At 64.3% G+C, this 55,902-nt stretch carries 56 protein-coding genes (2 of these 56 cut by a window edge); 31 read left to right on the top strand and 25 right to left on the bottom strand.

Translation table 11 applies throughout. The features are described 5' to 3' along the window. Window positions 1-133, bottom strand: partial view of a ribosomal protein L7/L12 gene (locus tag R3C13_RS01890; protein WP_371309098.1) — the 5' portion only. 182 nt of this gene lie to the left of the window's left edge; the window shows 133 of its 315 coding nt (coding positions 1-133); the start codon lies at window positions 131-133; its stop codon lies off the left edge, out of view. Window positions 134-315: 182 nt separating this feature from the next. On the opposite strand from R3C13_RS01890, the gene R3C13_RS01885 reads away from it, so the two are divergent. The 11 genes from R3C13_RS01885 to R3C13_RS01835 all read left to right on the top strand — a co-directional run bounded on the left by R3C13_RS01885 (window position 316) and on the right by R3C13_RS01835 (window position 8,990). Beyond that, the gene (locus tag R3C13_RS01885) at window positions 316-1,071 is read left to right on the top strand and encodes a hypothetical protein (protein ID WP_371309097.1); all 756 of its coding nucleotides are present in this window, start codon (window positions 316-318) and stop codon (window positions 1,069-1,071) included. A gap of 82 nt (window positions 1,072-1,153) precedes the next feature. After that, a complete protein-coding gene (gene fumC, locus R3C13_RS01880; RefSeq protein WP_371309096.1) occupies window positions 1,154-2,548 on the top strand; it encodes a class II fumarate hydratase in 1,395 nt (464 codons plus the stop codon). Between the two features lie 43 nt (window positions 2,549-2,591). Further along, complete coding sequence (locus tag R3C13_RS01875; protein WP_371309095.1) at window positions 2,592-3,041, top strand: type II toxin-antitoxin system CcdA family antitoxin; 450 nt, start codon at window positions 2,592-2,594, stop codon at window positions 3,039-3,041. A 3-nt stretch (window positions 3,042-3,044) separates the two neighbouring features. Beyond that, window positions 3,045-3,341: a CcdB family protein gene (locus R3C13_RS01870; RefSeq protein ID WP_371309094.1), complete on the top strand. Its 297-nt coding sequence runs from the start codon at window positions 3,045-3,047 to the stop codon at window positions 3,339-3,341. Window positions 3,342-3,482: 141 nt separating this feature from the next. Continuing rightward, window positions 3,483-5,084, top strand: a complete 1,602-nt coding sequence (locus R3C13_RS01865) for a SulP family inorganic anion transporter (protein ID WP_371309632.1) — start codon at window positions 3,483-3,485, stop codon at window positions 5,082-5,084. A gap of 284 nt (window positions 5,085-5,368) precedes the next feature. Beyond that, window positions 5,369-6,802, top strand: coding sequence for a type IV secretory system conjugative DNA transfer family protein (locus R3C13_RS01860; RefSeq protein WP_371309093.1), 1,434 nt, complete (start codon window positions 5,369-5,371; stop codon window positions 6,800-6,802). Window positions 6,803-6,882: 80 nt separating this feature from the next. Next, window positions 6,883-7,635 (top strand): AAA family ATPase, encoded by a 753-nt coding sequence (locus tag R3C13_RS01855; RefSeq protein ID WP_371309092.1) that lies wholly within the window; start codon window positions 6,883-6,885, stop codon window positions 7,633-7,635. 79 nt (window positions 7,636-7,714) lie between these two features. Further along, entirely contained in the window at window positions 7,715-8,011 is a 297-nt protein-coding gene (locus tag R3C13_RS01850) for an aspartate decarboxylase (protein WP_371309091.1), read from the top strand. A 7-nt stretch (window positions 8,012-8,018) separates the two neighbouring features. Continuing rightward, complete coding sequence (locus tag R3C13_RS01845; protein ID WP_371309090.1) at window positions 8,019-8,609, top strand: GNAT family N-acetyltransferase; 591 nt, start codon at window positions 8,019-8,021, stop codon at window positions 8,607-8,609. 9 nt (window positions 8,610-8,618) lie between these two features. Then, complete coding sequence (locus R3C13_RS01840) at window positions 8,619-8,807, top strand: DUF4169 family protein (RefSeq protein WP_371309089.1); 189 nt, start codon at window positions 8,619-8,621, stop codon at window positions 8,805-8,807. A gap of 60 nt (window positions 8,808-8,867) precedes the next feature. After that, window positions 8,868-8,990: a hypothetical protein gene (locus tag R3C13_RS01835; RefSeq protein WP_371309088.1), complete on the top strand. Its 123-nt coding sequence runs from the start codon at window positions 8,868-8,870 to the stop codon at window positions 8,988-8,990. A 3-nt stretch (window positions 8,991-8,993) separates the two neighbouring features. Here R3C13_RS01835 and R3C13_RS01830 read toward each other — a convergent pair whose 3' ends face one another. Further along, complete coding sequence (locus R3C13_RS01830; protein WP_371309087.1) at window positions 8,994-10,037, bottom strand: hypothetical protein; 1,044 nt, start codon at window positions 10,035-10,037, stop codon at window positions 8,994-8,996. 234 nt (window positions 10,038-10,271) lie between these two features. On the opposite strand from R3C13_RS01830, the gene R3C13_RS01825 reads away from it, so the two are divergent. Both R3C13_RS01825 and R3C13_RS01820 read left to right on the top strand, forming a co-directional pair. Further along, window positions 10,272-11,378 (top strand): NADH:flavin oxidoreductase, encoded by a 1,107-nt coding sequence (locus R3C13_RS01825; protein ID WP_371309086.1) that lies wholly within the window; start codon window positions 10,272-10,274, stop codon window positions 11,376-11,378. Between the two features lie 383 nt (window positions 11,379-11,761). After that, entirely contained in the window at window positions 11,762-12,268 is a 507-nt protein-coding gene (locus tag R3C13_RS01820; protein WP_371309085.1) for a hypothetical protein, read from the top strand. Window positions 12,269-12,344: 76 nt separating this feature from the next. On the opposite strand, the gene R3C13_RS01815 is transcribed toward R3C13_RS01820, so the two are convergent. Further along, complete coding sequence (locus R3C13_RS01815; protein WP_371309084.1) at window positions 12,345-12,722, bottom strand: hypothetical protein; 378 nt, start codon at window positions 12,720-12,722, stop codon at window positions 12,345-12,347. Window positions 12,723-12,929: 207 nt separating this feature from the next. Here R3C13_RS01815 and R3C13_RS01810 point away from each other — a divergent pair, with 207 nt between their 5' ends. From R3C13_RS01810 to R3C13_RS01790, 5 genes are all read left to right on the top strand, one after another. Next, entirely contained in the window at window positions 12,930-13,925 is a 996-nt protein-coding gene (locus R3C13_RS01810; RefSeq protein ID WP_371309083.1) for a glycosyltransferase family 2 protein, read from the top strand. Further along, a complete protein-coding gene (locus R3C13_RS01805; RefSeq protein WP_371309082.1) occupies window positions 13,922-14,335 on the top strand; it encodes a GtrA family protein in 414 nt (137 codons plus the stop codon). Before R3C13_RS01810 ends, R3C13_RS01805 begins: the two co-directional genes overlap by 4 nt. Continuing rightward, complete coding sequence (locus R3C13_RS01800; RefSeq protein WP_371309081.1) at window positions 14,332-15,525, top strand: hypothetical protein; 1,194 nt, start codon at window positions 14,332-14,334, stop codon at window positions 15,523-15,525. Before R3C13_RS01805 ends, R3C13_RS01800 begins: the two co-directional genes overlap by 4 nt. A gap of 61 nt (window positions 15,526-15,586) precedes the next feature. Next, window positions 15,587-17,926: an ATP-dependent helicase gene (locus R3C13_RS01795; protein WP_371309080.1), complete on the top strand. Its 2,340-nt coding sequence runs from the start codon at window positions 15,587-15,589 to the stop codon at window positions 17,924-17,926. Window positions 17,927-18,217: 291 nt separating this feature from the next. Beyond that, window positions 18,218-18,916: a hypothetical protein gene (locus R3C13_RS01790; protein ID WP_371309079.1), complete on the top strand. Its 699-nt coding sequence runs from the start codon at window positions 18,218-18,220 to the stop codon at window positions 18,914-18,916. A 10-nt stretch (window positions 18,917-18,926) separates the two neighbouring features. Here the strand turns inward: R3C13_RS01790 and R3C13_RS01785 are convergent, their stop codons facing one another. The 5 genes from R3C13_RS01785 to R3C13_RS01765 all read right to left on the bottom strand — a co-directional run bounded on the left by R3C13_RS01785 (window position 18,927) and on the right by R3C13_RS01765 (window position 26,664). Then, the gene (locus R3C13_RS01785) at window positions 18,927-22,175 is read right to left on the bottom strand and encodes an efflux RND transporter permease subunit (RefSeq protein ID WP_371309078.1); all 3,249 of its coding nucleotides are present in this window, start codon (window positions 22,173-22,175) and stop codon (window positions 18,927-18,929) included. After that, the gene (locus R3C13_RS01780; protein ID WP_371309077.1) at window positions 22,172-23,248 is read right to left on the bottom strand and encodes an efflux RND transporter periplasmic adaptor subunit; all 1,077 of its coding nucleotides are present in this window, start codon (window positions 23,246-23,248) and stop codon (window positions 22,172-22,174) included. The genes R3C13_RS01785 and R3C13_RS01780 overlap by 4 nt, the downstream gene beginning before the upstream one ends. A 183-nt stretch (window positions 23,249-23,431) precedes the next feature. Further along, complete coding sequence (locus tag R3C13_RS01775) at window positions 23,432-24,430, bottom strand: CorA family divalent cation transporter (protein ID WP_371309076.1); 999 nt, start codon at window positions 24,428-24,430, stop codon at window positions 23,432-23,434. 13 nt (window positions 24,431-24,443) lie between these two features. Further along, window positions 24,444-25,979: an amidase gene (locus tag R3C13_RS01770; protein WP_371309075.1), complete on the bottom strand. Its 1,536-nt coding sequence runs from the start codon at window positions 25,977-25,979 to the stop codon at window positions 24,444-24,446. 91 nt (window positions 25,980-26,070) lie between these two features. After that, window positions 26,071-26,664, bottom strand: a complete 594-nt coding sequence (locus R3C13_RS01765) for a superoxide dismutase family protein (protein ID WP_371309074.1) — start codon at window positions 26,662-26,664, stop codon at window positions 26,071-26,073. A 72-nt stretch (window positions 26,665-26,736) separates the two neighbouring features. On the opposite strand from R3C13_RS01765, the gene R3C13_RS01760 reads away from it, so the two are divergent. Further along, window positions 26,737-27,468, top strand: a complete 732-nt coding sequence (locus tag R3C13_RS01760) for a TlyA family RNA methyltransferase (protein ID WP_371309073.1) — start codon at window positions 26,737-26,739, stop codon at window positions 27,466-27,468. On the opposite strand, the gene R3C13_RS01755 is transcribed toward R3C13_RS01760, so the two are convergent. Next, the gene (locus R3C13_RS01755) at window positions 27,462-28,232 is read right to left on the bottom strand and encodes a hypothetical protein (RefSeq protein WP_371309072.1); all 771 of its coding nucleotides are present in this window, start codon (window positions 28,230-28,232) and stop codon (window positions 27,462-27,464) included. The genes R3C13_RS01760 and R3C13_RS01755 overlap by 7 nt on opposite strands. Before the next feature lie 116 nt (window positions 28,233-28,348). On the opposite strand from R3C13_RS01755, the gene R3C13_RS01750 reads away from it, so the two are divergent. Continuing rightward, window positions 28,349-29,422: a class I SAM-dependent methyltransferase gene (locus R3C13_RS01750; protein WP_371309071.1), complete on the top strand. Its 1,074-nt coding sequence runs from the start codon at window positions 28,349-28,351 to the stop codon at window positions 29,420-29,422. A gap of 195 nt (window positions 29,423-29,617) precedes the next feature. Then, the gene (locus R3C13_RS01745; protein ID WP_371309070.1) at window positions 29,618-29,773 is read left to right on the top strand and encodes a hypothetical protein; all 156 of its coding nucleotides are present in this window, start codon (window positions 29,618-29,620) and stop codon (window positions 29,771-29,773) included. Between the two features lie 5 nt (window positions 29,774-29,778). On the opposite strand, the gene R3C13_RS01740 is transcribed toward R3C13_RS01745, so the two are convergent. After that, window positions 29,779-30,834 carry a hypothetical protein gene (locus R3C13_RS01740; RefSeq protein ID WP_371309069.1) on the bottom strand — a complete coding sequence of 352 codons (1,056 nt, stop codon included), beginning with the start codon at window positions 30,832-30,834 and terminating at the stop codon, window positions 29,779-29,781. A gap of 355 nt (window positions 30,835-31,189) precedes the next feature. Here R3C13_RS01740 and R3C13_RS01735 point away from each other — a divergent pair, with 355 nt between their 5' ends. Continuing rightward, window positions 31,190-31,693 (top strand): porin family protein, encoded by a 504-nt coding sequence (locus tag R3C13_RS01735; protein ID WP_371309068.1) that lies wholly within the window; start codon window positions 31,190-31,192, stop codon window positions 31,691-31,693. A gap of 64 nt (window positions 31,694-31,757) precedes the next feature. Here R3C13_RS01735 and aroC read toward each other — a convergent pair whose 3' ends face one another. Both aroC and R3C13_RS01725 read right to left on the bottom strand, forming a co-directional pair. Next, entirely contained in the window at window positions 31,758-32,861 is a 1,104-nt protein-coding gene (gene aroC / locus R3C13_RS01730; protein WP_371309067.1) for a chorismate synthase, read from the bottom strand. A 60-nt stretch (window positions 32,862-32,921) separates the two neighbouring features. Continuing rightward, window positions 32,922-33,482, bottom strand: a complete 561-nt coding sequence (locus tag R3C13_RS01725) for a hypothetical protein (RefSeq protein ID WP_371309066.1) — start codon at window positions 33,480-33,482, stop codon at window positions 32,922-32,924. A gap of 196 nt (window positions 33,483-33,678) precedes the next feature. On the opposite strand from R3C13_RS01725, the gene pdxH reads away from it, so the two are divergent. Next, window positions 33,679-34,335: a pyridoxamine 5'-phosphate oxidase gene (gene pdxH / locus R3C13_RS01720; RefSeq protein ID WP_371309065.1), complete on the top strand. Its 657-nt coding sequence runs from the start codon at window positions 33,679-33,681 to the stop codon at window positions 34,333-34,335. Here the strand turns inward: pdxH and R3C13_RS01715 are convergent. The 3 genes from R3C13_RS01715 to R3C13_RS01705 form a co-directional block, all read right to left on the bottom strand. Further along, window positions 34,326-34,610, bottom strand: a complete 285-nt coding sequence (locus R3C13_RS01715; protein WP_371309064.1) for a SemiSWEET transporter — start codon at window positions 34,608-34,610, stop codon at window positions 34,326-34,328. The genes pdxH and R3C13_RS01715 overlap by 10 nt on opposite strands. 90 nt (window positions 34,611-34,700) lie before the next feature. Next, complete coding sequence (locus R3C13_RS01710; protein ID WP_371309063.1) at window positions 34,701-35,150, bottom strand: glyoxalase superfamily protein; 450 nt, start codon at window positions 35,148-35,150, stop codon at window positions 34,701-34,703. A gap of 223 nt (window positions 35,151-35,373) precedes the next feature. After that, window positions 35,374-36,432 (bottom strand): hypothetical protein, encoded by a 1,059-nt coding sequence (locus R3C13_RS01705; RefSeq protein WP_371309062.1) that lies wholly within the window; start codon window positions 36,430-36,432, stop codon window positions 35,374-35,376. A gap of 65 nt (window positions 36,433-36,497) precedes the next feature. On the opposite strand from R3C13_RS01705, the gene R3C13_RS01700 reads away from it, so the two are divergent. Then, window positions 36,498-36,875 carry a DUF4345 domain-containing protein gene (locus tag R3C13_RS01700; RefSeq protein ID WP_371309061.1) on the top strand — a complete coding sequence of 126 codons (378 nt, stop codon included), beginning with the start codon at window positions 36,498-36,500 and terminating at the stop codon, window positions 36,873-36,875. A 118-nt stretch (window positions 36,876-36,993) separates the two neighbouring features. Here the strand turns inward: R3C13_RS01700 and R3C13_RS01695 are convergent, their stop codons facing one another. Further along, a complete protein-coding gene (locus tag R3C13_RS01695; protein ID WP_371309060.1) occupies window positions 36,994-37,974 on the bottom strand; it encodes a glycerophosphodiester phosphodiesterase family protein in 981 nt (326 codons plus the stop codon). Window positions 37,975-38,074: 100 nt separating this feature from the next. On the opposite strand from R3C13_RS01695, the gene R3C13_RS01690 reads away from it, so the two are divergent. Continuing rightward, window positions 38,075-39,700 (top strand): long-chain-fatty-acid--CoA ligase, encoded by a 1,626-nt coding sequence (locus tag R3C13_RS01690; protein WP_371309059.1) that lies wholly within the window; start codon window positions 38,075-38,077, stop codon window positions 39,698-39,700. Window positions 39,701-39,705: 5 nt separating this feature from the next. Beyond that, the gene (locus R3C13_RS01685; RefSeq protein WP_371309058.1) at window positions 39,706-40,479 is read left to right on the top strand and encodes an SDR family NAD(P)-dependent oxidoreductase; all 774 of its coding nucleotides are present in this window, start codon (window positions 39,706-39,708) and stop codon (window positions 40,477-40,479) included. Between the two features lie 25 nt (window positions 40,480-40,504). Here R3C13_RS01685 and R3C13_RS01680 read toward each other — a convergent pair whose 3' ends face one another. Continuing rightward, a complete protein-coding gene (locus R3C13_RS01680) occupies window positions 40,505-40,864 on the bottom strand; it encodes a cytochrome c (protein WP_371309057.1) in 360 nt (119 codons plus the stop codon). A gap of 68 nt (window positions 40,865-40,932) precedes the next feature. After that, window positions 40,933-41,289 (bottom strand): cytochrome c, encoded by a 357-nt coding sequence (locus tag R3C13_RS01675; RefSeq protein ID WP_371309056.1) that lies wholly within the window; start codon window positions 41,287-41,289, stop codon window positions 40,933-40,935. Window positions 41,290-42,133: 844 nt separating this feature from the next. Here R3C13_RS01675 and R3C13_RS01670 point away from each other — a divergent pair. Together R3C13_RS01670 and R3C13_RS01665 are read left to right on the top strand one after the other, a co-directional pair. Then, window positions 42,134-43,012 carry a DUF1499 domain-containing protein gene (locus tag R3C13_RS01670; RefSeq protein ID WP_371309055.1) on the top strand — a complete coding sequence of 293 codons (879 nt, stop codon included), beginning with the start codon at window positions 42,134-42,136 and terminating at the stop codon, window positions 43,010-43,012. A 93-nt stretch (window positions 43,013-43,105) separates the two neighbouring features. Continuing rightward, window positions 43,106-44,563, top strand: coding sequence for an AAA family ATPase (locus R3C13_RS01665; RefSeq protein ID WP_371309054.1), 1,458 nt, complete (start codon window positions 43,106-43,108; stop codon window positions 44,561-44,563). On the opposite strand, the gene R3C13_RS01660 is transcribed toward R3C13_RS01665, so the two are convergent. Beyond that, the gene (locus R3C13_RS01660; RefSeq protein ID WP_371309053.1) at window positions 44,560-45,471 is read right to left on the bottom strand and encodes an ABC transporter permease subunit; all 912 of its coding nucleotides are present in this window, start codon (window positions 45,469-45,471) and stop codon (window positions 44,560-44,562) included. The genes R3C13_RS01665 and R3C13_RS01660 overlap by 4 nt on opposite strands. Beyond that, window positions 45,471-46,442, bottom strand: coding sequence for an ABC transporter permease (locus tag R3C13_RS01655; RefSeq protein WP_371309052.1), 972 nt, complete (start codon window positions 46,440-46,442; stop codon window positions 45,471-45,473). The genes R3C13_RS01660 and R3C13_RS01655 overlap by 1 nt, the downstream gene beginning before the upstream one ends. 129 nt (window positions 46,443-46,571) lie before the next feature. Between R3C13_RS01655 and R3C13_RS01650 the strand changes: the two genes are divergently transcribed. The 3 genes from R3C13_RS01650 to R3C13_RS01640 all read left to right on the top strand — a co-directional run bounded on the left by R3C13_RS01650 (window position 46,572) and on the right by R3C13_RS01640 (window position 48,998). Then, window positions 46,572-46,982: a TIGR01244 family sulfur transferase gene (locus R3C13_RS01650; RefSeq protein WP_371309051.1), complete on the top strand. Its 411-nt coding sequence runs from the start codon at window positions 46,572-46,574 to the stop codon at window positions 46,980-46,982. 132 nt (window positions 46,983-47,114) lie between these two features. Then, window positions 47,115-48,053, top strand: coding sequence for a hypothetical protein (locus R3C13_RS01645; RefSeq protein WP_371309050.1), 939 nt, complete (start codon window positions 47,115-47,117; stop codon window positions 48,051-48,053). Between the two features lie 33 nt (window positions 48,054-48,086). Beyond that, entirely contained in the window at window positions 48,087-48,998 is a 912-nt protein-coding gene (locus tag R3C13_RS01640; RefSeq protein ID WP_371309049.1) for an MBL fold metallo-hydrolase, read from the top strand. A 3-nt stretch (window positions 48,999-49,001) separates the two neighbouring features. Here R3C13_RS01640 and R3C13_RS01635 read toward each other — a convergent pair whose 3' ends face one another. From R3C13_RS01635 to R3C13_RS01615, 5 genes are all read right to left on the bottom strand, one after another. Further along, complete coding sequence (locus tag R3C13_RS01635) at window positions 49,002-51,386, bottom strand: transketolase (protein WP_371309048.1); 2,385 nt, start codon at window positions 51,384-51,386, stop codon at window positions 49,002-49,004. A gap of 78 nt (window positions 51,387-51,464) precedes the next feature. Beyond that, on the bottom strand, window positions 51,465-52,307 hold the full coding sequence (locus R3C13_RS01630; RefSeq protein WP_371309047.1) for an enoyl-CoA hydratase-related protein: 843 nt from the start codon (window positions 52,305-52,307) through the stop codon (window positions 51,465-51,467). Window positions 52,308-52,382: 75 nt separating this feature from the next. Further along, the gene (locus tag R3C13_RS01625; RefSeq protein WP_371309046.1) at window positions 52,383-53,381 is read right to left on the bottom strand and encodes an NAD-dependent epimerase/dehydratase family protein; all 999 of its coding nucleotides are present in this window, start codon (window positions 53,379-53,381) and stop codon (window positions 52,383-52,385) included. 115 nt (window positions 53,382-53,496) lie between these two features. Further along, window positions 53,497-54,801: an HlyD family type I secretion periplasmic adaptor subunit gene (locus R3C13_RS01620; protein WP_371309045.1), complete on the bottom strand. Its 1,305-nt coding sequence runs from the start codon at window positions 54,799-54,801 to the stop codon at window positions 53,497-53,499. Window positions 54,802-54,814: 13 nt separating this feature from the next. Next, window positions 54,815-55,902 carry the 3' portion of a type I secretion system permease/ATPase gene (locus R3C13_RS01615; RefSeq protein ID WP_371309044.1) on the bottom strand. Its footprint extends 661 nt past the window's final position, so 1,088 of the gene's 1,749 nt are visible here — the last part of the coding sequence; its start codon lies off the right edge, out of view; the stop codon is at window positions 54,815-54,817.

Genomic DNA, 55,902 nt, shown 5'->3' with positions numbered 1-55,902 from the left:
AGGGCGGTGTCGGCGAAAGACTGTTGCCGCCGCTACGCCGCCGGCCGCCTGACATGATCTGGCCAAGCACGAAAGCGCCGAAGACTGTCCACAGCACTTCCGGGTGCAGGATCTTGTCCAGATAGTCTTCCATGCCGGCCTCCCCGTGCTGCGGGTATTGGGTCCTGCATAGACGAAGCCGCCGGGAAGGGCGACCCCGCCCGGACAATACCCATCCCCAGCCACAATTCCGCGCCAGCAAAGCTCAAGATTGCCGGCGACAGCGGCGCATGGCAGGAGAGTCCTGCCGGTCCGTATGCCGGAAAGGGGATATCCATGAGAACCACAGTGATCCTGGCGGCCGGCCTTGCTGCGGCGCTCACAGCCTGCGTACAAAAAGGCGAGCCGCCGCCGGCTGAGGCCGTCGCCGCGTCTGCCGCAGCGGACGCCGCCGAATCCTGTCCGGACGACGGTCCGCGCTTTCCGATCACCGGCCTCTGCGTCGGCCGCTCCGTCAATTACCTGGAGCCTGCCGGAGACTGGCAGCCGCCGGAAGGCTGCACATGGGCGATGAACGAGGCCTGGATCGGCGATGGCACCGAAGCGCTGCTCTACCGCGCGGCCGTGTGCGATGGCGTGACCACGACGCTGCAGGTCAGCGGCGGGGCGCATTCTGCGTCGGTCGAATATGCGATGTCGGCGCTCGGCGGCGATGCCCTGCGGGGTGAGGAGGTGATCCGCCTGTTCGTCTCGCCGCCTGAGAACCCGCAATGGCATATTGAGGACATCCTTAACGACGTGAACGAAAACGGCGACATCGAGTGCGAAATCCGCCCCGCGGGTGTGGATGGCTGGCCGGAAGATGCGCTGGTTATCGCCCCGACAGCGGAAGAGCGCGCGGCGATGCCCCAAGACGAGCCGGTTGCCGCCTGCGGCGACTGGGGCCTCGACGAGGACGCGACGCAATACTGGGAAGTCCGCCAGGGCTATGAGTGGTATTTCCAACTCGGCCAGGACCTGCCGGATTTCGACCCCTACACGGTAACCCACATCGTGAAGGACGCCGAAGGCAACTGGAGCGTCGCGGAATAGGCGGCATTGCGGCGGCGGGGGTAGTTGATCGCGGGCGGTCTTGGGGCTAGTCCCGCTGCCAGCAGATCAAGGAGCCCGCCCCATGGCCAAAACCCGTACCGAATCCGACACGATGGGCCCGATCGAGGTCGCCGACGACGTCTATTGGGGCGCGCAGGCTGAGCGCAGCCTCGGAAACTTCAAGATCGGTTGGGAAAAACAGCCTGAGCCGATCATCCGCGCCCTCGGCATCGTCAAGAAGGCCGCCGCACAGGCCAATATGGACCTCGGCAAGCTGGATCCGGCGCTCGGCAAGGTGATCGTCGACGTTGCAGACGAAGTGATCGAGGGCAAGCTGAACGCGCACTTCCCGCTGGTCGTGTGGCAGACGGGCTCGGGCACCCAGTCCAACATGAACACGAACGAGGTGATCTCGAACCGCGCCATCGAGATCATGGGCGGCGAGAAGGGCTCCAAGAAGCCGGTCCACCCGAACGACCATGTGAACATGTCCCAGTCGTCCAACGACTGCTTCCCGACGGCCATGCACGTCGCCGCCGCCGAGGAGACGGTTCATCGCCTGATCCCGGCGCTGAAGCACCTCCACGCCGCCCTCGATGCCAAGGCGAAGGCCTGGGCGGACATCATCAAGATTGGCCGCACCCACACGCAGGACGCGACGCCGGTGACGCTCGGCCAGGAATTTTCCGGCTACGCCCAGCAGGTGGCGAATGGCATCAGCCGCATCGAGATGACGCTGCCCATGCTGATGGAACTGGCGCAGGGCGGCACGGCCGTCGGTACGGGTCTCGCTTCGCCCGAGGGCTTTGCGGACCTCGTGGCGGAGAAGATTGCCGCCATTACCGGCCTCGGCTTCACCTCCGCGCCCAACAAGTTCGAGGCACTCGCCGCGCATGACGCCTTGGTGATGACACATGGCGCAATCAACACGGTCGCCATGTCCTGCTTCAAGATTGCCAACGACATCCGCTTCCTCGGCTCAGGTCCACGTTCCGGACTTGGCGAGCTGGCGCTGCCGGAAAACGAACCCGGTTCGTCGATCATGCCGGGCAAAGTGAACCCGACCCAGTGCGAAGCGATGACCCAGGTCTGCGCGCACATCCACGGCAACAATGCCGCCATCGGCTTTGCCGGCAGCCAGGGCCATTTCGAGCTGAACGTGTTCAACCCGATGATGGCCTACAACTTCCTGCAGTCCGTCCGCCTTCTGGCAGACGCCGCGATCAGCTTCACCGACAATTGCGTCGTCGGCATTGAGCCGCGCCTCGACAATATCGAAAAGGGCCTGAAGAACTCGCTGATGCTGGTGACGCCGCTGAAGGAGAAGTTTGGCTACGACCGCGCCGCCAAGATCGCCAAGACCGCCCACAAGAACGGCACCACGCTGCGCGAGGAAGCCATCAAGGACGGCATCCCGGCCGAAGACTTCGACGCCATCGTGCGCCCGGAGAAAATGATCGGCCCGGATCCGCGCTAAAAACGATTTGCCCGAGGGTTTGTGATATGCAAACCTTCGGGCGATGAAACTACGAGAATGGCGCAATTCCCAAGGCCTGAGCCTGCAGCAGGTTGCCGAGGTATTGGCAACCAACAAGAGCTATTTGTCTTTGATAGAAAACGGAAAATCTTTTCCGGGGCGTGATTTTGCAAAGCGCATAGAACTGATGACAAAAGGCGCCGTGACTGCCGCTGAGCTGCTTGGTTTGGACCAGAGAGAACAGAAACAACGCTCTGTTTCCGAGGACCGGACTGAGTTTTCCGGATTGCTTTCGAAATCCGAACCAGAACTTCTGGTAGAAGCTGCTATTTACGGCATTGATGCCGAAGCAGTGGCCCGCCAAGCCATCGAAAACGCCGTGAAAGCTGAGCGCATCCGCCGCTGGAACGAAGAGAACCGCGAAGCAATCGAGAGCTGGAACGATCTGGTGGAGCGGGAAGGGCTGTGGTCCGACGGGATCCGGGCGTTCTAGGCCGTGCAGCGACTGGCTGTCTTTCGTCTGACCGGGACGCGGCCGCCCGTGGTCGTTCTTCAGTACCCGGATATGGACACAGGCGATTTCGTGCTGGCGGCGCCGCTCTATCCCGCAGGATCGGCGAGGCCGATCGAAATCGTCACGCCGGAAGTCAGTCTCAACGGCGAGGCCTGGCTTGTTGGTACGCATCTTCTTGCAGGTATTCGTCGCGCTGCTTTGGGGGAGCAGATCGGGCACCTGCTGCCACACGAATACGAGATATCACGTGCGCTTTCGCGGTTGTTTTTCGGAAACTAGTCGGCACCGCAGCCATTTCCTCACCGCATCTGTTGCGCCGCGAGACTAACGCGGCCATAGGGCGGGGTGTAGCCAGCTTCCTCCAACAGAACTGACGAAAATCCCGTGATAAAATCGACATTTGCAGCGTTCGCCGAACGGATCGGCGCGCAGGGCCTCTCGCAGCCCGATTTCAAGGCCTACACGCCTGCCCAGATCAAGACCGACCTTCTGGCCGGGCTGACCGTGGCCCTGGCGCTGGTGCCGGAAGCCGTGGCCTTTGCCTTTGTCGCGCATGTGCACCCGCTGGTGGGCCTCTATGCGGCTTTCATCGTGGGGCTGGTGACGGCGCTGATCGGCGGGCGGCCGGGCATGATCTCCGGCGCAACCGGCGCGCTGGCCGTGGTCATGGTCTCCCTCGTCAGCCAGCATGGCATCGAATACCTGTTCGCCACTGTCGTCCTGATGGGCATTCTCCAACTGTTGGCGGGCATCTTCCGGATGGGGAAATTCATCCGCCTCGTTCCGCACCCGGTGATGCTGGGCTTTGTGAACGGGCTCGCCATCGTGATCTTCCTCGCTCAGTTGGGCCAGTTCCAGGTGCCGGGGTCCGCAGAAGCAGCGGGCCATGGCATGGTCGGGGGTGTGTGGCTGTCGGGTATGCCGCTCATCCTGATGCTGGCGCTCGTGGCGCTCACCATGGCGATCATCTGGGGCCTGCCCAAGCTTACCAAAGCCATCCCCGCGCCGTTGGCCGGCATCGCAATCGTCGCCGCCGTCGTCATCGGCTTTGGCCTCGACGTGCCGCGGGTCGGCGACATGGCCTCCATCGAAGGCGGCTTGCCGCAATTCCACATTCCCAGGGTGCCGATGAATATCGAGACGCTGAAGATCATCCTGCCTTACGCCCTGATCCTTGCCGCCATCGGCTTGATCGAGAGCCTGCTGACGCTGAACCTTGTCGGCGAAATGACGAACAAGCGGGGCGGGGCGAGCCAGGAATGCATGGCGCAGGGCACCGCGAACCTGATCACCGGTTTCTTCGGCGGCATGGGCGGCTGTGCCATGATCGGCCAGTCCATGATCAATGTGAAATCCGGCGGACGCACGCGTCTCTCCGGTCTGTCGGCGGCGTTGTTCCTGCTGGCCTTTATTCTCGTCGGCTCCAGCCTGATCGAGCAGATTCCGCTCGCGGCGCTGGTCGGCGTCATGTTCATGGTCGTGATCGGCACCTTCGCCTGGAACAGCCTGCGCATCATGACGCGCATCCCGCTCACCGATGCGGCTGTGATCGTGCTGGTGACCGGCGTGACCGTCGCCTACGATCTTGCCACCGCCGTCATCGTCGGCGTCATCGTCTCGGCGCTCGCCTATGCCTGGAGCAATGCGACCCGTATCCGCGTCATCGAACGCGATTCGATCCGCACGCCGGGCGCGCATGTGTACGAGATCGAGGGGCCGCTCTTCTTTGCCTCCACCGACAAGTTCGCCGAGCTGTTCCATCCGGAGAGCGACCCGGATGTCGTGATCGTGGACTTCATGCGCTCGCGCGTGGTCGACCAGTCGGCCCTGCAGGCGATCGAGGATTTGGCAGCGAAATACGAGGCGCTCGGCAAGACGCTCCGCCTGCGCCATCTTTCGCGCGATTGCCACAAGCTGCTGACCAAGGCCGGGCAACTGATGGTCGATTCCGATGACGACCCGGACTACGAACTTGCCGTGGACTATTCGGTTCGCACCGGTGCCTTCGGGGGTGGGCACTAGGCGCGCGCCGCGAATTTTCGGTTCGCGACCGAAAGGGCCGGATACGCGCTGATATTCAGCCCTCAGCATATCAATATATGTTTGTATCCGGCCGGTCTCTGACCGGCCGGATTATTTGTGCGCCTGAAAATTTCGAAACCTGCATAAATGGCTGCGAATTACAATTGATCAGTAGGCTGACTTTAAGTCTGGATTGCCCAGATTTCACAAAGTTGCCCCAATTCGTACATTGAGACGCCTTCTGCGTGCTGATAAAGGTGTCCGCTTTTTGCGAGGGGACCAGAATGGACAACTTGCCGGGCATTGATCCGCTTCCGGAACAAGGAAAAAAAGCAAAAACCAACTCGACACAAAAGAAAAAGCCGCCGCGCGCCGCGCCGCGCAAACCCAAAATTCCGACCGCCGGTGCCGGGGACAAGCTGCTCCTCGGCTACCGGATCGAAGACGCTGCCGCTCCCATCGGCTTCGGCGGTTCTGCCGGTCCGGCTGCAGGGGCCGGGGCACCGGTCTGGCTGGAGGGGGAGGGCCATGTCATCACCATCGCGCCGACCGGAGCGGGCAAGGGCCGGGGCGCCCTGATCCCGAACCTCCTCACCTATGAGGGGCCGGCGATCGTCATCGACCCGAAGGGGGAGGCCTGCCGCGTCACGGCGCGGCGGCGCCGGGAGATGGGGCAGGAGGTCCACGTCATCGACCCGTTCGGCGTCGTGTCGGAGGAAAGCGACAGCCTCAATCCCCTGGACGCTTTTGACATTCCGGGGATCGAGCCGTCCTCGCTGGCCATGGAAATCGCCAAGCAGCTCTCCGGCGGGAACATGAGCCTGCCCGATCCGTTCTGGGACATCCGGGCGCATGATCTTTCCGCCGGCGTGATCTCGGCGGTCGCCAGCCTGCACGAGGGGGCCGACCGGACGCTGCTGAAGGCGAGGCGGTATCTCAAGGCGGATGATACGGCCCTCGGCCTCAGTGTGTTGCTCAACTCGAAGGCCGGGAAGATCCACCGCTTCGCCCGCGAGGAGATCAGGAGCTTCCTGCAGACCGAGGACCGCTGCCGCTCGGGCATCCATGCCACCGCCTGCAGCTATTTCTCCGTCATCGCCTCGGATGCGGCGCAGCGCACCATCACCTGCTCGACCATCGACCTGCAGGCGGTGACGCGTGGCGACCCGATGACGATCTATCTCGTCGTGCCGCCGTCGAAACTGGCGAGCCATGCGGCCCTGTTCCGCCTCTGGACCGCTTCGCTGCTCTCAGCCGTCCTGTCGCGGGAGGGCGATTTGCCGAAGCACCGCACGCTCTTCGCCATCGATGAGTGTGCCCAGCTCGGGGATTTCGGCCTCCTGCCCATGGTCTACACGCTGGCCCGGTCCTACGGGGTCCGGGTCTGGGCCTTCTTCCAGGATCTCGCCCAGATCAAACGGATGCTGCCGGAGGAATGGCAGACGGTGCTGACCAACTCCGCCGCCCTGCAGGTGTTCGGGGTGCCAAACCACCTGATGGCCTCGGACCTCGCCCAGGTGCTCGGCGATTTCAGCGAGGATGAATTGCGGCGCATGGACCGCAATCACCTCGCCCTGCAGGTCGCCGGCAGCCGGGGCATCACCGCCCGGCGGCCCGACTACCTGCTGGACCCGATGTACCAGGGCCTTTTCGATCCCCACCCGATGATGAAGGGCCGCAAGCCCGCCCCGCCCGGCCAGGGCACCTTCTTCGGCTGATCTGTCGCGCCGCCCGCAAACTTCGCTGGCCTCGCCGTTCCATCTCTGGTTTCTTCAAGCCGGAGATGGATGAGGGCAGTATGGGCGGGCGACGCGCAATCGACTTTGGCGGTTATGTCATGGATGTCGTGCAGGCGCGGGGTGAGGGGTGGCAGGAGGATGCCTATCCCTTTAACCTGTCCGCCGTGCGCAGTTGGGAAACGCTGGAACTGCACGAGAAGGTGACCTTCCTCGTGGGCGAGAACGGCTCGGGCAAGTCGACCCTGATCGAAGCGATTGCCATAGCGGCGGGGCTGAATGCCGAAGGTGGCAGCCGAGACCATCGGTTCAGTACGCAGGACACGCACTCCGGTTTGCACAAATTCCTGAAGCTGGTTCGCGGTACATCTCGCCCGAAGGATTCCTATTTCCTGCGTGCTGAGAGCCTGTACGCACAGGCGAGTTTTCTTGATGCTGCGAGCACGCTTGAACGCTATGGGGGCCGAAAGCTTCACAGCCAGTCGCATGGCGAAAGCGTCATGGCCTTGTTCCGGAACCGGTTCGGGGGGCGCGGCTTCTACGTGCTTGATGAGCCGGAAGCCGCCCTGTCGCCTCCACGCCAGATCGCATTCCTGAAACGGCTGCACGAGCTGGTAAAGGAAGACAGCCAGTTCGTGATCGCCACGCACTCACCGATGATCCTCGCCTATCCCGACGCCTGGATCTACGAGATGACGCCTGATGGGCCCCGGCAGGTGACGTGGGACACGCTGGAGCATGTGCGCCTGACCCGGGATTTCCTCATGTATCCGGAGGCTTATCTCTACGAAATTATGGAAGAACCGGGGGAATGAATGCCGCGGTGGCGCGAAACGCCGGTTGGCATAGACTGGCGCCGAAAGAATCACCTTTGACCAGAAAGGCCTAAGCCCCATGTCCAAACCGCCCGTCGGCTCGAAAGCCAATCCGTCCGAATTCGATGTGCTGGCGAAGCTGGCCCAGGACGAGCCTTATTTCGTGATCCGCGCGCACGATCCGCTGTCCTCGGCGCTGGTCGAGCTGCACGCCTATATCGGGGCGGGCCAGTCCGGCGCGGCGCACAACAAGCTGGCCGAGATCATGGCGCTGACCTCGTCGAAGCCGCCGCGTCCGGCCTCCAGCCCGAAATACCGCGAGACCTTCGCCATTTCGCTTGCGATGGAACAGTGGCGGGACACCCACAAGGACTAGGCTGGCCATGGACCTCGCCGCCGCCGAACTGGCAGACCGGCATGTCACGCTGGTGCCCTTCGACGTCAGCCGGGACGGCAGCGCGCTCCGCGCCATGGCGGAGGCGCTGGGCGAGCGGATCGCGACCTGGCCCTACTATGCCCCGCCGGCCGACTGGATCGGCTACTGGCTGGGCGAGATCGAGCGGCGCACGGGCGACGGCTTCCTGATCCCGTTCCGGGTGCAGCATCCCGATGGCCGGTTTGCCGGGATCACGACCTATCTCGGGCCTGACCGGCAGTCGAAAAATGTCGAGATCGGCATGACCATGTATGCGGCGGATGCACAGGGCACCGCGATCAACCCCGCCGCCAAGCGGCTGATGCTGGGCAATGCCTTCGATGCCGGGGCGGTGCGGGTCCAGTTCAATATCGACCAGCGGAACCTGCGCTCGCAGGCGGCCGTGAAGAAGCTGGGCGCGGTGAAGGAGGGCGTGCTGAGGGACAATCGCGTCGTTGCCTCCGGCTATCTGCGCTCGACGGTGATCTTCTCCATCCTCGCGGCCGAGTGGCCGGCCGTGAAGGCGCGCCTCGATGCGCGCCTTGCCGAATTCGACTGAGGGTGCCCGATGACGACGCCAATCAATCTCAACAAGGCGCGCAAGGCCAAGGCCAGGGTCGAAAAGGCACAAAAGGCGAAGGAAAACCGTGCCAAATTCGGACGCAGCAAGGCGGAGAAAGACCTCGACGCTGCCCGCGCCGAGAAACTCGCGCGGCTGACAGATGCCCATAAATTAAAGGAAAATCCGGAAGACTAGGCCTCCGGCCCCCACCTTGCAGCTCCCCGGACAGGAAAGTCCAAAACCGGGAGTTCGCCCATGCGTGGAATTGCAGCCAAACTCGTCTTCTGCGTGATTTCCTTCGGCGCAGGCATGGCCTGGGGCGTCCTGACCGAGGCCGCGAACAAGGGCGGCATCCTCAACCACGTCGCCTTTTTCTAGGCCTCAGGACCCCGCAGCCGGGGCTTCGTCATCCGGCACAATCTGGTCCGCAGGGGGCGGGCCGTTCAGGAACAGATCGTCCATGCGCCGGCCCGAGACGCGTTCGAGGGCCGAGAAGATCGGCTGGGCCTGCTTGTCCTTGAGAAGGGGGATGGCGGCTGCGATTTCCGCCGCACGGGCATAGCGGGCCTGCGCCGTCGCCATGTCTCCGCGGGCCTCGGCACAGGCGCCGAGATTGTGCAGCACGGCCGGGGCATTCGGCCAGTCCTTGCCCAGCATATCCCACTGCGCGCAGGCGCCAAGCATCTGGCCTTGCTTGGTCGCTTCGACAGCGGCGGCGAAACGTGGATCGTTCTGCTCTTCCGGGATGAGGCCCTTGGTCATGATTTCCGCGCGGACCGTTGCATCATAGGGCGCAATGTCCGTGCGGAAGCGGCGGACCGCTTCGATGGTTGCATCGGCCACCATGCCGTAAGGCGCATCCCAGGCCGAGTAGGAGGTGTGCAGCGGGTCGCGCCAGACGCCCAGTTCGCGCCCGTCATCCTCATAGGTGGCGACATCGACACAGCTTTCCCGGTTGGCGCCGCCGCCCTGGGTATGGGTGAAGACGCGCTGGCCTGACTCTGCGTCGCGCAGGGTTGCGGTGACGGTGACTTCCACGGTCTCCTCGGTGCATTCCGACTCGACGATTGCCCGGTGCTCGCAATCGAAAATGCCATCGAATTCAACGCATTCCCGGTCGCGTTCAAACCGGGTTTCCGCTTCCCAGCTGTTGATATCGACCCGTCCTTCATAATAGCCGCGGCGGTCTTCCGGGCCGCCGATTCCGAACCAGTACGCGCCGTCGAGTGTGGTTTCGTCGAGCATTTTCGCGAACTCCGCCTCGGCAACTTCGCCGGCAGGGCCGCGGAACTGGCCGACCGAGACATCGCGGTAATCCACCGCCTCCGGGAAGGTCGGCACCATGCGGGCCGTGTAGTCATAGCCAGGCGTCGCACAGGCGGCGAGCAGGGGAAGGGCGATGAGGAAGAGGAGAAAGGAGCGCATATAATCCGACCGGTTTCAAACTGTGATCCATTGAGTCGGTGCGCTGCTGAACCTCAGATTAACCCGGGGACAGAATCGCCCCTGACACTCCGGAAAATCCTACGGTGGGGCTACGGGAAGGCTCCGGTGACGGCGAATGGGGGATGAGCAGGGCCTCTACCCAACGTCAACGGTTGACGCGGCACGCCCCCGACGCCACCTCTGGCCGTCATACGCTGAGGAGGCTGAGCCCACATGACGAGCCCGCTGTTTACCCCTTTCGCCCTGAAATCGCTGAACCTTCCGAACCGGATCGTTATGGCGCCGATGACACGCTCGAAGTCGCCGGGCGGGGTGCCGGGCCAGGACGTGGCCGACTATTATGCCCGACGGGCTGCGGCCGATGTCGGCCTGATCGTCACCGAGGGCACGACCGTGCGCCGGGGCGGGGCCTCCAACGATCCGAACGTGCCGAATTTCTACAAGGCGGACGCGCTGGCCGGCTGGAAGAACGTGGTCGAGGCGGTGCACGCCAATCACGGCCACATCGCCCCGCAGATCTGGCACCAGGGCATGATGCGCAAGCCGGGCTCCGGCCCTGAGCCTGACGCGCCGACCGACGGCCCCTCGGGAGTCACCCATACCGGCAAGCAGGTCATGCCCGAGCCGACGACGGCCGAGGTGGATGACATGGTGATGGCCTATGCCGACGCGGCGGGCGAGGCGAAGAAGCTCGGCTTCGACTGTGTCGAGATCCATGGCGCGCATGGCTATCTGATCGACGAGTTTTTCTGGGACGTGATGAACAAGCGGACCGACCGCTATGGCGGCAGCCTGCCGGAGCGCGCGACCTTTGCGGGCGACATCATCCGCGAGGTCCGCAAGAAGGTTGGCCCCGACATGCCGATCATCCTTCGCTACTCCCAGTGGAAACAGCAGGAATACACCGCGCGCCTCGCCACGACCCCGCAGGCGCTGGAAGACTTTCTCAAAGTCTTCGTCGATGCGGGGGTCGACATCCTGCACGTGTCCCAGCGCCGCTACTGGGAGGCGGAGTTCCCCGAGATCGACGGTGAGGATGGCCTGAATGGCGCGGGCTGGGCCAAGAAACTGACCGGATTGCCAACGATCACTGTAGGATCCGTGGGGCTCAGCGGTGATTTCATCGGCGCGTTCCAGGGCCAGGGATCGGGCCAGCGCTCGCTGGACGACCTCGAAGCGCGCCTTGCGCGGGGCGAATTCGACCTCGTCGCCGTCGGCCGGGCGATCCTCCAGGATCCGGACTGGGCGACCAAGGTGAAGGAAGGGCGCACCTCCGAATTGCGCGATTATGACGCCGCCGCGTTGATGACGCTCTACTAGAGCGAGAAAAACGCTTGCATGGCCGGATTTTTTGTGCCTCACTGAATGGGCGGTGGGGGCCGCCCGACATGTGTGTTTTCTGAAGGCTCCCGGCCAGGGGCGGAACCGGCAGGTTCCCGGCTGAAAGGTGCGATTGCCGGCTGGGTGGGGACACATCTGGCCATTTATTTCACGGCGACCGTGTCTGGCACGGCAGCCGCTGCGCGTGGGGCCTCCCCCCGAAACCCCGCGCGCCCTCCCACAGGGATGCCGTCACACCAGCGTCCCGTTTTGCCCCGCCATGGCGCGCGCCTCACACCCGCGCACCGTGGCGGGGTAATTTTCTTTGCAGGAGAATCAACTTAAGCGAACATTTCGCTGGGAAGAGATTCATGAAGAGGTTGATGCTGATTGCCGCCGCTGCTTCGTTTGAAGAAGGGGCGGCCGCCGTAGAAACACAGGCTTCGGTGACGCAAGAGGACCGATGGTCTGGCTATGCGGCGCTGGGATATTCCTTTGAAGGCCGCACAGGTGTGGAGTTGGAAATTGGCGCGCGTTACAAGGTGCTGCCGGTTGTCGAACTCGGATTTTCGCCTGCCAATCTGGTATTTTATGAAAATACCGATGATCAGTACTATGACGATACCTTCTCGAACGGACAAGACCGTTGCCGCGATTCGTCAAATGGCAGATTCGTTGATGACGCGTATTGTGCCCCCGATGTTGCCTGGCGTGGCACTGTCACGGGCGAATCAGACCTTGGGGACAAGCTGAGCATAGGCGGAGGGTATCTGTTCGGCGATCAGCAGGCCGGATTTGGTTCGCTGCGGTATAACGCCGGCGATCACTTTTCCATCGTCGGCAGAGGTGGCGAAGATTATGCGACAGTGGCACTTGTGCTGAACTGGTGAGACGTCACGTCCGTCCGTGGGCGTCCTTTATCCGGGCTTTCACGCCGGCATCACGCCCATTCGCGGGCAGGGCCGGTCAGTGCCCGGTGAGGGACACGGTGATCAGGGCCGTCGCGCCTTCAAAGCCCGGTTCCTTGTTCATCTCGTCGGCACTGAGATAGAGGATGCGACCGGAGGCGAAGAGGCAGCCCCCTTCCGGCAGCACCTGCTTGACGCCGACAGCAAGCTGGTTGCTGGACTCCGCAATGTGGAGATACACGGTCTTGCCGTTCACCCGGTCGAGGCAGACGCTGAAGACCGGCAGGGTTGCGCCATTGCCCGAGACGAAAATCGTCCGCGTTTCGCCGGCCTTGAGCTGGACGGCGAGATTTGACTCGTCAGAGGCCTGTGCCAGGGCCGGGCCCGCGAATAGGCCCGCCAGCGCGGCCAGAACGGAGACTGGAAAGCGAAACATGCCGGAAACTCCCCGAATCGGTGCCCGGAAAGTCGCAGCATTCCCGCGCATCGGCAATGCACCCCCTGCCGTGGCGGCTGCGGGTGCGCGACGCCGGAAGGCGGCTCTGTTGCAGAAGGGGTTTGACGTCATTCAACTATTTCGCGCATTTAGCCTTTCGGGGCTGGTTCGGGCGAAACGGGGCATGTGCGGATGGATATGAGGAACATGCCTCAGGACACTGCGACCGCGTTCGTGACGGCGGCGCAGGCCAAGACGCGCCCTCAGCGCCCGCATGTCGCCGTGATCGTGCCCGTGCACAATGAGGAAGAGTCGATCGGGCCGTTCCTCAAGGCGGTGCGACCTGTGCTTGACGGGCTGGAGGCGGACTGGTCGGTCCTGTTCATCAATGATGGCAGCCGCGACCGCACGCTGGACGTGCTGATCGGGGCGATGCGCGATGAAGCGCGCATTTCCATCATCAATTTCGCCCGCAATTTCGGCAAGGAAGCGGCGATGACCGCGGGCCTCGATGCGGTGGATGCCGATGCGGTCATCGTCATGGATGTCGACCTGCAGGATCCGCCGGAGCTGATCGCGGAGTTTGTCCGGCACTGGCGGGCCGGATACGATGTCGTCTATGGCGCGCGCTCGCAGAGACGGTCCGACTCGTTCCTCAAGCGGTTCACCGCGGCGCGTTTCTATTCCATGTTCAACAAGGTCTCGAACGTGCCCATTCCCAGCAATGTGGGCGACTTCAGGCTGATCGACCGGAGGGTGGTGCGCTCGCTGGGGGAGCTGCGGGAGCGTAACCGGTTCATGAAGGGCCTGTTTGCCTGGGTCGGCTATCCGTCGATGGCGGTGCCCTATGAGCGCCCGGTGCGCCCGCACGGCGAAACCAAGTTCGGCTTCCGCCGGCTGTGGAATTTCGCGCTGGACGGAATCTTCGGGTTTTCGACCCTGCCGCTGAAAGCGTGGACCTATCTCGGCCTGCTGCTGGCGGTATTCGCGGTGCTGTACGCGGTTTACCTGACAGTGCGTACACTGCTGTTCGGGATCGACGTGCCGGGCTATGCGTCCCTGATGGTGGCCATCCTGATGGTGGGCGCGTTCCAGCTGACATCGCTGGGCATTATCGGGGAATACATCGCCCGCCTGACGCTGGAGAGCAAATCCCGGCCGATCTATATTGTCGAGAACCACTACAAGGCAGGTGATTTGTGATTTCCGGCGACAGTCTCGGCGCCCAGATCGCGCGGTTCGGTCTGGTCGGGATTGCGGCGACGGCGGTGCATGCCACGGTCGCCTTCAGCCTGACCTTCACGACCTCGCTGAACCAGCTGCTGATCAACACGATCGCCTTCCTGGTGGCGTTCTGCTTTTCCGGCGCCGGCCACACGCTTTACACGTTCCGCGTGCAGGAGAACCATGCCGGCGCGGTTGCGAAATGGTTTGTGATTTCCGTCGCGGGCCTCTGCATCGGCAATGCCATCATCTTTGCCGGGATGAACTGGGCCGGCCTGTCGCGGGCCATCGCACAGGGGGCGGCGATCTTCGGCACGGTCGTATTTTCATTTTTCGGGTCGCGTCTCTGGGCGTTCCGGCAAGGACAGGAACAAGGTGGCGTCGAATGAGCGGAAAACTGTTCAACCGGCAGGCTCTCGGACAGGTGGGAATCGGGCTTCTGTTCTTCCTGCCGCTGCTCAGCGGCGTGATCGGCCGGGCGGTGAAGGGCCGGCCGGTCTATAACGGCCTTGAATTCGAAACGCTGCTCTGTGCCGGCGCGCGGGCCGCGCGGGGCGAGACGCGCTATCCGCCGGCCCACGCGTTCTCCTGTCCGGAATACCAGACCGAGGCGAGCTTTCTCTATATTCCCTGGTCGGGCGATGCGTCGCATGCGCTGACCGGCTGGTTCGGCATTCCCGCAGTGACGTCGGCCTATGCGGTCCTCTATTTCGCGGCGATCCTCGCGGCGATCTGGATCCCGTTCTTCAAGCAGTTCGACTTTGCCCCGGTGCGGGACCGGATACCCTTCGCCGCGGCGCTGACCGGCAGCATCGTGCTGTGGGGCAATGTGGCGGGCGTGATCTACGGCCTTCTGGCGGTGACCGCGCTGATGGCGCCGAAGCGGCCGCTGGTGTTCGTGGCGGCGGTGGTGTTTGCGGCCAGTATCAAGCAGGTCTGGCTGTGCCTGCTGGTCGTGGTGATGCTGATGGACATGGCGGCATGGAAGCGATGGGGCCTCGCCATCGCCGGGGCCGTCGCCGGCCTGGTTCCGACGGTCCTGTTCGTGACCTCGGGCAGCAGTGAAATCGCGCCCTGGCTGTCCATCCTCAGCTATTATGCGGTCGAAGACCTGCCGGGGCAGGGCTTCCTCGGCTGGCTGCGGCTCGCGGGCGTGGGCCACGAGTCGCCGCTGAATGGCGCATTGTGGCTGGTCTTTGCGGGCGTGACCTGTGCCTCGGCGCTGGGCATCGCGGAAGGCATGCGCCTGACGGCGGCAGAGCGCGTCTGGCTCGGCCTCGCCGTGGGCGGCCTGCTGGTGCCGCGCCTTGTTTCGTATGAGTTTTTCCTGTTCGCGCCGGGCATGGTGGTGGTGCTGAACAGCGCCGTGAAAGCAGGCATGCCATGGATGCGGAAGCTGGTCTTCGGCGCCTGCTGGCTGTGCCTCCTGTTCAACGTGGCGGACCTTGGCGACTATGCGATGATGCCGATGACGCTCGCCTGCTTCCTGGCGATCGTCATCACCGGCGCGCCACGCATCCTGTCCAGCCTGCCGGCGGTGCTGCCCTTCCTGCCGGGCCCGCGCGCGGCCGCGGCCTGAGGGGGGCGTTCCGGGGCGGCAAGGTGCAGCCGGGCCTGCCTATCCGGCCAATCCCTGCTATATGTTCCTGATGAGTTCCAATCCGAATCGTCTCTCGATCAGCCAGATGGCTGCGCCGCGGCCGCCCGCGCCGACCGGTGATGCGCCGTTTCTCAAGGGCCTGAACCCCGAACAGCGGGAAGCCGTGATGACCACCGAAGGCCCGCTGCTGGTGCTGGCGGGGGCCGGTACGGGCAAGACCCGCGTGTTGACCGCGCGCCTCGCGCACATCATTTCCTCGCGCCTTGCCTGGCCGTCGCAGACGCTGACCGTGACCTTCACCAACAAGGCCGCACGCGAAATGCGCGAGCGGGCGCTGCACCTGCTCGGCGAGGCGGGCGAGGGGCTGCGCTGGCTCGGCACGTTCCACGCGATCAGCGCGCAGATCCTGCGCCAGCATGCCGAACTCGTCGGCCTCAAATCCAGCTTCACCATTCTGGACACGGACGACCAGATCCGCCTCTGCAAGCAGATCATCGTGGCCGAAGGGATCGACCCGAAACGCTGGACGCCGCGCCATTTTGCCGGCCTGATCGATGGCTGGAAGAACCGGGCGCTGACCCCGGAGCGTGTGCCGGCCGACGAGGCCTACCAGTTTGCCGACGGCAAGGGCATCAAGTGCTACGAGATCTATCAGGCGCGCCTCAAGGTGCTGAACGCCTGCGATTTCGGCGACCTGCTGATCCACAACATCACGATCTTCCAGCAGAACCCTGACCTGCTGAAGGACTATCAGGGCAAGTTCAAATACATCCTGGTCGACGAGTACCAGGACACGAACGTGGCGCAGTATCTGTGGCTGCGCCTGCTGGCACAGGGATCGCAGAATATCTGCTGCGTCGGCGACGACGACCAGTCGATCTATGGCTGGCGCGGCGCGGAAGTGGACAATATCCTCCGTTTCGAGAAGGATTTTCCCGGCGCCAAAGTGATCCGCCTTGAACGCAATTACCGCTCGACCAAGCATATCCTCGCGGCGGCGTCGTCCGTCATCGCGCACAATCGCGGACGCCTCGGCAAGACGCTGTATGTCGGCGACGACAATGCCGTCGAGAATATCGACGCCAGCAAGGTGAAGGTGCGGGGCCTCTGGGATGGCGAGGCGGAAAGCCGCCTCATCGCGGACGATATCGAGAGCTGGGTGCGCGGCGGCGGGCGGCATGATGATTGCGCCGTTCTGGTGCGCGCCTCGTGGCAGATGCGGGCCTTCGAGGAACGCTTCATCCTGCTCGGCATTCCGTATCGCGTGATCGGCGGCCCGCGCTTCTTCGAGCGGGCGGAAATCCGCGATGCGATGGCGTACCTGCGGCTCATCCGCTCGCCGGACGACGACCTTGCCTTCGAGCGCGTGGTCAACGAGCCGAAGCGCGGCGTCGGCAATGCCTCGCTCGCCAAGCTGCAGGCCTATGCACGGCAGGATGGACGCAGCCTTTACGTGCTGACGCCGATGGTGCTGCAAACGGACGAGATCAAGGGGGCGGCGAAGTCCGGCCTGACGCGCTTCATCGACCAGATCGACCTCTGGCGCGACAAGCTGGCGAACGGTATGCCGCATACGGAGCTTGCCGAGGTGATCCTCGAAGAGTCCGGCTATACCGACATGCTGCAGAAGGACCGCAGCCCGCAGGCGCAGACGCGGCTCGACAACCTCAAGGAACTGGTCCGCAACATGGGCGAGTTCGACACGCTGGCCGGCTTCCTCGAACATGTCGAACTGGTGATGGACGCCTCCAGCGGCGGGGCGGACGAGGACCAGGTGCAGATCCTGACGCTGCACGCCGCCAAGGGGCTCGAATGGCCGTGCGTCTTCCTGCCGGGCTGGGAGGAAGAAGTGTTCCCCTCCCGCCGCAGCCTCGACGAGAGCGGCCTCAAGGGCCTCGAAGAGGAGCGCCGCCTTGCCTATGTCGGCATAACGCGGGCGCGCGAGCGGGCCTCGATTTCCTTCGTCGCCAACCGGCAGATCTATGGCCGCTGGCAGAGCGTCATGCCCAGCCGCTTCATCGACGAGCTGCCGCATGAGAATGTCGAGGTAATTTCGGAGACCGGCTATTCCGGCATGCCGGGCGGCGATGCGGGCTTTGCCGGCAGCGTGGAAGACCTTGGCGAGCGCAGCGATTACCAGAGCCCCGGCTGGCGGCGGCTCAAGGAGAATGCCGGGAAATACCAGAGCAGCCAGCCGCGCGACGCCTCGAACCTCACCGCCACCAGCGGCGGGCCGGAGACGTTCCGCACCGGCGAGCGCGTGTTCCACGACAAGTTCGGCTATGGCCGCGTTGCCTTCACCGAGGGCAACAAGCTGACCGTGGACTTCGAGAAGACCGGCCGCAAGAAAGTCATCGCCACCTTCGTGACGCCCGCCTGATCCTGCTGTGGAAAATGCAGCGCCGGGGCGGGGCCTGTCAGGGGAGGAACCAGGCTCTGCGTCAGGGAGGGGAGGAAACACGCATCGGCTCCCGGCGCTGCGTAATCCTTTTCGCACGCGGCGGCAAAACCAATTCCGAATGGCACGTTCATCTTCCCGTCATGCGGGCATGCGTGCGGCAGCCGCGCGCATATCCCTTATTTTACTGGCGGTTTCGCGGCATCGGCGTATGGTTAACGGATTATGCGGGCCAGCCGGGACGCAGGCCCGCCTTCAGTTCAGGAGGACGCCATGACCCGCTTTATGATCGTTGCCGCGCTGGCAGGCACTGTGCTGCTGCCGGCCTGTGCTCAGACACCCCCCTCGGCCCCTGAGGTCTACACGGTCGGGTCGGCCCGCACGATCGGGTATACCGATCCTGATCCCGCGCCCGCCTATGCAACGGCCCGGTATGATGGCGGAAGCTCCGCCTACGGAGGGCAGGTGCTTAACCCGCCGGCGCAGCTGACGCCTTATGTGGGGCAGGGCGATACGACGACCTATGTGCCGGCCGATGGCTGTGCCGGCCGCCCGGCCAATTCCAGCGGGGCGCTGGTGGGAAATATCACGGGCGGCGCGCGGTATCGCTGCGATGTCGTGACGACAACAGCTGCGCCCCCCGCAGTTGCAGCGCCTGTGCGGACCTATACCCGTACCTACACGCGCACCTATACTGCCGCGCCGACGACCTACACCTATTCCTATGCCCCGGCTCCGGTCACGACATATTCCTATGTCCCCGCGCCGGTGACGACGTACACATATTCAACGGCGCCGACGACCTATACATATGTCAGCCCGCCGGTGACGACCTATACCTATTCGGCACCGGCTACGACCTACACTTATGCGAGCCCGCCTGCCACCTGCTGCATGGGGAATGGCATGGCGCATCCGCATCCGGCGCATAAGCCGGGCGAGGGACCGTGCTGCATGGAATCGGTCGACTAGGCGCTGAGCCTTATTCGGCGGCCGGGAGGATTTTTTCCGGCGGCTTTTCGTCGTCGCGGGTTTCGTCCGGCAGGAGTTCCGCGCTGCCGGGACGGCTCGCCCGGCGGTGGGCGAGGTGATCGGACACCCAGCCATGCAGCCGGTGATACGCATTGCGCGTGCGGCACGGTACCAGCAGCCAGACCGGCGTGACCAGCAGGATCATCGCGGTCGAGAAGGCAAGGCCGAAGACGACCGCCGTGGCGAGCTGCACCCACCATTCCGCTGTCGAGCCGCCGACATCGATGGCGCCATGGGCGAAGTTGACGTTGAGCTGGAACACCATCGGCAGCAGGCCGCAGATGGTGGTGCCGGTGGTCAGCAGGATCGGGCGGATACGCTGCGCCGCGGTGGCGACGGCGGCATATTCCGGTGACCGCCCATCGCTGAGCAGGCGGTTATAGGTGTCGATCAGAACGATATTGTTGTTCACCACGATGCCCGCGAGCGCCACGATCCCGGTCCCGATCATCAGGATGGACACATACGGCAGCACCAGCTGGATGCCGACCAGAACGCCGGCCGTCGAGATAATCACGGCCGTCAGGGTGAGGACGACCTGCCAGAAATTGTTGAATTCCCACAAGAGGATCACCGCCATCATGAAGAGGGCCGCCATCGCCGCGCCGCCGAAGAAGGCCATGGCCTCGGCATTGTCCTCGTCGGCGCCTTCGAAGCGCACTTCGATCTCCGGGCTGAAGCCTGCATTGGCGATCCAGTCTTTCACCTCGGCGGTCAGCCTGGCGCCGGTGCCCTGTTCCACCGCATTGGCGCGCACGTCGATGACGCGCTGGCCGTCGCGGCGCTCGATCTGGCTGACGCGCGGGGCGGGCACGCGGTGCACGAACAGGCTGAGCGGCACATTGCCCTGCGGCGTCGCGATGCGCAGCGTGTCGATGGCGCTGGCGCTGCGGTCGTCTTTCGGGAAGCGCACGCGGATGTCGACTTCATCCGGCGCATCGTCCGGCCGGTAGCGGCCGACGAGGATGCCGTTGGTGATGAGCTGGACCGCGGCGCCGACCTGGGCGACGTCGACGCCGTACTTGCCGGCCTCGGCGCGGTCGACTTCGATATTGTATTCGATGCCCGGCAGCGGGCGCGTGTCGTCGATCTCGTGCACGTCGGTGCGGGATTCGAGATAGGCGCGCAGGCGCGTCGCCGCTTCGGTCAGGGCGGCCCGGTTTTCCGACAGGAGCGCGACCTGCACGTCCTTGCCGGCGGGCGGGCCCTGTTCGCGGGCGGAGATTTCGAAATGCAGCCCCGGCACCTGTTCCAGCCGCTCGCGGACATGGCCCAGCGTCACGCGGCCATCATGCACGCCGTCATCGGTGGCAAGGTCGAGCAGGATCTGGCCGATGGCGTCGACCGGCGGATTGTTGCCGCCGCCAAAATTGAATCCTTCGGAGGATTTGCCGGTGCGCGTCGAAATCGCCTCGATGCCGTCCATGCCGGTGATCGCGGCTTCGGCGCGCTTGACGAGGCGTTCCTCTTCGGCCGCCGACAGCGCGCCCTGCGCCTGCACATAGACGAAGGCCTGCTCCGGTTCGACATCGAGGAAGAATTCCGATTTGTGCGGCGTTGCGCCGAACCACACGAAAATCGCGACGACGGCGGCGACCGCGCTGCCGGTCACCAGCCAGGGATGCGCGATCAGCCAGTGGACGAGTTTGACATAGCGGCCGAGCCAGCCATGCGCCTGGTCCGGGTCGGCATCGGCGGCGAGGGCGGCGAGGTCTTCATTCGTGCCGGCGGGGCGGGCACCCATGACGGAGCCCAGCACCGGCAGGAAGATCAGCGCCATGGCGAGCGAGGCCGTCAGCACGAAGATCAGCGTGATCGGCAGGTAAGCCATGAACTTGCCGGGCATGGAGTTCCAGAACAGGAACGGCACGAAGGCGGCGAGTGTGGTCAGCGTCGAGGAGACGACCGGCCAGAACATCCGCTTGCCGGCGAGGGCATAGGCTTCCTTGCGGTTGAGCCCTTCCGCCATTTTCCGGTCGGCATATTCGGTGACGACAATCGCGCCGTCGACAAGGATACCGACGGCGATGACCATGCCGAACATGACCATCATGTTGATCGTGTAGCCGGCCGAGCCGAGCAGCAGGAAGGCCATGACGAAGGAAGACGGAATCGAGATGCCGACCAGCAGCGCCGAGCGCCAGCCGAGCGCGGCGACACAGATGATCATCACCAGCACGACGGCCGTGACGATGGAGCTTTGCAGTTGGCCGAGCTGTTCGCCGATCTGCTGCGAGGTGTCGGAGGTGATTTCCGCCTTCACCGTGGCGGGCCAGGTCTTCTGTTCCGCCTCGATCGTCTGGCGCACGAAATTGGCCGTATCCAGAATGTTCGCGCCGGAACGCTTGACCACTTCGATCAGCAGGGCGGGCTTGCCGTTAAAGGTGGCGTAGCCGGTCGCGTCCTTGTAGGTGCGGCGGATCTCGGCGACGTCCTGCAGCGTCACGACGGCATTGTCGGTGCGCTTGATCGGCAGGTTGAGGGCGTCCTGCGCGGTGCGGATGAGGCCCGGAACCTTAATGGCAAAGCTGCCCTCGCCCGTGTCGATCTCTCCCGCCGGGACGAGGCGGTTATTGGCCGCGACGATGTTGTAAATCTCCTGATAGGAGATGTTGTAGCTTTCGAGCTTGGCCGGATCGACGATGATTTCCAGCACGTCTTCGCGCCGGCCCTGCACGCGCGCTTCAAGCACGGAGGCGTTCCGTTCCAGCTGGTCCTTCAGGTGTTCGGCAATCTCGTTGAGGCCGCGTTCGGGCGCTTCGCCATAGAGGTTCACCACCATGACCGGGAATTGCGAGGCGTTGAATTCGGTGATCACCGGCTCGCGGGCATCGTCGGGGAAGTAGCGCTTGGCGAGGTCGACCTTGTCCTTCACGTCAAGCACGGCCTGATCGACATTCACGTCGATCTCGAATTCCAGCAGCAGCAGGCCCGCGCCCTCGGCGCCGTAGCCATTATAGGATTTGAGGCCCTCGATCGCCTGCACTTCCTGCTCGATGGGTTTCACCAGCAGGCGTTCGGCGTCTTCCGGCGTCACACCGGCCAGCGGCACGGTGATCATCACATAGGGGATCGGAATGTCCGGGTCGGCTTCCTTGGGCAGGCCGATATAGGTCGCAACGCCCGCAATCACCGCGCACAGCAGGATCGCGAGCACCATGCGTGCCCGGCCGATGGCGCCGTCGACGAGTTGCTTCACGGCTGGGCTCCCCGGCTCGGCACGGGCTTCACGGTCACGCCTTCGCTGAGATAATCCTGGCCGAGGGAAATCAGCTGCACGCTCTGCGGCAGGCCCGACACCCAGATGCCGTCCGGCGTTTCGTCGATCACGTTCACCGGCACGAAACGGACGGTATTGTCGGCTTCGACATAGCGCACGCCCAGCTGGCCATCATCCGACAGGGTGAGGAGGCCGGCGGATATCTTCGTGGCAGGCACCTCGCCAATCGGCACGAACAGCTCGGCGGTGATGCCGGCGGGCACGGCGTCGTCACCGGAGGCGATGGCCGCCTCGACGAGGAAGGTGCGGGTCGGGCCGTCCGCCGTGCGCGCGACATAACGGAGCGAGACCGGGTAGGTCTTGCCGTTGGCAAGGCGGGTGTCGCCGTCCATGCCGGTCGCGAGATAGCCGGCCTGTTGTTCGGTCAGCTGCGCGGAGACGATCACCGGGTCCATGTCCACCAGCACGCCGCACGCGGAGCCCGGCGCGAGGAAGTCGCCAGCCTCGGCGAGGCGGGTTTCGAAGATGCCGTCGAACGGCGCGCGGATCTGCGTCTTGCCGAGTTCGACCTTCGCGGAGTTCACGGCCGCTTCAGCAGCATCGAGGCGTGCCTTGGCAGCGGTCGCATTGTTGGCAGCGCCGAGCCCCTTGGCGGCGAGCGAGGCGGCGGCGTTATAGTCGGCGCGTGCGGCATCGCGGGAGGCTTCAGCCTCCTTCACGCGGGCGGCACGGGCCTCGACATCGAGGCCGCAGAGCAGCGTGCCGGCCTTCACGAAGCTGCCTTCCTTGGCCGGAGTCGCCACCACATTGCCGGAGGTGCCGGCTTTCACGGTGACGCTCTTGTCCGGCGCGGTGCGGCCTTTGACATTGATCTTCAAAAGGTGCGGTTCGGCCGTGACGGTCATTACCACCGCTTCGGGAGTCGCGTCGCCGGCTTCCTGGTGCACGACTTCCTGGTGCGACGACAGGCTGCCCCGCTTGAGGCTGTTGAAGCCAAACCAAGCAATAAGCGCCACGAGAATGGCTGCAGCGATGAGAGTCGAGCGGTTCACGGGATCAATCTTTCCGGCGGTGTGTAGCAGATATAGGTGCGCGCGTCCTTCACGGTAGCGTGACGGGCAGTCTTGCTTAACAAAACAGCGTTGCGATTGCGCAAACCCTGCGCACCAGTTTGATAAAACTGCGCAAGTCCCGGTTAATTCATGACGTAACGGAAAGGACGGAAATGAAAAAAGTCAGATCCAGCGGCGCCATCTGAGGATCGAGAGGACGAGCACGGTCGAGACGGCCAGCGCACCGACCAGGAGCGGGAAGGCCTGTCCATCCGCCGCGCCGGGAATACCGCCCAGATTGACCCCGAACAGGCCGGTCACAAAGCTGAGCGGCAGGAACACGGCCGACAGGATGGCCAGCACGAAGAGGCGCTGGTTGGTCTCTTCCGAACCTTCCTGGATCAGTTCTTCCTGCAACACGGTGGAGCGTTCGCGGATGTTTTCGATGACTTCCGAAAGGCGCGTCACCCGGTCTGCCGATTCCCGCAGGAAGTAGGCGTCCTGTTCGCTGAAGATGCCGGACTGCACCCCGTCGCGCACCAGCGTCGCAATAGCCTCGCGCTGCGGGATCAGGTAGCGGCGCACCCGCAGCACCCGGCGGCGGAACTCCGGCAGGACCGACCGGCTGAGCCGCACCTTCGGGTCCAGTAGCTCGTCCTCATAGCGGTCGGCCTCGTCGTCGAAGCCTGTGATGAGCGGCTCCATCCGGTCGGTCAGCGCATCGGCGAGCAAGGCGACGAGGGCGCCGGTCGAATACGGCACCTCCTTCGCCTTCACCAGTTGCTCCACGTCGCGTGCCGCCTGCACGCGCCGGCCGCGCATGGTGATCAGCAGGTCTTCGCTGGCCCACATGCGCAGAGAGACGAGGTCTTCCGGGTCGGCGCCCTCATTGAGATTGACGCCGCGAAGGTTGATGAGGAAGCCCTTGCCGTGGCGCACGGCGCGCGGCCGGGTTTCCTCCTGCAACAGCGCATCGGCGGTCAGCCAGTCGAGGCCGCTCTTGCCGATCAGCCAGTCCTGCGTCTTCTGCGACTGGCGATTGAGGTGCAGCCAGACGAGCTGGAAATCCGGATGGCCGTTCTCCCTGACATCCTTCCACTCAAGCGGCGTTGCAGTCCCGTCGGCCCCAAAACCGTAGCCGAAGACGAGCGGGTCTATTTCATCCGTATCGGGACTGCTCATGGGCCCTCGTTACCTAGAACGCGCAGACCGGCGGCAGGCGCCCGGCCCATGGCCGGACCTGTTCCAGTTCCAGCGCGAGTTCGAACAGCAGCTGGTCGTCACCCTGCTTGCCGGAGAACATGGCGCCGACGGGCAGGCCGCCCGCGGTCCAGTTCAGCGGCACGCTCATTGAAGCGGCACCGGCGACGTTCATCGGCGCGGTGAAAGCCGCAAAGGTGACGACGCGTTGCATCAGCGTCTCGTATTCGACGGTCGGTGCATGGTCTCCGATCAGGGCGGCCGGGCTGCCGGTAACCGGCGTGAGCAGAACGTCGAGCCCGGCGAGGCCGGCTTCGTAGACGGACTGGAAATTCCTGAGCCAGCCGATGGTGTCTTCCATCTCGGCCTGACGCGCCTGGAACATGGCGGCAAGGCCCAGGGTCCACGGCTCGACAATGTCCGGGCCGATGGGCTTGCCGCTGTAGCGGCTTGCGTCCTGTGCGAACTCGGCGGCGCCTGCAGCCCAGTAGAGCAGGAATTTGTCGAGGAATTCCTGGCCGCTGAAATTCGGCGTGTACGGAACAACCTCATGGCCAAGGCTCTGGCACAGTTCCGCGACATCCTGCAGCGCCGCCCTGGTTTCCGGGGCGACCGGCGTGCCGGCATAGGCATCGGTCGTGAAGCCGATCTTCAGGCGGCGCGACACCGGCAGCACCTGGTCCGGGATCGGCGCGAAGGTGCCGTCATTCACCTGCGCGGCGCGGAAGAGGTTGATCGAGTCGCGCACCGAAATGGTGGAGGCGTGCTGGACGGAAATGTCCACCGGCGGCGGATTGCCGCCCTCCATCGCGGGCAGCTGGCCGCGCGAGGGCTTCAGGCCGAACACGCCGCAGGTGCTGGCCGGGATACGGATGGAACCGCCGCCATCGCTGGAATGGGCAAACGGCACGACGCGCGCGGCGACGAGGGCCGCGGCCCCGCCGGACGAGCCGCCGGTCATCCGGGTCGTGTCCCAGGGGTTGCGGGTGGCGCCGCTGACCAGCGGTTCGGTGGACGCCATCAGGCCCATTTCCGGCGAGGACGACTTGCCGAGCACCACGACGCCGGCTGCGCGCCACTTTTCGGAAAAGGCCGCGTCGGCCGTGGCCATGTGGCCCTTGAAGGCGCGGCTGCCATACCAGGTCTCGGCGCCTTTCCAGTCGTGCAGGTCCTTGATGAAGGTCGGTACGCCCTGGAAGGGGCCGGCCGGCGTCGCGCCCGCTTCGGCGCGGGCGGCGTCATAGGTTTTCGTGACGATGGCGTTGATCTCGCCATTCACCTTTTCCGCCCGGGCGATCGCGGCGTTGACCTCTTCGAGCGAGGTGACGTCGCCGCGCGCGATGCGGGCGGCCATGTCGGTGCCGTCAATCCAGCCGGCAGGGGCCGGCGGCAGGCCTGTGGTTAGCGGGTCTGCCGGAGGCTCAACCGGTGCGGGTGTGCCGGAGGTTCCGGCATCGGGTTGTCCGCACGCCGCCAGCGTGCCCAATGCCGCACCGCCCAGCAGGGCACCTCGTCTTGTGATCCGTTTCATGTTGCGTTCCCTCCGGCTTTTGTCTTTTCGGCGCGCAGGGTGGAGCGGAGCGGCCTTCAGCGCAAGAGGAGACGCCGGGGCAGGAGGTGCCTTAGTGGATGGCGCCGCAGGCGACGCGGGCGCCGGCCCCGCCGATCGGCTGGGTCATGTGGTCGTCCTCGGACTCATGGATGATGATGGCCGAGCCGTCCTGGTCGAGCAGGCCGCCCAGCGTGTCGAGCGTGGTGAAGGCCTCGTAGCCGGCTGAGCCGTCGGCACCGGCCCAGATGTTCGGCAGGTCGCCGGGCTCCGGCCCCTTCGGATTGAACAGGCCATGGCCGCCTTCCATCATGCCGACATGCCCGCCGGACATCTTGTAGGTGCCGATGTCGGAACAGTTGCCGGTGGCGTGGAGGTGAATGCCGTGCCAGCCGGGCGTCAGGCTGCCGGGCTTCAGTTCGACGCGGATCATCAGCCCGTTCGGCCCGTCGAGCAAATTGGCACTGCCGATTTCCTGTCCCGCGAGGCCCAGCATCACGGCCGAGCCTTGTGCCATGGAGGGGAAGACACCTTCATCCGGCCCCGGCATGTCGGGCATGTCCGGCATTGCAGGCATGTCATGAGAGTCGGGCGCATCGGCAACGGCGAGACTGGCGCAGGCGCCCAGTGAGAGCAGGGCGGCGGCGAGGGACAGGCGAGCGAACATGGCGAATCTCCTTATAGAACCTTGAAGGGACTATAGGGCGCCCGCCGCGAAGGTCACGCAAGGCACGTATTTGTGAAGGATCGGATAGACCGCCTGCTCGTCACGCTCGGCCATTTCGAGAGCCGCGCCAGCGCCCGTGCCGCCATCGAGGCGGGACGCGTGCGCGTCGACGGGGAGGTCGTCTCGAAGCCTTCGCAGGAGGTCGTCATCGGCGCGCGGATCGAGGCTGAGGCGGCCCATCCCTATGTTTCGCGCGGCGGGCTGAAGCTGGCCCACGGCCTTGAGGCCTTCAGTGTCGATCCGTTCGGCCGGGCCTGTCTCGACATCGGTGCCTCGACGGGCGGGTTTACCGATGTGCTGCTGCGCCGCGGCGCGCGCCATGTGGTGGCGGTGGATGTGGGCCATGGCCAGCTGCACCATTCCCTTCAGGGCAGCGAGCGGGTCACGAGCCTCGAATCGACCGACGCACGCACCCTGACCGCGGCCGACCTGCCGGACCCGCCGACGCTGCTGGTCTGCGATGCGAGTTTCATTTCGCTGGAAAAGCTGCTGGAAGTTCCGCTGTCGCTCGCCGCGCCGGGTGCGGATTTTGTCGGCCTGTTCAAGCCGCAGTTTCAGGTCGGCCGCGAGAACATCGGCAAGGGCGGGCTGGTCACCGATGAGGCGGCGGCCGATGCCGCGGCGGAGCGCTTCGCTGACTGGATGAAAGAAAAGGGCTGGCCCATCCTTGCCTGGACGGCCAGCCCGATTTCAGGCGGCGACGGCAATGCCGAGCGCCTGTTTCATGCACGGAAAACTCAGTAGCCGTACAATTCCTCATCATTGGAATAGCCGTCGACAATCTGCCAGTCGCCGGAATTTCCTTCGCGGCAGGCGGTGACCGGGTCACGCTCGACGCGGCCGTCGGGCAGGCGGGTCTCGCGCCAGATCGTGCGGCATTCTTCCGTCTGCGGGGCGGGCGCCGGATAGCTCGACTGCGGATAGGAATTGCCCTGCGGATAGGATGGGTAAGCCGGGGCCGTTGCCGGATAGGTGCGCGGCGCAGCCGGCGTCGCGGGATAGGCCGTGCCGGGATGCGTGCCCATCACTTCCGGGCCGCCATAGAGGCCGTCGGTCGTGCGCGGGATCGAGCCCGTCGGATAGGTCGCGGCGGGATAGGTGCTGCGGAAGCTGCCGCCATAGGGCGTTGCCACGGTGCAGGGGGTGCTTGAATTGCTGGCCATGGCGTTGCCGGCCATGCCGCCGACCACCGCGCCGAGCAGGGCGCCGACGATCACTTCGCCGTCATTGTCACCCTTGTCCCAGTATCCGCCGCGGCGGTGGCCATAATAGCCCCGATAGCCGCGATTATAGTGCCAGCGGCTGTCATCGTCGCCGACATTGTTGCCGATGGCGCCGCCAGCCGCTGCGCCAAGCAGGGCGCCGACGACCGTTCCGGCAGCCTTGTTGTCGCGGTTCTGCTGTTCGCAGGCGGTATTGGCGGGGTAATAGCCCTGTGCAGTCGCTGCTGCAGGTACAGCCAGAAGGGCCGTGAGGGCGACACCGCCGATCAAGAGAGACTTCATCATCCCATTTCTCCTTCAGGCAGCCACAGGGCCGCCAGTCTTGGGGCGACCATGGCAGGGATAACCTGAACCGGACCTGAAGGCTGGACGGGGCAGGTGCACAGGCACATATTTGCTGCATGGGCCTCTTCGACCGTGCCTCCCTCGCCGCCGGCCGTGCGCGCTATGCCGCCGCGCAGGGGCTGCGTTCGGCCTGGTACGGGGCGCAGATGCGGGCCGCAAAGCAGAGAACAGGCGGCTTCGACCATCCGGACGAGCCGGACTTCACCCCCTCCCGTGGCAAGCCGGACATGGGCGTCGCCCGCAAGGCCTATTTCGACCTCTTCATCCAGGACCGGCGCAATGTGGAGGACGGGCTTTACCCGCCGCCGCGCGATGTCTCGCTGGCGCAGCTGCCGCACGCGCTGAAATCGGCCCGCGCCTTCCAGGCGGATATTGCGGAAGTTGAGCGCCGCCGCCTTGCGCGGGCGGGCACGGAGATCCGCGAGCACCTGCCTGAAGGTTCGAATCGTTACCCCGCCTATTACCGGCAGAACTTCCATTACCAGTCCGGCGGCTGGTTCACCGATGAGAGTGCCGCGCTTTACGACACGCAGGTCGAGGCGCTGTTCACCGGCACGGCGGACGCGATGCGCCGGGCGGCGCTGGCGGAGATCGCGCGCGAGCTGCGCGGCAGGGACCAGCGCACCATGTCGCTGCTGGATCTGGCCTGCGGCAATGGCCGGTTCCTCGAACAGGTGATGCGCGTCTGGCCGCGCCTCGGGGCGGCGGGGCTGGACCTTTCGCCGAGCTATACCGAGGCCGCCCGTGTGCGGCTCGCGCCCTGGAAGCAGGTCGAGGTGATCCACGACGCCGCTGAGGCGATGCCGCTGGAGGACGCCTCGCGGGACATCGTCGTCTCCATCTTCCTGTTCCACGAACTGCCGCCGAAAGTGCGCCCGAAAGTGCTGTCGGAAATCTTCCGTGTGCTGAAACCGGGTGGCCTGTTCGTGCTGGCCGACAGTGTCCAGTTCGGCGATTATCCGGGCCTCGACGGGATGCTGGAATATTTCCCGCACGGCTTTCATGAGCCGTATTACAAGGGCTATCTCAGCTGGGACACGGGCGCCGCCTGTGCCGCAGCGGGCTTTGCCGGCGAGCGCGAAACGCTGGCCTTCCTCACCCGGGTCACCACCTGGCGGCGGCCCGGCTGACGGACAGAACCAACCATCCGTATTCGGATTCCGAAAAGCCGGAGGTAAGCCGGAACCTGCCAAGGGCGGGGCCGGGCACTGTGCAGGCTCATTGATTTTTGAGCCGTTTGTGACTAATGTATCATACAAGATACAAAACAATGTATAAAAACTGTATCTTCGGAAAGGGCCCAAGCCATGATGATTCTGGACCGAATGACTCGCACGCATCTTCCCTATGCGGACGGTCGCGCGCTGGCCGGGCTTGCAGGCATGGGCGCTGCGCGGATTGGCCTGATGGTGCTGGCAGGCCTCATCGGCGCCGGGGCCGGCATCGCGCTCGATTCCGTCTTCAATCTCTTTGCCGAGTAAACCGCTCAGAATTGCGGCAACCGTCCTGTGCCGATCAGCGGCATCAGGAAGGCGAGCGCAATCGAGATGACGAGGCCGAAAAAGGCCCGGCCCGCATCGCCCGACACGTCGCGCCAGGCTTCACCCCGGTCGCGCAGGGCGGCGATGTAGGAGATCGCGAGCTCGCGCCCCGCGAGCAGGCCAAGGAACACCCAGGTCGTGCTCATCGGGATGTTGTTCACTTCCTTGAACACGAGCAGCACGATGCCATAGATCAGGTCGACGATGGTGGCGGCGCGCACATCTACGGTGTTCACCTTGCGCTCGACGATCTGCTGAATCTGGCCGCCGCGCGTCGCGAAGATATAGCCCTGGATGGCCGTCAGCAGCAGCGTGCCGAGCACCACCGTCACCAGCGGGAAGCTCACATGCGTCTCACCGCCGACGACCTCTACATGCCGCGGCAGGAAGACGAAGATGTTGGCAAGATCCTGCATCAGCCATTGCGACCAGAGGAAGGCGGTGGTGATCCACTGGAACACTACCCAGAACGGCCAGGGCAGCTCCTCCCGCGTACGGAACACCCAGCGCTCGAAGGTCTGTGCAATGACCAGCCAGATGATGGTGCCGACGCCGAAGGCGACGACATAGCCGAGCGCCGATTTCACCAGCATGCTGGTCAGCACGCCGCTGGTGGCCGTCCCGCCTGAGAGGGCGAACAGGGTCAGCACCAGGAAAGTGGTCGAGACCGGGATGCCGTAGCGGGTGATGATGAGCAGGACGAGCGGGGGCAGGGCATGCCACCATTGTGCCTGCGGCAGCAGCCAGCCGCTGCGGTCGCCCTCGCCGGGCAGAACGCTCAGCTTGTCGAGCCGGTCAAAGGCGACATCGCCGCCACCGGAAATATAGCCATAGGCGATGGTGACGACCATGATGCTGCCGGCATAGGCCCAGAGCACCAGCCATGACCGTTTTTGGTTGGACGACAGGAAGGTGCCGAGCGTCTGGATCGAATCATTGGCGACGACCGCATAGGCGGCCAGCGCAAACCCCAGCACCCCGAATAATTCAACGCCACTCATGCTCCGCCCCGTCCCGCAGGCTTGGGGGGCACATTAGCAGTTCGTAATGCAGCGACCGACAGGAGTTTTGTGAACTTGCTGTGACGCGGCCGGGTGGCTTTGGCGACGTTTCCCGGCGGGTTCGCCGCGCAGGATAATTGTGGCGCAAGGCAGGCGGCGGACGCGGTTGGCCCGCCTTATTCGCGCCATGGGAATGAAGAATTCGCAACTGCAATTAAACTCAGTTCACGAACTGTGATGGTGCGGCCACACATGCCGGACCACCTTGGTTTATTACGGAAATGAAAGCGGTAAGCGGCAGGCGGCGGGTCTATCTGCGCTTCGGGTGCTACTCATCAGAAAGGAGACCCTCCAAATGAAACTTGCAATCGCTACGCTCGCTGCTGCCTTCGTTGTTGCCCCTGCGGCACTTGCCCAGGGCAATCTCGAACTCGGCGCGGCCTATTCGAACGTTGACACCGATGGTGCCAATCTCGACGCACTGACCGCCCGGGCTACGTATTTTGTGAACCCGTATGTCGGCGTGGAAGGCGAAGCGTCGATCGGCATCGGCGATGACACCGTCGGCGGCGCGAATGTCGAACTCGATCACGCGATCGGTGCCTTCGGCGTTCTCAAGGCTCCGGTGTCCGATCGCGTCGATGTGTTCGCCCGTCTCGGCTATGCCGACAGCGAATACAATGTCGACGTGCCGGGTCTCGGCAGCGGTTCGGGCGACACCGATGGTGTGGCCTATGGTGCCGGCGCAAAGGTGTTCCTCACCGAGCGTTTCGGCCTGCGCGGCGACCTCACCCGCTATGAAGGCGATGACGGCGCAGACGCCGATGTCATCTCCGTCGGCGGCGTGATGAAATTCTAAGCCACCGTTCGCATGAAAACACCGCCCCCGGAGCTTCGGCTCCGGGGGCATTTTTTTATGAGCTTCAGCGTCCTGTCTGGCCGCGATGGCGCAGCTTCGCGTCGGCCAGCACGCAGGCCATCATCGCCTCGGCCACCGGCACGGCGCGGATGCCGACGCAGGGGTCGTGGCGGCCCTTGGTGCGCACATCCACTTCCTCGCCCTCGCGGGTCACGGACTTCACCTCGTTGAGGATGGAAGACGTCGGCTTGATCGCGATACGGACGATGACGTCCTGGCCGGTGGAAATGCCGCCGGCGATGCCGCCATTATTGTTCGACAGGAAGCGCGGGCTTTCATTGCCGGCGCGCATCTCGTCTGCATTCTGTTCGCCGGAAAAGGCGGCGGCGGCAAAGCCCGCGCCGATCTCGACGCCTTTCACCGCATTGATGCTCATCATCGCGCCGGCGAGTTCCCCGTCGAGCTTGCCATAGATCGGCGCACCCCAGCCGGCCGGAACGCCGCTCGCCTGCACTTCGACGATCGCGCCGGCGGAACTGCCCGCCTTGCGCGTCTCGTCGAGGAACTGCTCCCACACCGGCACCATGGCCGGATCCGGGCACCAGAAGGGATTGTCTCCCGTGATCGACCAGTCCCGGTTTGCGCGGTCAATCGCGTGCGGGCCGATCTGCACGACGGCGCCGCGGATGACGATGCCATCGCCAAGAACCTGCCGCGCCACCGCGCCGGCCGCGACGCGTGCCGCAGTTTCGCGGGCAGAGCTGCGCCCGCCGCCGCGATAGTCCCGCACGCCGTATTTCGCGTCATAGGAATAGTCGGCATGGCCGGGCCGGTAGCGGTCGCGGATTTCTGAATAATCCTTGGAGCGCTGGTCGGTGTTCTCGATCAGCAGGGAAATCGGTGTGCCGGTGGTGACCGGGCCGCCAAATTCCTCAAGCGTGCGGTCGTCTTCGAAGACGCCGGAAAGGATCTTCACCGCGTCCGGCTCCTGGCGCTGCGTCACGAAGCGGGAGGTGCCCGGCCGGCGCTGGTCCAGGAAGTGCTGGATCATGGCTTCCGTCAGGGGAATCCCCGGCGGGCAGCCATCCACCACGCAGCCGAGCGCCGGCCCGTGGCTTTCGCCCCAGGTCGTGACACGGAAGAGGTGGCCGAACGTGTTATGCGACATGGCCTGCCTTCAAGCGCAATTCCGGCGCCTTGAACAGGGCCGGAATGGCGCGGCGGGGGCTTATTTCACCCGTTTGACCTTGAAGTCCTGCCAGGAAAGGTCGTCGAATTCGAACCACGGGGCGCCGTAGACCGACTTCCAGATCCGGCCCTTGGCGGGCAATTGCTTCGGTTCCTTGATCTTTTCGATCTCGACCTGCTGCCAGAGCTGGCCGTCATCGGTCTTGAAGAAATACCGCCCGGCATTGTTCTGGAAGACGCTGATGATCACGACTTCCATCTCTTCCGGCTGGGTGTTCACCTTTTCCTTCTTCTCGCGGTTCACCTGCTTCTTGTCGGCCCCAGGCGCGATCCGGGCCCAGAAGGGCAGCTTGGCTTCCATGTCATTGTCGGCGACCTCGACGGATTCTGCCTCAGGCGCCTCTGCGGCGGCTGTTTCCAGCGTGTCGGAGAGGGTTGCGGCGGCCGCGTCATAGCAGGCAAGGCGGGCGTCGTCGGCCTCGATGGCGCGGCAGGCGACGACCTCGCTGCCCACATCGGTGAGGGACTCGCCCGTGGCGGCCCCGGCGGCGAGCCCGGCAACGATGGCCAGCCCGGAAATGCGAAGAATCGTGCGTTTCATCGTCCCTGTCTCTCAACTTGCTCAGCGGGTTTTCCCGATCCTAGCCGGACTGCCGCCTGTCTGCCAATCACGACATGACAGGCAGGGTTGGCACGGCGTGCCGCAGGCGCCGGGTGTGGACGAGCTACGGACAGCCACGTATGGGAAGCGGCACGATTTGCCCCCATGTGGGGCAGGCCAGCAGCGGGAGCCTCCCATGACGTCCAAGATCATCCCCCCGACCCCCAGCACGGCGGACTATGCGAGCCATGGCGACCGGCCGCTGATCGCCGACATGGACGACCCGTTCGCCCTGTTCGAGGCGTGGATGGCCGAAGCGCGTGAGAGCGAGCCGAACGACTGCAACGCCATGTCGCTGGCCACGGTCGACGCGAAGGGCATGCCGGACGTGCGCATCCTGCTCCTCAAGGACGTCGCGGAGGGCGGTTTTACCTTCTACACGAACCTTGAGAGCGCCAAGGGCGAGCAGCTGCGCGACAATCCTGTCGCCGCGCTCTGCTTCCATTGGAAGACGCTGCGCCGGCAGGTGCGTGTGCGCGGCACCATCACCCGCGTTAGCAATGAGGAGGCGGACGCCTATTTCGCCTCCCGCGCCGCGCAAAGCCGGATCGGCGCCATCGCGTCGGACCAGTCGCGCCCGCTGCCCGACCGGGCGATCTATGAACAGCGCGTCGCGGAGGTTTCTGAAGTCTATGGCGATGGGCCGGATATTCCGCGTCCGGATTTCTGGGGCGGCTACCGCCTGACACCGGTCGAGATCGAGTTCTGGCAGGACCAGGCCTTCCGCATGCACGACCGTCTGAAATTCCACCGCGACGGCAATGCCTGGCGCCGGGGCCGGCTCTATCCCTGAGACCGGGCCACGCGGCGCTTTGCCAGCGTGTCGCTAACTTTCCGTGTCAGGATGGTGCAGGCGAGCACCAGCGTGATGCTGTTGGCGAGGATGACCGGCATTTCGCGGATCATCAGACCGTAGACCAGCCACAGGGCCACGCCGACCACGAACATGGAGTACATCGCCAGCGAGATGGCTGCGGTGTCCTTCATGCGGATGACATGGATCGCCTGCGGCAGGAAGGACGCCGTCGTCAGCACGGCGGCGATGGAGCCGATCAGGTCGGAAGTCATGTAACGCGCCCGGTATTTCAGGAAGGGTGCGCCGCCTCTAGCATGCTTCCCCAGCCGCCGGGAGAGGGAATGTGAAAGGCATTGCGCCCCTCACACGATGTCCCCGGACAGGCGCTCCACCACGAGATGTGGCACGCCATCGCTGGTCTTCGCATAGGAGACCCCGCCTGCCGAAACGGTGGCGTTCACCCGGTGGCGGAAGGCCGAGAAGCTTTCGAATTCCACCACATCGACCGGCTCGTCGAATTCCAGCGTCAGCTCGAAAGCGGCCCCGGCGTTCAGTTCACGGACGGCGAGCACGCGGCCTTCGAAGGGCTGTTTGAGGTAAGCGCCGCCCACCCGGTCGCCCACCTGCAAGGGGATCTCCGGCGTGTTGGAGAGGCGCGCCGACGCCGTATTCCAGTCGCGATAGCCGAGCTCGGCGGCGACCTGTTCCAGGGCGGCGGAATGGGAAAGCGTATGGCCTGCGGCGGCTGCCTCGGCGCGAATTTCCCGCGCGCGGGCCTTGGCCTGGTCGCGGGTTGAGATGAGGGTCGTCATTGGAACGTCCTTGTCTGGGCAGTCGCGTTTCAGCAGGGCTCGCATTGCCGCAGGACTGCCGGAAAGGGCGGGTTCCGTTGGAATTGACGCGGCGAGGCGTTCGCCGGGAGATCTTCACCACAAGGCATCAGCCTCGCGAGCGGCGGGCGTCCCAGGGCCCGGCGCAGTCAATATTAGGTCCGCGCGAAGGCGTCAATATCGGAGCAGGGGCTGTACTGACAGTCTATCCGGCGACGGACGGCGTCTCAGATACGCCACGCAGGCCGCGGACCCACGCATCCGTCTCCGGCTCGTGCCACTCAAAAACCCATTGGCATGACCACATTTCCAGGTCGTCACCATTGAAGTCGTCGCTCGGCACGAAACCCATATCCCTCAACAGGGGGATGATATCCTCCCCCGCCGAGAACACGCATTCGATGCCACGCTTTGGATCGGGCGCGATCAGCAGGATGTGGGCAAACAACGTCACGGCGACACACTCATCGAAGGAACAGAACCTTGCCCGCGATACATGTCGCGTTTCTGCAGCCAGCATGAAGATGTGTGCGATGTCGGCTGGTTCGCCCGGCGCGTTCAGCAGACTCGGGCTGAACTCGTTATCGGACACTTTGCGCCTGAGATACTGGCCATATGAATTTTCCGACATAGGCAAGACGCAGGTCACGACGTTGAAGGGATCCTTGCCGTCCGATGCATTTACGAGGAAGCAATCCGGGTTCTTGTCAAACAGGCTCCGGTTCCGCCGTTCCTTGACATTCGCAAACAGGCCGAACGTCGTACCCAGATAGGCCGACGCATTGAGCAGGCCAATCAGCTTATGATCCTTCGGCGTCTGAGGCCGCTTGAGGGCGTTGAGAACGCTCCCGTAGTTCCGCATGACGGTATCGAGGTCGATCACGAACGCGTCGGATTGCAGCTTGGCGCCGCTATTGGCAATGAATTTTCGACGCCTCTGCTCGTTGCCGGTGAGCTGGGACAGTGCCGAGACCTTCACTCTCAGCTGTCCCCACAGGCCGGAAATCGCCAGCAACCCGAAAGCGGAGGACACGGTCGATGCGACAGCGGCAAACCAGTCCAGCCTGAAATAGGCGAGCCAGGTCGACGCCAGGGACACAAGAAAGCTCAGAATCCCAAGCGCCACCACATTCAGACGTGCGGCATGCGCGATACAGCCCCACCAAAACCTGCGAAACCAGTCCTGCAATTTTCGCTCCCGCCCGAATTCCCTGAAACCATTGATTTCAGTGCCCGATTCAGGGGCTGTGATGCAAGCCGCCAATGGCCCAGGCTTGGCAACGGAGCTTCTTCGTGTCACTCACGCGCCCGGTTCGGGGAGGACATCACATGAAACGCGGCCTGCAGATCGCGCTTGGCATTTTTTCGCTTATTCCACTGGCTTTCATGGCGATGGGGTTCCTGTCGGGGGCGGAACGGCTGTCGCCCGGCGGCGTAACAATCGATCTCGACAATCAGTACCGGTACTTTTCCGGCATGTACCTGACGATGACGCTGCTGATCTGGTACATGATCCCGTCCATCGAGAAACACGGCCGCCTCATGGCGATCGTCTGTATCGGCATCTTTGTCGGGGGGCTCGGCCGGGTGATCTCGATGATGACGATGGGCATGCCCAGCCAGACGCAACTGGTCGCCGTCGGCATCGAGATGGTCGTGCCGGTTGTGTTCTTCCTGTGGCAGAAGATGGTGGCCGCAAAGGCCTAGAGGGTCCGAAGATACCTGCGACGGCAGGTATCCATCTCCTGCATTTGCCTTTTGTACACGAGGCGCCTTCCGGAGATGGACCCCTGCCTGCGCAGGGGTCTGCGGCGTAAAGGAAAACCTACCGCCCGCAGGCGGCGCGGCCGGTATCGTCGGACGAAATCAGGTCCGCCACCTCATAGGGGAAGTCCGTCGCGATGAGGACGAGGCCCTGCCGGGCAAGGTCGTCATATTCCGAGCCGTCGCCATCGGCGAGGTAGGCATCGTCCAGCCGCTCGCCCGCCCGGCCGAGCGTGCCGAAGGCGGGCTCGATGCCTTCCTTGACGAGGCGCTTCCACGCGGCCGCATCGGGCTCCTCCGTGCCGGTCCAGGCGACGAGGCGCGTGCGGTCGATGCCGCGGGCTTCGAGCGCTGCGACGTCCCGCCCGCCAAAGGCCGAGGCGGTCATCATGAAGTCCGGGTCGATGGCGGCGATTTCGGCGGCCTGGTCGTCGTTGTAGGAAATGAAGATCACGCTCTCCTCCGCCCCGGCCGCGCGCACGGCGGCGGCGATGTTGGCGAAGCTCGTCGTCGGCTTCTTGTCGAGTTCGAGGATGGCGCCGGTTTCCTTCGCCCAGAGCAGCACGTCCGAGAATTTCGGGGGATGAAACTGCGTCCGGCGCCCGTCATTATCCTCCAGCCAGAGGCCGCTCATCGTCTCCCAGTCGGTGTCGGAGACATAGCCCTTGCCGGTCGTCGTGCGGTTCAGCCGGTCGTCATGCATCAGGGTCAGCACGCCGTCGCGCGTCTCGGCCACGTCGATCTCGAACACGCGGATGCCTCGGTCGAAGCCGTGCTGGAAGGTCTCGATGGCGTTTTCGGGGAAGCCTTTGTCCGGTCCGCCGCGATGGGCGGCAATGACGGTGCCACCGGCCCGCCGCAGGCAGTCGAAATAGTCGGGCAGAGGCATGGGCGGCGCCGGCTCTTGCTGGCCGACCGGAAGCACGATGGCGGGCATGGCGCCATCGATCGAGCTGTCCCCGTCCTGCGCCGGCGGGCTCCCGGCCTGTCCGCAGGCCCCCAGCAGGACCAATACCGCAGCGGAAAATGCAAATCTTTTCATGGTCCGGCCCTCATTTTCTTGCGCACTGGCAGACGCGCGCTTACACCACATCATGACCAAAGGACAATGACGCCCCGCAGGGCGCGCGAAGGAGGAAAACATGAAAGGCATCATGCAGGACTGGCCGCTGACCACCAACAAGGTGCTCGAGCATGCCAAACGCGTAAACCCGACCCGCGAGATCGTGACGCGCCGTGTCGAGGGGAACATCGAGCGCATCACCTATGCCGACCTGTTCGACATGTCGAAGCAGACCTCCAATGCCCTGCTCGATACCGGCATCGGCCTCGGCGACCGGGTTGCCACCCTTGGCTGGAACTCCGAGCGTCACATGGCCACCTGGTATGGCACCATGGGCATCGGCGCCGTGCTGCACACGGTGAACCCGCGCCTGCACCCGGAACAGATCGCCTGGATCATCAATCATGCCGAAGACAAGGTCCTCGTCTTCGACAAGACCTTCCTGCCCATCGTCGAGGCGATCAAGGGCATCATCCCGACGGTCAAGACCTTCGTCATCTATGCCGGCGCCGACACGATGCCGGACAACACGCTGGGCGCCATCCCGTTCGACATCTGGATCGACGGCCGCTCCACCAATGTGCGCTGGGGTGACTTCCCGGAAGATACGGCCTGCGGCCTCTGCTACACCTCCGGCACGACCGGCGACCCGAAGGGCGTGCTCTATTCGCACCGTTCCAACGTGCTGCACACGCTGATCACCATGCAGCGCGATGCCATCGGCATGGGCGCGAATGACGTTGTGCTTCCGGTCGTGCCGATGTTCCACGCCAATGCCTGGGGCCTGACCTTCAGCTGCCCGGCCACCGGCGCCAATATGGTGATGCCCGGCGCGCAGATGGACGGCGCCTCGATCTACGAATTGCTCGACACGGAGAAGGTGACGATCACTGCCGCCGTGCCGACCGTCTGGCTGATGCTGCTGACCCACCTCCAGCAGAACGACCTCAAGCTGCCGCACCTGCAGAAGGTGATCATCGGCGGCTCGGCCGTGCCGGAGAAGATCCTGCGCGCCTTCGAGGAAGATTACGAAGTCGACGTCGTCCACGCCTGGGGCATGACGGAAACCTCGCCGCTCGGCACGCTCGGCATCCTGCCGCCGCACCTGCTCGACGCCGATATCGACACCCGCATGGAGCAGAAGCTGAAGCAGGGCCGTCCGCCCTTCGGCGTCGAACTGAAGATTGCCGACGATGAAGGCAACGACGTCGAATGGGACGGCAAGACCTCCGGACGCCTGCTGATCCGCGGCGCCGCCATCGCGGCCGGCTATTTCAAGGGCGCCGGCGGCAATGTGCTGGACGATAATGGCTTCTTCGACACGGGCGACGTTGCGAATATGGACCAGTACGGCACCATGCAGATTACCGACCGCGCCAAGGATGTGATCAAGTCGGGCGGGGAGTGGATCTCCTCCATCGACATCGAGAACATCGCCGTCGGCCATCCGAAAGTGGCGAACGCCGCCGCCATCGGCATCTACCATCCGAAATGGGATGAGCGCCCGCTGCTGATCATCCAGGCCGCCGAGGGAGAAACTCCGAGCAAGGAGGAAATCCTCAAGGCGCTGGAAGGCAAGATCGCCAAATGGTGGACGCCGGACGATGTTGCCTTCGTCGACTCGATCCCGCTGGGCGCCACCGGCAAGATCAACAAGCTGGCCCTGCGCGAGAAGTTCAAGGACTATAAGCTGCCGACGGCGTAAGCGCGATGGATCTCGGACTTTCAGGCAAGGTGGTCTTCGTCGCCGGTGCCAGCCGGGGCATCGGCCTCGGCATCGTCGAGGCGCTGCTGGCCGAAGGCGCGAAAGTGGCCATGGCGGCGCGGGGCGAAGCGGCGCTGGAGGCCGAACGGGCCCGGCTCGCCGGCATTTACGGCGCGGACAAGCTCTGGGCCCGTGCAGGCGACCTGCGCGAAACCGCCACCATCGACGCCATGGTCGAGGCCATCGAGGCGGAGGTCGGCCCGCTCTGGGGCGCGGTCGCCAATGTCGGCCTGCATCCATGCCCGCCGGGCTTCGAGGTGGATGACGCGACCTGGTCTGCCGGCCTCCAGCAGAACCTCGACAGCGCCTTCCGCCTCGCCCGTGTGTCGCTCCGGAAAATGGAGCCGCGCGGCGAGGGCGCGATCCTGATGATCTCGTCCATCGCTGGCCTCGGCGCGCTCGGCACGCCGCTGACCTATGGCACGTCCAAGGCGGCGATGAACCATCTGGCGAAAGAACTCGCGCACATCGCCGGCCCGTCCGGCGTGAGGGTCAATGCGATTGCGCCGGGGAACATCATCTTTCCGGATGGCGACTGGGAGAAACGCTCGACCGGCCCGCGCGCCGATGCGTGGAACCGCTGGATCCGCCGGGAAGTGCCGCTGCAGCGCTTCGGGCGCCCGGACGAGATCGGCTCGGCGGCGGCCTACCTGCTCAGCCCGCTGGCGAGCTTCGTCACCGGCGCCGTTCTGCCGGTCGACGGCGGCCAGACAAGATAGGACGACGAGCCAGGCGGTCGGCGGATTATTCCGTTTCCGGTTCCTGGATGCTGACGATGTAGGACAGCAGCATGTCCGTCTCCATCGGGCTGAACTCGAATTGCGGCATGTCCGGATGGCCGATCTTGATGCCTTCGCGGAAGTCGTCCTTCAGCGCCTCGCTGTCGACATCGCTGAGCAGGTGACGCAGGGCCGGGGCATCGGTACGCACCGCATCGTCAGAGCCCATGCCGTGGCAGCGCGCGCAATGTTCGCCGGCCATCTCTTCGCCCACCACGATCTCTTCGGCCAACGGCATACCGGTGAGGCCGACGGCGTCACCCGGCGCCGTCTCGGCACAGGCTGCCAGGGCGAGGGGCACAAGGGCAATCAACAGGCGGCGCATGAGGCTTCTCCGTCAGGAACCGGCGCAGGATCGCCTGATGCGGCCGCAAACGCAATCGCAGGAAGCTGTCAGCCGTCCGCCGGCGCCGGCTCCTGGATGCTCTTCAGGTAGGTCAGTAGCACATCAGCGCCGAGTGGCCCGAAGATGAATTCCGGCATGTCGGGATGGCCGACTTTCAGGCCCGCCTCGAAATTGGCGTGCAGCGTGTCGGCGTCGTAGCGGTTCAGCACCTGGTTCAGCGGCGGCGTGTCATGGCGCAGGGCCGGCTGGTCGTCGAGCCCGTGGCAATTGGCGCAGAGCGTCGAGGCGATGCCGCGGCCTTCCGAAATCTGCTGCGGCAGCGGCGCTTTCTGGGACTCCCGCACGTCGTGGAACTGGCACCCGGCCATCGCGAGCGGCAGCAGGGCGATCAGGTAACGGTGCATGGCGGTTCCTCCTCTTGTCTGCCCGCGAGGGTCGCGCGCGCAGGGAGGCCGCACAATCCGTTATGCTTCGGAATTGACCCGCGGGCGGCCGCCGGGAAGGTGGGATCCGTCAGGCTTCAATCCCCCTCCCAGCGTCATGCCCGACGGCTGGAAGCCGTCCGGGCACCCATCGCAGAAAGAGTGCCCACGCACGTCATCCTCCGCTGAAGACACAGCAGATGCCGTGAACTGTTGAAGCGTTCAGGGATGGGCCCCCTGACCGCTGCGCGGCCGGGGGTGAGGGCGGCTCAATCCGGCAGGCCGATGCCTCCGCGATATTGTCCGCATCCCTTGCACAGGGGCCGGGCCGGTACCGTTCGGTTTGTGCGGGGGAGGAATGGAGAGAGTGGCGGGGGCTCCGGGGTAACGGCCGGGGATCGCGTCTAGGAAAGCTGGTCCGGCGGAGGAAGTGGAAACACGACCGACAAAGACCGATGACCTCCCCGGCAGATCCGGTTTCGGCTGGGCTGTCCGACCTCGGCCCTGCAAGACGGCCGATGCGATGAGGCGCGCCGGCGGCGATCCGAAATCTCCATCTCCGGCGCGGCGGGCGGTAACGCTCCAACCCGTAGCCTACCTTTTATCACTGGCGGAGCGCCACGGCGCCCGCCGCGCCACGGCCCTTTATCCCCGGATGGCTCCCAGCCAGTCCGGCTTCAAGTGCAGGCTGTCTCTTATCCTCCCCCGCACGCGGGGAGGATAAGGCAGGCGAGGGCTGCAACCTGACAGCCTCGTGATCGGCTCCGGGGGCGACAAGCCGGCAGGCCCGCGCTATGCCAGCACCAACCAACAGGGAGGGCGGCACATGGCCGGTGTTTCAGATCAGTCTCAGAATGGCGGCTGGCGCGGCCGGTTTTCCGCATTCGCGCTCGCCTTCGCCCTGTTCGGCGTTCTGTGGTTCTTCATCGCCGCGGCCGGCACCAAGCTCGGCCTCTGGGACTGGAAGGTCGGCTTCGGACAGCTGACCATGGGCTGGGGCCCGAAGATCGTGCAGACAGCGCTCGGTGTCTCGGTGCTTGCCGTGATCGTGTCGCTGGTGGCGGCGCCGCGCAAGCGGCCTTTCATGCTGGCGCTGGCGGCGCTTCTCGTGTCCGGCCTCTCCCTCGGCCGCCTCTATGCGACCGGCGAGAACGCAAAGCGCCTGCCGCCGCTGCATGACATTCAGACCGACTGGACCAATCCGATCCAGCCAAGCGAGGCCCTCATCGCCGCCCGTGCGGCCAGCGGCGGCTACAACAAGATCGAGGATGCCCCGGTCATCGAGGATGGCGCCAAGGGCCGGTGGCCCGGCATGGAAGGGCGGCTCGTCTCCGAAGTGCAGGAAGAGGCCGAATTCGACCCCGAGACGCAGAAGAAGGAAGTCTCCGCGCCCTATCCGAAGATCGAAACGCTGGTCTATCCCGCCGTCACCGTCGACATGGCCTATGAGGCGGCGCTTGCCACTGTGAAGGCGAAGGGCTGGACCATCGTCACGGCCTCGCCGGAAAGCGGCCACATCGAGGCGACCGAAGCGACCTTCTGGTTCGATTTCAAGGACGACATACTGATCCGTGTGCTGCCGGAAGGCGACCATGGCTCGCGGATTGATGTCCGCTCGGTCAGCCGTGTCGGTCTGTCGGACCTTGGCGCGAATGCCAAGCGGGTAAGTAATCTTCTGGATGATATCGACCAGCTCCTGCGCTAGACTGCGCAGGCATTCACACACGGAGGAGGTCAGCCCATATCGGACGCGGCCACGGAGCAGTCAGACCTGATCGCGGCCTTTGAAACAGGGCGCGTGGACGGCGTGACGCTCGCCGCGCCGCGGATCGACACCCATATCAGCCATGTCTTCCTGACGCAGGACCGCGTCTACAAGATGAAGCGGCCGGTGAAGCTGCCCTTCCTGGATTTCACGACCGTCGCCCTGCGCCACCGGGCCTGCCTTGCCGAACTGGAGGCAAACCGCCTGCTGGCGCCGGGCATGTATCTTGGCGTGGAGCCCATCGTGGCGGCGGGGGGCGGACGCTACCGCATCGGCGGGCCGGGCGAGCCGCTCGACTGGGTGGTGGTGATGAAGCGGTTTGACCAGGCCGACCAGTTCGACGAACTCGCCCGCGCAGGACGCCTGACGCCCGAGTTGATTGATCAGACGGCGGATGTGATCGCGGCAGCGCACGCGGCCGCCGTGCCGGTGCCGACCGCCGGGCATACGGCGGATTATCGCGGCATCATCCGCGAACTGCGTGCGACCGAAATCCATGGCGCGCACCAGATGGACCTCGACCCCGGAGACCCGGCCGTGTTCGATCTTCTGGATGCGGAGCTGGCCCATATCGACCCGCTGATCGAGGCGCGGCGGCGTGCCGGCAAGGTCCACCGCACCCATGCCGACCTGCATTTGCGAAATATCTGCCTGTTTGAAGGCCGGCCGACGCCTTTCGATGCGATGGAATTCGACGTCCACATGGCGACCATCGACCGGCTCTACGATCTTGGTTTCCTGCTGATGGACCTTGTCCGCATGGACCACGGGGCCGACGCCAACCGGCTGATGAACCGCTATTGGGACACATCCGGAGAGGAGGAGGGCGCCTTCCGTGTGCTGCCTTTCTTCATGGCGCTGCGCGCCGTCGTGCGGTTCGCGGTCAGCGTCGAGGAAGGCAAGCTGGGCGATGCGTCGGCCTATCGGCAGCTGGCGCTGAAACTGCTGACGCCGGAGCCGCCGAGGTCTGTGTGCGTCGGCGGCTTGTCAGGCGTCGGCAAGACCACGATTGCCCGCGCCATCGCAGCGCACCTGCCGGGTCCGGCGGGCGGGCGGCTCTTGCGCACCGACGTGCTGCGCAAGCAGGCGCTCGGACAAAACCCGGAAGCGCCGGCCAGGATGCCGGGTGGCCTGTATTCCGAAGTCGGGCGGGCGAGCGTATATGACGTGATGTTCCAACACAGCAATGCAGCACTGGATGCCGGCATCAGCACGGTTCTCGACGCGACGTTCCAGTCCGAGATGATGCGGTTCGAAGGCGCCGCGCATCGCTACCGGCAGCCCACCACCGGCATCTGGCTGGAGGCGCCGCTGGAGGTGCGCCTGGCCCGCATCGCCGGGCGCAGGGGCGATGCTTCCGATGCCGACGCTGAGGTCGCGCGGGCGCAGCAGGAACCGGAAGTTCTGGACAAATTCGGCGGATGGCACCGCGTCGACGCGTCCGGCACAGTCGAGGAAACGATCGCCAATGCGCTGGCGGTGCTGGCCTAGCGGTCTTTCGGGTCGAGCGCGTCGCGCAGGCCGTCGCCGATGAAGTTGAGGCAGAGCAGGGTGACCGCCATCGTCGCGGCCGGCGCAATCAGCATCCAGGGCTTTTCCTCCATCCGGCTCGCGCCATCGGAAATCAAGACGCCGAGCGAGGTCAGCGGCTCGTTCACACCGAGGCCGAGGAAGGAGAGGAAGCTCTCTGCCAGGATCACGACCGGAATGGTCAGCGTCACATAGACTGCGACCGGCCCGATCACGTTCGGCAGGATGTGGCGCAGGATGATGTCCTTGCGTGAGACGCCGGCAGCGCGCGCGGCCTCGATGAATTCCTTGCCCTTGATGGCGAGCGTCTGCCCCCGGACGATCCGCGCCATGGTGAGCCATTCGATGGCGCCGATGGCGGCGAAGATCAGGATGATGTTCCGCTCGAACACGGTCAGCAGCAGGATGACGAAGAAGATGAAGGGCAGGGCATAAAGCACGTCGACAATCCGCATCATGAGATTGTCGGCCCGTCCGCCGAGATAGCCGGCGGTCGCGCCCCAGGTGACACCGATGACAAGGCTGACCGCCGTGGCCACGATGCCGACCGTCAGGGAGATCCTGAGGCCGATCATCAGGCGGGCGAAGAGGTCGCGGCCCTGCAGGTCGGTGCCGAGGATGTGCCAGCCCTCGAAGGTCGGCGCGATGGTGCGCAGGTCTGAAATGGTGCGGTAGTCGTGGACCCACACCATCGGGCCGACAATGGCGACCAGCACCATGAAGCCCAGTACCCACATCGAGATGACCGCAGCCTTGTTGCGCAGGAGGCGCGCGCGGGCATCGTCCCACAGCGAGCGGCCACCGGTGATTGCCTGGCTGACCGCTTCCACGCGGCCCGTCGGATCGAGGATCTGTCCGGTCTCGCCCATCAGTCGTATTTCACTTTCGGATCGAGCACGGCGTAGAGGATGTCCGCAACCAGGTTGAGGATCACGATCAGGCCGGCATAGACGATGATGGCGCCCATCACGAGCGTGTAGTCGCGGTTGAGCGCGCCATTGACGAAATAGGAGCCAAGGCCCGGCAGGCCAAAGACTTTCTCGATCACGACAGAGCCGGTCATAACCCGCGCCATGGCGGGGCCGGCATAGGAAATCAGCGGCAGCAGCGCGGCCGGCAGGGCATGGCGGGCAATCACCTGGCGCTCCGACAGGCCCTTGGAGCGCGCGGTGCGGATATGGTTCGAGCGCATCGTCTCGATGATCGAGGCGCGCATCAGGCGGGAAATGATCGCAATCTGCGGCAGCGCCAGCGTAATCACCGGGAGGGTCATGTTGTGAAGGTTCATGCCGATGTTCGGATACGTCCCGAGGCCGCCCACGGCGAAGATGCCGAGGCCGAGGGAGAAGATCAGGATCAGCACCGGCCCGGTGACGAAGGTCGGGATGGATATCCCGAACATGGCAATCCCCATCACGCCATAATCGGCCGACGAGTTCTGTTTCAGACCCGCAAACACGCCGAGCAAAGTGCCCAAGGTGATCCCGAGCAGCATGGCCAGCGAGCCGATGGTCAGCGAGATCGGCAGGCCGTCGGCGATGAGATCGTTCACGCTCTTGCCGAGCGTCTTGTAGGAGGGGCCGAAATCGCCCTTCACCACGCCGCCGAGATAGTCGAAATACTGCTCGTGCAGGGGCTTGTCGAAGCCGAACTTCGCCGCGATGGACTTTTCGATCGCCGGGGGCAGCTTGCGTTCCCCGTCAAATGGGCCACCGGGCGCCGCGCGCATCATCAGGAAGGCCATGGTGATGATCGCGAGCATGGTGGGGATCGCGATGATCAGCCGGCGGGCGGTGTAGGCCCAAGGAATGCGGCTGAGAGCTCTCTGCAGGGTGGACAAGGGGAGATTTTCCGTCGTTGTTGCAGCACCAGCGCGAAAGCCAACCGCCAAAGCTTGGCAGAACGCACATCCTTCTCTAGCTAGGTATCCAAACCGATCAAGACCGTCTCAACAGACAGGACCGCCGTTATGGCCGATATTCGCCAGGTTACAGACGCCTTTGCCGTCGCGGCCCAGCTTTCCGAGGAGGATGTCGCCGCCATCGCCGCCGCGGGCTTCAAGACGATCCTCTGCAACCGGCCGGACGGCGAGGGCGGCCCGATGCAACCTAAATCTTCGGCCATTCGCGCAAAAGCCGAATCATTGGGTCTGACCTTTGTCGCGCTGCCGTTTTCCGGGGCACCGACTCCCGAAATCGTGAGCCAGATGGCGCATGTCCTGAATGACGCACCCCAGCCCGTTCTCGCCTATTGCCGCACCGGCACGCGCAGCATCACGGCATGGGCTTTAACCCATGCCGGACAGGGGGCTGGAGAGGAAATCGTCGACGCCGCCGCCGGTGCAGGCTATGATCTTTCGAATATCGAGCGGCTCCTGTAAGGGCCATTACTCATGGCGCCCGGTCACACTTGCGCCGCATTAAGTGTGTTGTCAGTGAGTGGCCGGCATGCGAGGCAGGGAATGGGCCGCGATCTGCGCTGAGGCGCCGTTCGCCGTTCAGGAGAGTTCGGAATGACAGACCGGTTATGGCTGACCGATTTCAAATATGAAGACGGCGCGATGCTGGTGAAGAAAACCGGCGCCCGTATTCCGCTGACCCTGTCGCTGGCCAATGACGTCTTCACCTGGTTCAGCTTCTATTTCGCCACCCAGTCCTGGCGCATCTGGCGCCGTATCGAAGGCCACAAGCGCCCGACCATCGCCTTTTATCCCGACAAGCCGCGCCCCTGGTATTTCATCTGGCCGGTGATGCATGTGTCCGGCGCGAAACTCATCGATGATGTCTCGAAGGCCGACATCGTGATGCAGTTCGACGACTCTACCGAAACCAACAACGAGACGCCCGCCGTGAAGCCTGGCGCCCGGCTCGTGAATTTCAACTGCCACGACGTGTCGAAGTCGAAAGTTGCGGCCGCGTTCGAGGCTGCCGCCGGGTATTCCCTCGCTGTCGATCCGACGACCTATACCGGCCGCATGGTCGAGAAGTCTGAGCTGAACGCCGCCCATGACGGGCGCGTGCTGGAAGGCCCGCTCGACGCGCCGGTGCCGGGCAAGACCTATCAGGTTCTGGTCGACAACGAGATCGAAGGCGGGCTGGTGGAAGACCTGCGCTGCTGCCTCGTCAATGGCTCGCCCGTGGTCGTCTTCCGCAAGCGCCGGCCGCTGGAACGCCGCTTCCTCAACGAGAATGTCCAGGTTCTGCTCGACGAGCCTCGCATCTGCTACACGGCCGATGAAATTGCCGTGATCGAACGGTTTGCGAAGGAAATGGGACTGGACTGGGGCGGCATTGATTGCCTACGTGACCGCAATAGCGGAAAGCTCTACATCGTAGATGCAAACAAGACCGACATGGGGCCGCCCGTCGCCCTGAGACTTGGCCAGAAGCTGCGTGCGACACGCAGGATGGCCCAGGCGTTCGGCACCCGGTTTGCACCGAAGCGGCGTTGATTCTTCCGCAGGCTGAACGTTCAGAGGCTGAAGATGGCAATTCCCTATATCAAAGACATCGAGTTCGAATACGGCGTGGTCCAGCAGGTGTCGCCGCTGATCCGCCGCGTGATCGCGAACAATCCGGGCCCGTTCACTTATGTCGGAACCGGCGTCTTCATCGTTGGCCGGGGAGACGTTGCCGTTCTCGATCCCGGTCCGGTCGATGAGGCGCACTTCAGCGCACTGAAAAAGGCACTTGAAGGCGAGCGCGTGACGCATGTGCTGGTAAGCCATGGGCATTCGGATCATTCGCCGCTGGCCCAGCCGCTGGCCGAATGGGCGGGCTGCAAGACCTATGCGAAGAATTGCGGCGTGCCGACCGCCAAGGGCGAACTCGGCAGCGCCGACGATCTCGGCTTCATGCCGGATGTGAAGGTGCGCGATGGCGATGTCATCTCCGGCCCCGGCTGGACGCTGGACGTCATCGAGACGCCGGGACACACCTGTAACCATCTCTGCTTCGGCCTGCGCGAGGAGAATGCCTGCTTCTCCGGCGACCATATCATGGGCTGGTCGACCACCGTGGTCGCGCCGCCGGATGGCGACATGGGCGACTACATGCGCAGCCTCGAAAAGATCCGTGTGATGAATTTCGACGCGCTCTACCCGACGCATGGCGACCCGGTGCGAGGCCAGGATTTCGTCAATCACTTCATCACCGAATATGCCGAGCACCGCCGCGAGCGGGAGCGGGCGATCCTGTATCACCTTGCCAAGGGCGAACACTCGATCCCCAACATGGTCAAGGACATGTACAAGGAGGTCGATAAGCGCCTGCATCCGGCCGCGGCCATGTCGGTGCTCGGGCACATGCTGGAGCTGGTCAAGACCGGCCGCGTTGTGACGCCGGACGCCCAGCCGACCGTCCGTTCGCACTTCGAACTGGTGAAGACCGCAGCCTGACGCCTAACGGGCGCTGAGGTTGATCCTGCGTCCGGCCGACAGGTAATTCGCCGCCGCCACGATGGCATCCGCGTCGATCATGAAGTGACGGTAGAGATCCTCGATCGTGCCGGTCTGGCCGAAATGCTCGACGCCAAGCGGCGCGGTGCGGTGGCCCATGACAGAGCCGATCCAGGCGAGTGTGGCCGGGTGTCCATCCGTCACGGTGATCAGCGTCGCCTCGCGCGGCACGCCGCCCATCAGGCGTTCGATCTGGCTGGTCGCATCCTTGTGGCCGCGCGCGCGGGCGCGCCGCGCTGCGGTCCAGCCGGAATTCAGTCTGTCTGCGGACGTGATGGCCAGCACGCCGATGTCGCGCCGGTCATTGCCGATGCGGCCGGCGGCTTCGATGGCCTCAGGCGCGACACAGCCCTGATAGGCAATCACGACTTCGCAGTTAGGGCCCGGTTCGCGCAGCCAGTAACCGCCATCGACGACACCTTGCCGGAAGTCAGCGTCGTCACGGGCCTTGAGGCCCAGCTGTTCCAGCGGCCGTGTGGTGAGGCGGAGATAGACCGATCCGCCGGTCTCGTCGCGTAACCAGGTGCGCTCGTCCGGATCGTTCTCGCCGCTGCGCTGGAGATAGTCGAAGCTCCAGTCCATGATGATGGAGAGTTCGTCCAGATAGGCCGGTTCGAAACTGACGAGTCCGTCCTGGCTCATGCCGATCAGCTGGGCGCCGATGGACTGGTGCGCGCCGCCTTCCGGGGCAAGCGTCACGCCAGACGGCGTGCCGGCGATGATGAAGCGGGCGTCCTGGTAGCAGGCATAGTTCAACGCATCGAGGCCGCGTGCGACGAACGGATCATAGACAGTGCCGATGGGGATGAGGCGCTCGCCGAACAGCGAGTGCGAGAGGCCCGCCGCGCCGAGCAGGAGAAACAGGTTCATCTCGGCAATGCCAAGCTCGATGTGCTGGCCCTTGGGTGAAAATTGCCATTTCTGCGTCGAGGGGATCTGCTGCTGGCGGAACGTGTCTTCCTTTTCCGTCCGGGCAAAGAGCGACCGGCGGTTCACCCATGGGCCAAGATTGGTCGAAACGGTCACGTCCGGTGACGTTGTGAGGATCCGATCGGCAAGCGGCGTGTCGCCCTTGGCGAGGAAATCCAGGATCTTGCCGAAGCCGGCCTGCGTGGAGAGGACGCGGTCGTCGAGGAAGACGGGGCCGGGGCTTGCGAGCGTGGGCGCGGTGAACCGGCGCGGGCCCGCGGCAAAGAACGGCACCTGGCCGAGGAATTTCTGCAAGCCGGCCGGGTCTGCGACGGTTGCCATCGTGTCCCACTCTGCGCCGTCCGGCACGCCCATACGGGCCTGGAACTCTGCCATCTGGGCCGGGTTCATCAGGCCGGCATGATTGTCCTTGTGGCCCGCCAGCGGCGTGCCCCAGCCCTTGATTGTGTAGGCCAGGAAAACCGTCGGCTGGTCGTCGGCGATGCTGTCGAAGGCTTCGGTCAGCGTTTCGAGGCATTGGCCGCCGAGATTGTTCATCAGGGCGTCGAGCTCTTCGTCGCTGCGCTTCGACAAAAGGGCCGCGACGTCGCCCTGATCGCCGAGATCGTCCATCAGGCGCTTGCGCCAGGCGCCGCCGCCCTGATAGGTCAGCGCCGAATAGTCCGCATTCGGACAGGACTGGATCCAGGCCTTCAGCGCCTCGCCGCCGGGTTCCCCGAAAGCCGCCCGCTGCAATGCGCCGTGGCGCAACAGCACGGTGCGCCAGCCGAACGCCCTGAAGATGGCTTCGATTTTCTCCCACAGGCCCTCATGCACCACGCCATCAAGGCTCTGGCGGTTATAGTCGATGATCCACCAGGTGTTGCGCAGGTCGTGCTTCCAGCATTCCTGCAGGCACTCATAGACATTGCCTTCATCGAGCTCCGCATCGCCGACCAGCGCGACCATGCGGCCGAGTGGACGGCGCTCGGCCCAGTCCTTGGCTTCCAGATAGTCCTGCACCAGCGAGGCAAAGGCCGTTTCGGCAACGCCGAGACCGACGGAGCCGGTGGAAAAGTCCACATCGTCCACGTCCTTGGTGCGGCTGGGGTAAGACTGTGCACCGCCATAGCCGCGGAAGTTCTGCAGCTTTTCCAGCGTCTGGTTGCCCATCAGGTACTGCATGGCATGGAAGACCGGCGAAGCGTGCGGCTTCACGGCAATACGATCTTCCGGACGCAGCGTGTGAAAATAAAGCGCCGTCATGATCGAGACCATCGACGCGCAGGAGGCCTGATGGCCGCCAACCTTTACGGCGCCTTCCGACTTGGGACGCAGATGGTTCGCATTGTGCACCATCCAGGCGGACAGCCAGAGGGCGCGCTGTTCGATGGTTTTCAGATGCGCGAGATCAGTCATGGGTGAGACCCGTGAATTAGTTACATATGCAACCAGTCACATGGCACAGCTGACCCGGCCGGTCCACCTGGAAAGGCGCTACATCGGCGTGGTGCGAAGCGGGGCGAGGTCCGGATAATCTGCCGGGCGCTTTTCCTCGCGGGCCTTGAACGCTTCGGCCATGTGCGGCGGCGGGAACATGGCGGCGTTCCATACGCCGATATAGTCCAGCGTGTCGGCGGTGGAGTGGTCGCGGCCGTAATTGATCAGCGCCTTGCAGCCAGTGACAGCGAGCGGGCTGTTGGCGGCAATCTGTCGGGCGACGTCCATGACGGCGGCCAGCATCTCTTCCTGCGTGTCGAACAGATCGTTGACGAGGCCGATCTCCTTGGCCGTCGCGGCCGGCAGGCGCATGCCGGTATAGGCCATCTGTTTGACCCAGCCTTCAGGAATATAGCGCTGCAGCCGCGGGAAGGTGCCGACATCCGCGGTCATGGCGATATTGGTTTCCATGATCGAGAAGAAGGCGTCCTTCGTGCACCAGCGGATATCACCGGCGGAGATCATGTCCACCGCCCCGCCAATCACCCCGCCATGAAGGGCGAACAGTACCGGCATGCGTGCCTCTTCGAGGCAGTTGAACGTTTCCTGGATGCGCTTGATGTTGGAGCGCAGGGCTTCGGCGAGGATGTAGCGGTCGTGTCCGGTCTTCTCGCCGCCCGCAAAGACTGACAGGTCCATGCCAGCCGAGAAATGCTTGCCCGTCGACGAAATCACGATCACCCGGGCGCGGGCATTCACATCGATATCGCGCACAATTTCCGGCAGTTCGTTCCAGAACGCCTTGTTCATCGTGTTCATGGCCTGCGGCCGGTTCAGGCGGATATGCGCGATCCGGTCCTCGATGCTGACGTCGAAGCATTCATGGGTTTTCGTGAGCATGGCGGGTTCCTCCTGTTTCCCCGGAGGATGGGACATCGCCGCGCCGGGCGCCAGACCTGACCATGCGTGATGCGGCTAGAGGGCCGGCTGTCCTCGCGCAGCGGCCGCGCGCCAGGGCAAGTACCAGCTGACGAACCGTTCGAGGCCGGTTTCCAGCGGCGTTGACGGTGCAAAGCCATAATCCCCCTGCAGGCGATCAACGTCTGCATAGGTCTCCACCATGTCGCCGGGCGGCAGATCCGTCAGTTCCACAGCGGCTGCCTTCCCAAGGAGCCGTTCAAGATGGCCGATCATATCACGCACGGGCGTCGGCGAATGGTTGCCGATATTGTAGAGGCGGTGAGCCGGGCTTGCCGGCCGGCTGCCGGCGGCCTCTTCGACCATCCGCACGATCGGAGCGACGATGTCATCGATATAGGTGAAGTCACGCCGCACATCGCCTTGATTGAACAGTTTGAGCGGACGTCCTTCCAGAATGGCATCGGCAAACAGCCAGTAGGCCATATCGGGGCGCCCCCATGGTCCGTAAACGGTGAAGAAACGGAGGCCGACCGCATCTATTCCGTAGAGGGAGGAATAGGTGTCGGAGAGGACTTCGTCGGCAATCTTGGTTGCCGCGTAGAGCGACTTCGGCGTGCCAAGCTTCATGCCCTCATGGAACGGTACCTCCGTCACGCCGCTGTAGACGGAACTGGACGAGGCATAGATCAGTCGGTTCACGGATTTCTGGTTACGGACAGCTTCAAGGATGCCGACCTGACCGAGCAGGTTAGAATTGGCATAGTCGAAAGGCTTTTCGAACGAATAGCGCACGCCTGCCTGTGCTGCGAGGTGGATCACGATGGCGGGTTGGGTCTCTGCCATCAGGGCGGTGAGCGCCTTTTGGTCGTTGAGGTCGACGGCATGCACTTTTGCCAGCGCCGCAAGCTGGGCCGTCCGGGCCTGTTTGAGGGCAGGAGCGTAGTAGGCGTTGAAATTGTCGATGCCGGTAACGGAATGCCCGCGGGCCGACAAGGCGGCGCAGCAATGCGCCCCGATGAATCCGGCGGCGCCCGTAATCAGTATCTCCGCCATGTCTGTGCGGTTCCTCCTCCGGTGCCCGACATAGTTCTGTTCGTGACGTTCTGTCGGCCAATTCTTGGCCGAGTTCAAGAAAGATTGGCTGTGATGGGATTGTCAGGTCTGCGAACTATTCGCGGAAAGTGCGGGAAACGGAGTCTGTGAGCGGTTTCACGAGGTAGGACAGAACCGTCCGGCCCTCTGTCTGGAGGCTCGCATCCACGGGCATTCCCGGCACGATTGTGAACGTGTCAGACGTCAGCGCTTCTTCCGGAATGCTCACGACGGCTTCGTAATATGTCGCACCGGTCGTCTGGTCCTGGAGGGCGTCTGCTGAGAGGTTTATGACTTCGCCTGTGTATTGCGGCGTCGTGTTCTGGTCGAATGCGGTGAACCGCAGCGTAGCACGCTGGCCGATCTCGATCTTGTCGACGTCTGCGGGGCGCACCCGCACCTTGGCGACGAGGCGGTCGTTCTCGGGCACGACATACATGATCGGTTCGGAGGGGGTCACGACGCCGCCGACAGTATGCGTCCGTACGCCAATCACCCGGCCCGAGGACGGGGCCAGGATGTCGAGACGGGTGCGGCGGTCGAGTGCGGCGAGGCGCTGTTCCGTCAGCTCGCCGATCTGGGTCTGCGTCTCGCGCAGCTCCGACAGCACTGTCTCCCGCGTGTCCTGCTCGACGCGAAGGATCTCGCTCTGGGCCTCTCCGATCTGCACCCGCGTGGCGGCAATGTCGGACCGCAGGGATTCCTTTTCGCCTTCGATGCGCGACAGGTCACGCTTCAGCGCGAGCACACGCACTTCGCTGGCATTTCCCTGCGCGCTCAGCTTTTCAAACCGTGCGACCTCGTCTTTCAGAAGGGCGATCTGGTCGTCCTTGGAGCCGATCTCACGGGTCATGCCATCGATGCGCGTGCGCAGCTGGCTGATCCGCTGTTCAAGGATGAGATGCTGGGTGCTGCGGGTTTCGAGGCGGGCGATCAGCAAAGTCTGCTGGCTGCGCAGGACTGACTGCATGCGTGTGTTCTGTTCGAGATCTTCAAAGCCGGGGCGCAGCTGCATGGTCTCCTGGCCGTCGCGCTCGGCAATGAGGCGGGCTTCGGTTCCCAGAAGGTCGAAGAGGCGCGCTTCCTTTGCCTGCACGGCAGCATCTGCCGTCGTCGGATCGAGCGAGAGCAGCTTCTGTCCCGCAACGACCGGGTCGCCTTCGCGGACATAGATCTCGCGCACGATGCCGCCTTCGAGATGCTGGACAATCTGTTGTTCGCTTTCGACCGATACCTGGCCCATCGCAAGGATGGCGCCCTGGAACGGCGCAAAGACCGACCAGGCGATCAGGCCGCCAAACACGAGCAGGACAACCAGCCAGCCGAGGCGGACGATGCCCGGCAGGCTGGCTTCCGCCGGACGCAGGCGTGGGCCCGGCATGCTCATCGCCCCGTCAGCCATTGCCCTTGCCCTCGGTACGCGGATGAATTGCCGTCACATTTTGCGTTGCCGTGCGCGGCATCACCTTGGCGAGTACCTCATCGCGCGGGCCGAATGCCTTGATTTCTCCGTCGTCGATCACGATCAGCTTGTTGCAGTGGACGATGGCATTCGGACGATGCGCGATGATCACGGTCGTTGCCTTGCGGTCGCGCAGGCTGGTGATCGCCTGCTGCAAAGCTTCCTCGCCCTTGGCGTCGAGATTGGAATTCGGTTCGTCCAGAACAACCAGAGCAGGATTTCCGTAGAGGGCGCGCGCGAGTCCCACACGCTGTCGCTGGCCTGCGGAAAGATAAGCGCCGGACTGTCCGACCTGCGTGTCATAGCCCTCGGGCAGGTGGAGGATGAGGTCGTGGCATCCTGCGATCCTGGCCGCCTCGATGACAGCTTCAGGATCGGCTTCCGGGGCGTGGCGGGAAATGTTTTCGCGGATCGTGCCGGACAGGAGGTCTGCCTGTTGGGGCAGGTAGCCGATCTGCCGGCCGAGCGCTTCGCGGCTGTACTGGCTGAGCTCGGCATTATCGAGGCGGATCGTGCCCTGCATGAGCGGCCAGACGCCTGTGAGGATCCGGGCCAGCGTCGATTTGCCGGCTGCGCTCGGGCCCAGCACGCCCAGCACATCCCCCGGCTCGAGCGAGAAGGTCAGGTTGCGGAGGATCGGCTTCTTGCTGCCGGGTGGACCGGCAAAGCCGCCCTGCAGGCTCAGATGGCCCTTCACCGGCGGCAGTTCCATCGGACTGGGCCGGACCGGCGCGCGGCTCAGATAGGATGACAGCGAGGTCCACGCCTCATGGGCGCTGATGATCGAGCGCCATTGGGCCACCGCCTGTTCGATCGGCGCGATGGCGCGGCCCATCAGGATGGAGGCGGCAACCAGCGAGCCATGAGACGCTGAGGCGCCGCTGGACTTGATAATCAGCCAGGCGCCGATGCCGAGGATGGCCGACTGGAGGAACAGCCGGGTGGCCCGTGTGCTGGACGTAAATGCGCCCAGCTTGCGGGCCGAAGCGAACATGCGGGCATCCGACTCGTCGAAAGACA

Origin of the sequence: Hyphomonas sp. (genome assembly GCF_041398385.1) — a bacterium.
Classification (GTDB): Bacteria; Pseudomonadota; Alphaproteobacteria; order Caulobacterales; family Hyphomonadaceae; genus Hyphomonas.
Note: the sequence above shows the minus strand (reverse complement) of the source record. Positions and strands in the feature narration are given on the sequence as shown.

Excerpts from the sequence above, each read along its gene's own strand:
- R3C13_RS01820 (WP_371309085.1), top strand. The coding sequence starts at position 11,762 with ATGCTGATTGCCGCCGCTGCTTCGTTTGAAGAAGGGGCGGCCGCCGTA.
- R3C13_RS01815 (WP_371309084.1), bottom strand. The coding sequence starts at position 12,722 with ATGTTTCGCTTTCCAGTCTCCGTTCTGGCCGCGCTGGCGGGCCTATTC.
- R3C13_RS01775 (WP_371309076.1), bottom strand. The coding sequence starts at position 24,430 with ATGAGCAGTCCCGATACGGATGAAATAGACCCGCTCGTCTTCGGCTAC.
- R3C13_RS01860 (WP_371309093.1), top strand. The coding sequence starts at position 5,369 with ATGGACAACTTGCCGGGCATTGATCCGCTTCCGGAACAAGGAAAAAAA.
- R3C13_RS01635 (WP_371309048.1), bottom strand. The coding sequence starts at position 51,386 with ATGACTGATCTCGCGCATCTGAAAACCATCGAACAGCGCGCCCTCTGG.
- R3C13_RS01835 (WP_371309088.1), top strand. The coding sequence starts at position 8,868 with ATGCGTGGAATTGCAGCCAAACTCGTCTTCTGCGTGATTTCCTTCGGC.
- R3C13_RS01750 (WP_371309071.1), top strand. The coding sequence starts at position 28,349 with ATGGGCCTCTTCGACCGTGCCTCCCTCGCCGCCGGCCGTGCGCGCTAT.
- R3C13_RS01845 (WP_371309090.1), top strand. The coding sequence starts at position 8,019 with ATGGACCTCGCCGCCGCCGAACTGGCAGACCGGCATGTCACGCTGGTG.
- R3C13_RS01710 (WP_371309063.1), bottom strand. The coding sequence starts at position 35,150 with ATGACGACCCTCATCTCAACCCGCGACCAGGCCAAGGCCCGCGCGCGG.
- R3C13_RS01740 (WP_371309069.1), bottom strand. The coding sequence starts at position 30,834 with ATGAGTGGCGTTGAATTATTCGGGGTGCTGGGGTTTGCGCTGGCCGCC.
- fumC (WP_371309096.1), top strand. The coding sequence starts at position 1,154 with ATGGCCAAAACCCGTACCGAATCCGACACGATGGGCCCGATCGAGGTC.
- R3C13_RS01670 (WP_371309055.1), top strand. The coding sequence starts at position 42,134 with ATGGCCGGTGTTTCAGATCAGTCTCAGAATGGCGGCTGGCGCGGCCGG.
- R3C13_RS01695 (WP_371309060.1), bottom strand. The coding sequence starts at position 37,974 with ATGAAAAGATTTGCATTTTCCGCTGCGGTATTGGTCCTGCTGGGGGCC.
- R3C13_RS01745 (WP_371309070.1), top strand. The coding sequence starts at position 29,618 with ATGACTCGCACGCATCTTCCCTATGCGGACGGTCGCGCGCTGGCCGGG.
- R3C13_RS01620 (WP_371309045.1), bottom strand. The coding sequence starts at position 54,801 with ATGCCGGGCCCACGCCTGCGTCCGGCGGAAGCCAGCCTGCCGGGCATC.
- R3C13_RS01660 (WP_371309053.1), bottom strand. The coding sequence starts at position 45,471 with ATGGGCGAGACCGGACAGATCCTCGATCCGACGGGCCGCGTGGAAGCG.
- R3C13_RS01685 (WP_371309058.1), top strand. The coding sequence starts at position 39,706 with ATGGATCTCGGACTTTCAGGCAAGGTGGTCTTCGTCGCCGGTGCCAGC.
- R3C13_RS01765 (WP_371309074.1), bottom strand. The coding sequence starts at position 26,664 with ATGTTCGCTCGCCTGTCCCTCGCCGCCGCCCTGCTCTCACTGGGCGCC.
- R3C13_RS01830 (WP_371309087.1), bottom strand. The coding sequence starts at position 10,037 with ATGCGCTCCTTTCTCCTCTTCCTCATCGCCCTTCCCCTGCTCGCCGCC.
- R3C13_RS01675 (WP_371309056.1), bottom strand. The coding sequence starts at position 41,289 with ATGCACCGTTACCTGATCGCCCTGCTGCCGCTCGCGATGGCCGGGTGC.
- R3C13_RS01800 (WP_371309081.1), top strand. The coding sequence starts at position 14,332 with ATGAGCGGAAAACTGTTCAACCGGCAGGCTCTCGGACAGGTGGGAATC.
- R3C13_RS01735 (WP_371309068.1), top strand. The coding sequence starts at position 31,190 with ATGAAACTTGCAATCGCTACGCTCGCTGCTGCCTTCGTTGTTGCCCCT.
- aroC (WP_371309067.1), bottom strand. The coding sequence starts at position 32,861 with ATGTCGCATAACACGTTCGGCCACCTCTTCCGTGTCACGACCTGGGGC.
- R3C13_RS01630 (WP_371309047.1), bottom strand. The coding sequence starts at position 52,307 with ATGCTCACGAAAACCCATGAATGCTTCGACGTCAGCATCGAGGACCGG.
- R3C13_RS01850 (WP_371309091.1), top strand. The coding sequence starts at position 7,715 with ATGTCCAAACCGCCCGTCGGCTCGAAAGCCAATCCGTCCGAATTCGAT.
- R3C13_RS01770 (WP_371309075.1), bottom strand. The coding sequence starts at position 25,979 with ATGAAACGGATCACAAGACGAGGTGCCCTGCTGGGCGGTGCGGCATTG.
- R3C13_RS01825 (WP_371309086.1), top strand. The coding sequence starts at position 10,272 with ATGACGAGCCCGCTGTTTACCCCTTTCGCCCTGAAATCGCTGAACCTT.
- R3C13_RS01885 (WP_371309097.1), top strand. The coding sequence starts at position 316 with ATGAGAACCACAGTGATCCTGGCGGCCGGCCTTGCTGCGGCGCTCACA.
- R3C13_RS01875 (WP_371309095.1), top strand. The coding sequence starts at position 2,592 with ATGAAACTACGAGAATGGCGCAATTCCCAAGGCCTGAGCCTGCAGCAG.
- R3C13_RS01855 (WP_371309092.1), top strand. The coding sequence starts at position 6,883 with ATGGGCGGGCGACGCGCAATCGACTTTGGCGGTTATGTCATGGATGTC.
- R3C13_RS01755 (WP_371309072.1), bottom strand. The coding sequence starts at position 28,232 with ATGATGAAGTCTCTCTTGATCGGCGGTGTCGCCCTCACGGCCCTTCTG.
- R3C13_RS01840 (WP_371309089.1), top strand. The coding sequence starts at position 8,619 with ATGACGACGCCAATCAATCTCAACAAGGCGCGCAAGGCCAAGGCCAGG.
- R3C13_RS01715 (WP_371309064.1), bottom strand. The coding sequence starts at position 34,610 with ATGACTTCCGACCTGATCGGCTCCATCGCCGCCGTGCTGACGACGGCG.
- pdxH (WP_371309065.1), top strand. The coding sequence starts at position 33,679 with ATGACGTCCAAGATCATCCCCCCGACCCCCAGCACGGCGGACTATGCG.
- R3C13_RS01650 (WP_371309051.1), top strand. The coding sequence starts at position 46,572 with ATGGCCGATATTCGCCAGGTTACAGACGCCTTTGCCGTCGCGGCCCAG.
- R3C13_RS01640 (WP_371309049.1), top strand. The coding sequence starts at position 48,087 with ATGGCAATTCCCTATATCAAAGACATCGAGTTCGAATACGGCGTGGTC.
- R3C13_RS01795 (WP_371309080.1), top strand. The coding sequence starts at position 15,587 with ATGTTCCTGATGAGTTCCAATCCGAATCGTCTCTCGATCAGCCAGATG.
- R3C13_RS01700 (WP_371309061.1), top strand. The coding sequence starts at position 36,498 with ATGAAACGCGGCCTGCAGATCGCGCTTGGCATTTTTTCGCTTATTCCA.
- R3C13_RS01810 (WP_371309083.1), top strand. The coding sequence starts at position 12,930 with ATGCCTCAGGACACTGCGACCGCGTTCGTGACGGCGGCGCAGGCCAAG.
- R3C13_RS01690 (WP_371309059.1), top strand. The coding sequence starts at position 38,075 with ATGAAAGGCATCATGCAGGACTGGCCGCTGACCACCAACAAGGTGCTC.
- R3C13_RS01725 (WP_371309066.1), bottom strand. The coding sequence starts at position 33,482 with ATGAAACGCACGATTCTTCGCATTTCCGGGCTGGCCATCGTTGCCGGG.
- R3C13_RS01625 (WP_371309046.1), bottom strand. The coding sequence starts at position 53,381 with ATGGCGGAGATACTGATTACGGGCGCCGCCGGATTCATCGGGGCGCAT.
- R3C13_RS01680 (WP_371309057.1), bottom strand. The coding sequence starts at position 40,864 with ATGCGCCGCCTGTTGATTGCCCTTGTGCCCCTCGCCCTGGCAGCCTGT.
- R3C13_RS01790 (WP_371309079.1), top strand. The coding sequence starts at position 18,218 with ATGACCCGCTTTATGATCGTTGCCGCGCTGGCAGGCACTGTGCTGCTG.
- R3C13_RS01645 (WP_371309050.1), top strand. The coding sequence starts at position 47,115 with ATGACAGACCGGTTATGGCTGACCGATTTCAAATATGAAGACGGCGCG.